Origin of the sequence: Nocardia sp. NPDC050793 (assembly GCF_040654065.1) — a bacterium.
Classification (GTDB): domain Bacteria; phylum Actinomycetota; class Actinomycetes; order Mycobacteriales; family Mycobacteriaceae; genus Nocardia.
The window spans coordinates 55,954-98,236 of sequence record NZ_JBFAHG010000007.1 but is presented as its reverse complement, the minus strand read 5'-3'; the positions used below and the strand labels follow the sequence as shown (position 1 = coordinate 98,236).

Genomic DNA, 42,283 nt, shown 5'->3' with positions numbered 1-42,283 from the left:
CTTCTTTTCTTTGTTTTGCCGCGCGGTGGGTCACGGGCCCTGTGGGGGGTGCACCACCCGTGTTCGGGGGCGGTGCGCTTCTCGACCGCCGCCGCCCACGGCACGGTGTTTTGCCTGCGGCGCATGTGAGCGTGTCCTGGTCCAGCCCGGCTGATCACCGCGACGATGCGTTGCAACGCGGTGAGGTCCTTCTCCAGTATGCGGAACAACCAGTACACGCCGACGAAGGCGGCAGCGCTGCCCAGGCACAGCACCCGCACCGCCACGATGACCGACGGAATGTCCTCGGCGGGAATGAAGGTCGCGCCCGCGACGCCGAGCAGCGGCACCGCGGCGGCGATGGCGAGAAAGTAGGTGCTGCGCCGATCCAATCGCTCCAGCTGTTCGGCGTCCTCGCGACCGAGACCGCCGTGCGGCAGGAACATCGGGTACATGCTGCGCACCGCGTAGAAGCTGACCAGGAAGTACGGGTAGGCCATCGCGATGGCACCGCAGACGATCTGGGTGACGAAGAAATGCAGATAGGCGTCGGGATGGAGCTGGCTCCCCGCCGCCTGCACCGTCACCGGCACGACGATTCCGGACAACGCCCACAGCGCGAAGCAGGTCAGCACATTGCGCTGGGCCAGTTGCAGGGTGTCCGAACGCGCCTTGGCGAGTCGCGCCGCGTCGTACTCGCGACCTCGGCGCAGCCCGAGGGCGATCGGCAACAGATCGGACATCAGCACATTGGTGATGATGAAGCCGATCAGGAAGCCCAAACCGTAGGCGTTCAGCGCGATCTCTTCGAATTGCCGCTGGGCCCGATCGTCCAGTTTGTCGATGATCAGCGATCGGTTGTGCTGGTAGCTGTAGAAGATCGCCAACGCGTTCGGAATGCCGATGGCGACGAGCATGACCGGAAGCATGAGCAGCCCGGCGTGCCGCCGCCAGCTGTGCGCGGGCGGGTCGACCAGATCGCGGGCTCTGGCGTCCAGGCAGACGTCGAACTGCTGGGCCATGTCCGCGCCGGTCGCCCAGCGGCGGTCGGGATCGGGTTCGAGCGCCCGCACCAGCGCGCGGCGCAGCGCGGCCGGGCAATCCGGCGGCAGATCCTGGTAGGGCAGCGCGGCCGGGCCCGCGGCGCGGCGACCCAGCATGCCGTCCAGGGTGGTGCGGTCACCCGCGGTCACCGATTCGTCGTGGAAGGGCTTGCTTCCGGTCAACAGCTCCCACAGCACCACGGCCAGCGAGTACAGATCGCTGCGGGTGTCGAGATCCGCCGCGGTGGTGGGTTTGTCGGGATGTACCGCCGCCAGCTGCTCCGGCGACATGTACGCCAGCGACCCGCCGAAGTACGCCACCGGGCTGGCGCCGGAGATGTTGCCGCTGAAGCTGATGTTGAAATCGGCGAGCTTCGGAATACCCTCCGCGGTCAGCAGGACGTTGGCCGGTTTGATGTCGCGGTGCAGTACCCCGCACCGGCCCGCGTAGTCGAGCGCCTCGGCCAGCCTGCGACCGAGCCAGGCGATGGTCTCCGGCCACGACAAGGTGGCCAGTTCGGCGCGCACCGACGACTCGACAGGCGTGATCTCTCCCTTCGCCGCCAGCACCGCGTCGATGACCTCCAGCATCATCGCGCCGCTGCGTTCGGCGAGCGGCGTCACGCGCACCCGCTGCAAGACCGAATACAGCGTGCCGCCCGGCACGTACTGCATGTACAGCAGGCGCAACCGGCGGGAAGGCAGCACACGCTGATCGAAGACCCGCACGATGTACTCGTGGTCGAGCTGGGCGAGGGTCTGCGGCTCCGAGCCCTTGTTCTGCGAGATCTTCAAGGCGACCAACCGCTGCATGGACCGCTGCCTGGCCAGGAAAACCTTGGCGAAGGCACCGCGGCCGAGACCGGTCATCAGGTCGAAGTCGTCGATGCGCTGGCCTGCCTCGATGTCGTCGAGGCGGACCGGTTCGGTGGCGGCCGTCATCATCGTGCTGTGGTAGTCGTCGGACGCCAGCATCTCCGAAAGCTCTTGGGCCTGAGCCGGATAGGCCGTGGTGTACTCGCCGACTCGCACCGAGCTGCCCGCGTTCCTGCGCACGTGGAACTCCTCGTAGATGAGGTCCGGCGGCAACGGCCAAGTGCTCAGCTCGGGCAGTTCCGCGACGTATTCCGCGAGACGCTTGGGTTCGGTGTTGCGCGACCACCGGTTCACCAGATCGACTTTGATCAGCTCGATCAGCGACACCCGTCGGATGGCGGGGGAGTCGGGCAGGAAGGCGGGCAGGTCCGGCGGTGTCGGCCCGTCCCGCCATGCCTCCGCGAACCGGGCCACGACCTCCGCGACACCGGTGCCGCGCCCCGCCGCGGCGGGCGACGAGCCCCCCGCGACCGTCGCCCCCGGTACGGGTGTAGCGGGGTGCGCCATGTGCGCATACTAACGCCGCGCCAGGGCAGCGACCCGCGCATTCTGCAACGAGGTCGACGAACCCGGGCATCGGCGTCACGACAAGGCCCGGTGCAGTGCGATCCACCGCGCCGGATCGACCGTTCCCACCGGCTCGTCGACCGGCACGTCCGCGGTCCGGCACGCCGCGCGCACCCGGCGGGACGGGAACTCGGTCGCCAGTGACGCGGCCAGCGAGCCGCCGACTCCGGAGAAGCCCAGCTCGACCAACCGCCGATATCCCCGCAGCGCGCCCGGCGCGAGCAGCGGTCGCGACCGGTTGCGCAGGTGCAGCACCGCCGAGTCCACCCGCGGCACCGGCCGGAAGAACCGGCGGTCCACGCGCGGGCCCAGCGCGAACTCGGTGACCGGCCAGTGCGTGATCGCGAGCTTGCTCCAGCGGCCGTAGTCGCCGGAGTGCTTGCGCGCGAATTCCCGCTGGGTCAGCAGGGTGGCCGAGGTCAGGTACCGCGCGGCCAGACACCAGCGAACGATGTCGGTGGTGCTGGCGAACGGAATGTTGGCGACGACCGCGAACGGCTCGCGGGGCGCGGTCACCGCCCGGAAATCCGCCTGGAAACAGCAGACCCTGGCGTCGCCCGCGTAGCGCTTGCGCAGCAGCGCCGCGTAGTGCGGGTCGATCTCGTAGGCCAGCACGCGACCGGCCACGTCGGCCAGCTGACGCGTCAGCATGCCCGAGCCGGGGCCGATCTCGAGCACGAAGTCCTCGGCGCCGACGCCGGACGCGCGCACCAGCAGGCGTGCGGTGCCCGCGTCGGCGAGAAAGTTCTGGCTCAGCCGCTTGCGCGGGCCGACACCGGAGTGGTCGCGGGCGCGCGGCAGGGAACGATTGCGGGACATGGGTGTCCTCCGGAAGGAGTGGCCGAATCAGGAAGAAGTGATTCGCCCGGACCCATGCCAGGGCACATGCGACAGACCGCGGATGCGCGGTCGTCGGGCGGCGCGTTCAGCGCCGAGCGAGCCGGATCAGAGTGAAACCGGAGCGGTGCGGTGCGCTGGCAAGGCCCAGGCCGCCGCGCGCAGCCGGATGAAGTACGCGCCGACCGCGCACGCTCCGTTGATGCCTGGGCCTCCCATGGCGGTCAACCTACCGAGGGCCCCGCATCCGACGCCACTTCTTTTCCGGCGGCCGGGTCCGATTAATCGCAGGCGTTCACCGTGCGTCGTCGGGCAGACTCGCGCCATGCGTTCGGTCGACGATTTGATCCGTTTCACCGCGGCGGGTGGCACCGTGAAGTATCTGCCGTTCTGGGGCCATCGCCCGCGGGCCGACGGCAGTGTCGGCAAGGGCTGTTTCAGCCAGTGGTGGCCCGCACCGTTCGATGTGGACGGCAGGTCGTTCCCGACGGCCGAGCACTACATGATGTGGCGCAAGGCGCTGCTGTTCGACGACACCGACACCGCGGGGAGAGTGCTCACCGTCGAACACCCCAAGCAGGCCAAGGATCTCGGCCGCCAGGTGCGCGGCTTCGACGAGAAGCGCTGGGAAGCCGAGTGTTTCGAGATCGTCGTCGCAGGCAACCTGGCGAAGTTCGGCAGCCACGACGAGCTGCGCCGATTCCTGCTCGGCACCGGCGACCGCGTGCTCGTCGAGGCCAGTCCCGTGGACCGAATCTGGGGGATCGGTTTGGCCGCCGATCATCCCGACGCCGCGGAGCCGACACGCTGGCGTGGAGCCAACCTGCTCGGTTTCGCGCTGATGCGGGTACGAGAGGAACTGCGGGAACGGGACGAGCTCAGCACAGTTCGACCCAGCACAGTTCGACCCAGCGCGGTTCGGCCCGGCGCGGTTCAGCAGGGGCCGACGGGCTGACCGGCTTCGGCGGCTCGCTCGTCGGCGGCGCGGGCGCGCCACATTCGGGCTTCCGCGTGGTCACCGCGCCGGTCGAGCAGTTCGGCGAGCCCGGCCATCGCGCGCAGGTCCCGCAGTTCGGCGGCCGTGCGCCACCACCCTTCGGCCGCGACCAGATCACCGCGCCGGAACAGCACGACGCCGAGATCGTAGCCCGCGCCGGGATGCCCGGCCTGGGCCGCCTGCGCCCAGAGTCCACACGCCTGGTCTTCCTCGCCGCGGCCGAACATGGCGACGCCGAGATCGTAGAGCGCGCCGCGATATCCGGTCTCGGCTCCGCGTTCGGCCGACGATAGTTGCCCTCCGAGGTCGCCGACCGAATCCGCAGTGGCCGCAGTGGACTCGGGTGATCGTGGTACGGCCGTCGGCGAATGCCGGTTCGTCGCAGCGTATTCCAGGGCATCCTGCGCCGGTGCGGCGGTCGACTTCCTCGCCGCGGTCGCGGAGGACGGCGTCGCGGCATACCCGGCCGGTGTGCCGTTGGGGTACGGCACGGACCTCCGAGTCGCGGCGGCCGGCGTTTCGGTTTTCGTAATCGTTTCTGCCACAGGTTCTTTCGGTGTTTCGATAACGGGAGCGGCCGTGGTGCCGAGACCGACGACCAGGTTGGCGAAGTTGGGCGGCCCCTCACCGACGCTGCACCACAGCGCGATCCGGCCGTCGGGAGTGTCTTCGACGAGGATGCCGTAATTGCCCATCCACGAGCGCTGCACGCCGGAGCGGTCCACCCACACCGGTGTGAGTGTGAACAGCGCGTCGGGTCCGGTCGGTGTAAGCGTCACCGTGGTGCCGCGGGCGAGCGCGTCGCTCCAGACGTCGATTCCTTCGAGCTTGCGCCCTTCGAGGTCGATGTACCCGCCGATCACCGAGAGCCCCATGCCGTGGCCGCGCAGCCCGGTGGGCGGCGCCGCGGACAGCAAGGTCATGCTGAGCAGGGTGGTGATGTGCCCGAATCGCTCGGTGTACATCGGGTAGACCATGCTGCCGTTCCAGCGAATCGGATCGGCGCTGCGGTAGCGCGAGGCGAGGGGCGGGTCGGTGGCCGAATTCTGGGCATGCCACTGCGAATACGGCTCGTTCATATGTTGACGTCCCGCCTTTCCCGCCGGATGCTCGTCCCGCATGTCTGCGCCTCACGGCGGGCTATACCGTACTAGTCGGCGCCACCATAGGCGGCCCAATCCGGCGCTGATCGGCCCTCACGCGCAGGACTGTTACGAAGATGAGTTCTTTGCCCGCTCCGGAGGCGATTTCGACGTTGGCGCGCGGCGCCGAATTCCCCCTGGAATCGTGCGCGAAAAGAGCAAGAATGTGTGTGACTTCAGGTTACATATAACCCTGGGTTACAGGCAACGTCTTCCGATTCGAAGATGCCGAGCGGCTGGAGCGCCATGACCGGGCGCTGAACAGCCATCACGTTACCCCATGCGCACCGGTCGCGCCCACCGAAAGTGCGTCCGATCTCGCAAACCGGCGGACGCCGAACCAAGCGCTTGCTACGCTCGCGCGATGATCCCCACGATCGTCTGGGGCACCGGTAATGTCGGCCGCGCCGCCATTCGTGCCGTCGACGCCCACCCGGCGCTGGAACTCACCGGCGTGCTCGTCCACAATCCAGCCAAGGTCGGGCGCGACGCGGGCGCGCTCGCCGATCTCGACCACGAACTGGGCGTCGCCGCCACCGACGACATCGGTGCGGTGCTTGCCGCTCGCCCCCGCGCGGTCGTCTACGCCGCCTCGGGCGACATCCGTCCCGCCGACGCCCTCGACGACATCGTGCGGGCCATCCGCGCGGGCGCGGTCGTCGTCACCCCGGCGCTCTACGCCCTCTACGACCCGCGCAGCGCGCCGAAGGAATTGCGCGATCCGGTACTGGCCGCCATCGCCGAGGGCGGCGGGTCGCTGTTCGTCTCCGGCGTCGATCCGGGCTGGGGCAACGACGTACTGCCGCTGCTCGTCAGCGGGCTGGCCAGCACCGTGGACGTGGTGCGCTGCCAGGAGATCTTCGACTACACCACCTACGACCAGCCCGACTCGGTCCGCTACCTGGTCGGCATGGGTCAGCCGATGGACTACCAGCCGCCGATGCTCGCACCGACGGTGCCGACCATGGTATGGGGCGGGCAGATTCGGCTGATGGCCCGCGCACTCGGGGTGGAACTCGACGAGATCCGCGAGACACTGGACCGGCGCCCGCTGGAGACCACCGTGCAGACGGCGAAGATGGGCGAGTTCGCCGAAGGCACCCAGGGCGCGGTGCGTTTCGAGGTGCAGGGCATCGTCGGCGGCGAGCCGCGCATCGTCGTCGAGCATGTCACTCGCATCCACTCCTCGTGCGCGCCCGACTGGCCCGCGCCTCCCGACGGCGACGGCGCCCACCGGGTGATCATCGAAGGCCGCCCGCGCATCGAGGTGACGGTCGAGGCCACCGACGAGGGCGGCAACCGCTCCGCGGGCGGCAACGCGACCGCGGTCGGCAGGCTGGTCGGCGCCATCGACTGGCTCGTCGCCGCGGAACCAGGACTCTACGACGCACTCGACGTCCCGCTGCGTCCAGCGGTCGGCAAACTCGGAAGGAAGAATTCATGATCGTCGACATCCCCGAGGGCAAGGATCCCATCGGCTACGTGTGGGGCGAGATGGTCCCCGGCATCGGCGTCGCCGCGTCCGGATTCTCGCTCGCGGTGTACCAGCACAGCACGCTCGGCCTGCGCGAGTTCGAGGCGGCCCGGCTGCGCATCGCCCAGATCAACGGCTGCGTCTTCTGCCTGGACTGGCGCACCGAGCGCGACGGCATCAAGGTGGAGGAGGAATTCGCCGACGCGGTAACGGCGTGGCGCACCACCGACGCCTTCGACGACCGCACCCGGCTGGCCGCCGAGTACGCCGAACGCTACGCCACCGATCACCACAATCTGGACGAGGAATTCTGGGCGCGGATGAAGGCGCACTACAGCCAAACCGAGATCGTGGAGCTCAGCATGAGCATCGGCTCCTGGCTGGCGTTCGGGCGGCTGAACCACGTGCTCGGCCTCGACACCGCCTGCGTGCTGCCCGGCCACTCCTGATTCCGGACTATTTCCCTTCCCGAATCCACTCCACGCGGTCCAGTGTGGACCAGTCGTCGTTGGCCCACTCCCAGATCAATTGGGCGACAAGGCGCGCATCCGCGAACGCCGCGGCGAAGAAATGGTCGGTGTGCGCGCTGTCGTGGATTTCCAGGGTGTAGCTCGTCGGCGCGTCGCGGTAGGTCTGGATGAATGTCTCCCGATCGTCGGCGCGGCTGGCGATCAGAAACGGCGTCGAGGCGAGTTCGGCCAGCTTCGGAATCCACGAGAACACTTGACTTTTGGTCATCGAGCGATAGCTGCGCTCGCCGCCGATATCGACATCGACGACCCGGAATTCCGGGGCCGGGGTGAGGGTGCGCTGTTGGCCGTCGTAGATCTCGTAGTCGAAACCAGTGATCAGATCCTCGAGCAGTTGCCGCACCGGACCCGCCGCGTAATCGACCGCCGACCCCCGGCTTTGCCGACGGTCGAGATCGTCGGCGGCGGTGACCCGTACCGCCGCGCCCGCCGCCTCGATCCGCACGGCGGCGTGCCGCCGCGAGGCCGGGATCGTCGCATTCCACGCCGCCAACCCGGCGAGCACGACGATCCGTAGATCGTCGTCGACGGGCCGTCCCTGTTGTGATCGGAAATAGGACGGCACTTCGACCGCCGATGCGACGACCCCCGCGGGTACGACGACGTACTCGTAACTCACCCAACCAAACTAGCCGCGCCGCGCCGCCGACGCACCCCAGCGAATATGTGAAATAAACAGAGCCGCAAACTTTTACACGATCCTTAGCGCTGCGGAAAGTTCGCTCGTCGAATCGCTAACAACTGGCAACGGCGGCGCGAATGCTCGACCCGCGACAACCTCCTCGGTCGTGCCGGGGGTTGGATCGGTGGGTGCACCGACCGTGCGCTTCAGCCTGAACCCGGGTCCGGTGACAGCGGCGAACGGCGGTTCCCGTCCGGCCTTTCGGTCCGATGGCCGGGAACCGCCCGTTCGGAATTCGGGTGTCAGCCGCCGATCGCGGCCAATGTCTGTGCGGCCATCTTCTGCATGCCGAGCGCGTTGGGATGGATCGGCACGAAGTTCGTGCCCCACAGGGCCGGCTCGACCCAGCGGGTGCCGATGGGCTTGCAGACGTCGTGGCCGATGGAGCTCTGCATGCTGACGAAGGTGGTACCCGTCTCGTCAGCGGCGCGCTTGATGACGCCGTTGAGCGTGTCCTCGATCTTGTTGATGTAGGCGACGTCGCCCTTGGCGATCGGCATCGTCAGGAAGCAGTTGCTGTTGTCCTCGGGCATGACCTGGGGGTATTCCACGATGACCACCTTCGCGGACGGCGCCTTGGCATGGATGTCGGTGAGCGCCTTCTTCACCGCGGGGTAGGTCTTGTTCAGGATGTCGTCGGTGAACTGGTCGCCGTAGATGGTCTCGCAGGGGTTGCCGAAGCCTGCGGTCCCGGTCCCCGCGCTGATGCAGGCGGAGATCACCTTGATCAGGGTGTCGTTGTTGTTGCCGCCGATGGTCAGGGTGACGAGCTTGGTGTCCTTGCTGACGGCGTCCAGCTGCGGGGTCAGGCTGGGGTACTGCTGCTCGTAGAAGTCCTGAGTGTCGGCATCCGAGCAGGTGACGTCGGTGAACGACTCGACGCCGAGGGCGTCGGCGATGAGGTTCGGGTAGTTGCGGGTGCTCCGCGCGCACAACGGGGTGACAGTCGGATCGACCGGAACGATGCCCGCCCCCGCGCTGTAGCTGTCGCCCATGGCGACATAGGGGCTCGAGCTCGGAGCGGCCTGCGCCGGGGCGGCAGCGAGGACAAGCCCCGCCGTGATTGTCATGGTGAACGCAGCAGCGATCCCCGTGCGAACGGCCTTGATCATGCAAAACTCCTGTTTCGAACACTTCCGGTTACCGATTGGTAACGATTCGGCGGAGGAACTGTGACACGGCGCACACATTTGCGCAACAAGCATTGCCGAGGCGGTTGTTTACTTAATTTGCGACTCGAGCGATGTAGGTTCTACGGCCCGGTGCGGGACTCGACGCGGCCACGCGTTGTTGGACGCGGAAGGCGGGCGAATCGCGCGTTCGGCCCCGCCCATGGATCGGCCCGCGCTACGAGGGGGCTCGCGCAGGATCGCCCGGCGATGCGGCGGTCGAACCTCAGCCTGGGTTCGCGGAAGGCCCCGGGTGGTTCGCTGTGGTGCGGGGCGCCACCCGGAGGGGGCGACCGAATGACAGCCAGTCCGGGTCGTGACCGGAATCGGTTGCCACCGAATGCATCAGGCTGCGGATCGCGTAGTGCACGCACAGGTGGCCGTAGACCTCCTGGATCACTCCGTCGGGCGTCTTCGACCGCAACACCACCCCGCGGCCGCGTTGGTGGGGCTCCAGCACGTCGAAGGCGGTCTCGATCTCCCATCGCTGCGAATACACCCGGGCCAGCTCGTTCGCGGGTGCCGCCTCGGAATCGGTGATGGTGGTCAGCAGTCGGTGGATTCGCCCCTCGCCGTGGTCCGTGTCGGCGCCGGAAGCGGTGCGGACGAACTCGACGACGCGCACAGCGATCCCGGCGGTGTCGTTGTGGCGCGCTCTCGTCCCTGGATACACATGGGAAGCGAAAGATCCATCTGCATAACGTTTTTCGACAGGAAGCGCGGAATTGTACTGCGTTCGCCACAGCAGGTCGGCGCCAGAGGATCGGCACAGGTCCCACAGGCGGTAGCTGAAGAAGGCGCGGTCGGCGAGCAGCAGCATTCCAGGGCGCAGCGACCGCACGATCGATTCGGCCATGGCCTGCTCGCGATGCTCGTAGGTCCCGAGCGCGGCATCGACGATCGCGCGCGAACCGCACTCCACCAGCCCGAGGAGCCGCACCTGAGTGAACACTCCGCCCCGGCCACCCCGAGGAGACGGCAGGCCGAAGCGCTCGATATTCGCGTCGCTGGCGGGCACATCCACGGTTGATCCGTGGATGCTCATCAGCCGCCAGGACCGATAGCAGCTGCCCGGCACCCCCGCATCGGACAGTGGCACCGCCACCTTCTCGTACAACTCCCGCAGCGGTTCCGAGCCCAGGCGCTTACGGGCCTGGAAGATGGCGGCCTTCGTCGGGATCGTCCACTGGTGAGACCGTCCCGACGCCCATTCGAGCCCGGACACGAGCTTCCGCATCACTTCCTCGTACGAGCAGGACGCGAACAGGGCCAGCGCCAGCACGTAGTACACCACCACTCGCGCAGGCAGCAATCGGTTCCGGCGTTCGACCCGTCCGCGCTCGACCAGCACCTCGTCGACAATATCGGGTGTAAAAGTCCTGGTCAGCACGCCCAAGGCAATGTGATCGGACAACCGCTCATCGCTCTCCGGCTTGACCCATCCGGCACGCGGCACAGCCCAGAGAATACCGACGGGTCGGTTCTAAGTAAACGATGGCGAAGTCAAGATTTTGTCTCATAGGCTGAGTTTCCAGCCGAGCGCGGCGCTCGATGCCGTGATGCTGCGGACGGTCGGCGACGACGGCGCGGGTTCGATCCGCGCCGCCGCCGACGCGTCAGGCGACGACGGATGTCGCGTCGCCGGTCGGATCGGTGGGTTCGCCGACCGTGCGTTTCGGGCCGGTGAACCAACGGCGGGCCGAGGCGAACCACCAGATTGCGATCGCGCCGACCACGCCGACCAGGGTCAGGGGCGCGTAATTGACCGTCGTCCAGGTGAATTCGCTGTTCCACGGATAGCCCCGGTCGTCGGTGGGCAGGATGAACAGCACGCTGATCGCCGCGATCCAGAGCAATGCGACGATCCCGACGGGCCGATACCATGTCCCGAGTTGCCACGGGCCGGTCTGGAATCGCGCACCGTGCCGCTGCCGCAGCAGAATCGGAATTCCGTAGGCGATGTAGAGGCCGATGGTGGCCACCGAGGTCGCCGCGGCGTAGGCCGTCGGGGCATTGGCCGCGGGCACCAGCATCGAGGGAATCAGCAAGACGAACGCGAAGAACGAGATGAACAGCACCGCGTGCACCGGCACCTTCTTCGCCGAGAGCTTCGACCAATAGGCCGAACCCGGTACCGCGCCGTCGCGGGAGAACGCGAACAGCATCCGCGACGCGGAAGTCACCGAGGCGTATCCGCAGAACAGTTGCGCGACGGCCGCGATGATCAGCAGCAGCCCCGACCAGAACGAGTCCAGCGAATTCTCCAGAATGTAGATCACCGGATAGCCGCTGTTCTGCTCCGGGTCCAGCGCGTGGTCCAGATTCGGAATAGCGAAGGTGACGGCCATGATGAGCAGGTAGCCCGCGACCGCGGAGACGAGAATGGTGTTGATGATGCCCTTGGCCGCCGCCCGCGCGGCGTCGTGGGTTTCCTCGGACATGTGCGCGGAGGCGTCGTAGCCGGTGAACGTGTACTGCGCGTGCAACAGGCCGAGCAGGAAGCTGAACGCGACGCCGCCGAAGCCGACGGCGCTGTTGTCCACGGTCTCGGTGAACACGAATCCGACGCTCTGCTGGTGCTTCGCGCCGAAACCGAGCACCAGCACGAAGATCGCGACGCCGCCGACGTGCCACCACGCCGAAATATTGTTGATCACCGCCGACAGGTGCGGGCCGATCGCGTTCAATATCGCGTGCAGCACCAGGATCACCGCGAACACCAGGAAGATCGCCGTGCGGTCCGTGCCGATCTCGATGCCGATCACGTTCAACACGGCGGTGGTGAAGATCGCGGCGCCGTAGTCGATGGCGGCGGTCACCGCGATCTGGCCGATGAGATTGAACCAGCCGGTGAACCAGCCCCACACCGGCCCGCCCAATTCCGATGCCCACCAGTAGAGGCCGCCGGAAGTGGGGTAGGCGGAGGCCAGTTCGGCCATGGCCAGGCCGACGAACAGCACCATGATCGATACCAGCGGCCAGCCCCACGCCATGGTGATCGGGCCGCCGTTCGCCAATCCGATTCCGTAACTGGCCAATCCGCCGGTCAGAATCGAGACGATGGTGAAACTGATGGCGAAGTTGGAGAATCCGGACCAGGATCGCTCGAGATCCTGTTTGTAACCGAGTTCGGCGAGCCTGCGTTCGTCGTCGGACGGAGTTTCGGTCATGATCGCTCCCGAAGTGAAAAACGCTGCCTTCATACAGCGTTTGCCAGAAGCTCAGTGTGAAGTAAACCCGGGGCGATCACAGGGCAAATGGATGACCGCGGCGTAAACCGACGGCCGGCTCAGCGGTCTCGAGCGCCGCCCGCCCGCGCGCAGTCACCGGTCGTCCGGTGCTCCCAGCCGAGCTTCGCCGCCCCGACCGAGCACTGGTCGCCTGGCGCGCCGCCGCCGGGGGAGCGCACCGGCACCAATCCCGCGACGGAGGCGACGATGCCCACCGCCGCGAGCACCAGACCGAGATCGACCAGTTTGCGGTCCCAACGCGCGGCCGGATCGGTGTGCGCGGCAAGCGGATTCGCCAGTCGCCAGCTTGCCGCCAACACGAAGGCGACCGCCGCGAACACCAGCAGCGGGATTCCCACGCCCGCTAGCACTTCCCGTGCGCCATCCATCGCTTCACCCCTGTTTCGTCCGGGCGAATCCGGACAACCCGCGGCGACCCCCGGCGGCGGCCGTCCCGCAGGCGACCCCGCCCCCAGCGACGGGCAACCTATCGCACCCATATCCGGCCCGCAAGCCGCGGCTGTCCGCCACGTAGCGTGACCGTAGTGAGCGAACGGAGTGAACGACTGGTCGTCATCGGCGCGGACGCGACGGGCATGTCCGCGGCTTCCCAGGCCCGCCGCATGGCCGGGCCGCGCGAGTTGGAGATCGTCGTGTTCGAGCGCGGCGGTTTCACCTCGTATTCCGCGTGCGGAATCCCGTACTGGGTGGGCGGACTGGTCGCCGAACGCGACGCGCTCATCGCGCGCACCGCCGACGAGCACCGCGCCCGCGACATCGATCTGCGCCTGCACACCGAGGTGCTCGAGATCGACGTAGCCGAGCGCCGCGTCCGCGCTCGCGACCTCGGATCCGGCGCCGAATCATGGACCGGCTACGACAAACTCGTGATCGCCACCGGCGCGCGCCCGGTCCGGCCCGCGCTGCCCGGCGTCGACGCCGCGGGTGTGCACGGCGTGCAGACCCTCGACGACGGACAGGCGCTCATCGACACGCTCACCACCACCGAGGGCAAGCGCGCCGTCGTGGTCGGGGCGGGCTATATCGGCGTGGAGATGGCGGAGGCGCTGATCCATCGCGGCTACCAGGTGACGGTTCTCGATCGCGGCGCCGAACCGATGTCGACGCTGGATCCGGACATGGGCGCGCTGGTCCGAAGGGCCATGTGCGGCTTGGGCATCCAGATCGTCGGCGCGGCGGAGGTCACCGCGATTCGCACCGACGAGGCGGGCCGCGTTCGCTCCGTCGCCACCACCGAGGGCGACTATCCCGCCGACGTCGTGGTGCTCGGCATCGGGGTGCGGCCCGAGACCACGCTGGCCCGCGCGGCCGGCCTGCCGCTCGGCGAGCACGGCGGGTTGCTCACCGATCTGTCGATGCGGGTGCGCGGCCACGAGGACATCTGGGCGGGCGGCGACTGCGTCGAGGTGCTCGACCTGGTCTCCGGCCGCCACCGCCACATCCCGCTCGGCACCCACGCGAACAAGCACGGCCAGATCATCGGCGCAGGCATCGGCGGGGGATACGCGACCTTCCCCGGCGTGGTCGGCACCGCGGTCAGCAAGGTTTGCGATCTCGAGGTGGCCAGAACCGGGCTGCGCGAAAAGGACGCGCGGGCAGCGGGATTGCAGTACGTGACCGTCACCGTCGAGTCGACCAGCCGCGCGGGCTACTACCCCGACGCCGCGTCGATGACCGTGAAGATGCTGGCCGAACGCCGCACCGGGCGGTTGCTCGGCGTGCAGATCGTCGGCCGCGAGGGCGCGGGCAAGCGGGTCGACATCGCCGCGGTCGCGCTCACCGCCCGGATGACCGTCGAGGAGATGACCGCCCTCGATCTCGGCTACGCGCCGCCCTACTCGCCGGTGTGGGATCCGGTGCTGGTGGCGGCGCGCAAGGCCGTGTCGGAGGTGCGGCGGCGCGGCTGAGCCGAGTCAGGCCGCACCGCGCCGGACGCCGACCACCGGGATGACGCGGGTGGTCTTGGCGCGGTACTCGCCGAAGTTGGGCATGAGCTCCACCATCCGGTCGTAGAGTTCGTCGCGCTCGGGTCCGGTCACGAACTCGGCTGTGGCGCGGAACTTTTCGGTGCCCACCTCGACGGTGAGCTCGGGCGTCGCCCGCAGGTTGTGGTACCAGGCGGGATGGCGATCGGCACCGCCGTTGGACGCGATGAGCACCATCCGGTCGCCGTCGGGCAGATAGACCAGGGGATTGGTGATCCGCCGTCCGGACTTGGCTCCGGTGGTGGTGATCACGACCATGTTGGTGAAGCCCTCGAACATGCCGCCGACGCGTCCGCCGTTGGCGCGGAATTCCTCGATCACCTGTGCGTTGAAGTCGCTCATCTCGTTCCTGTCCGGTCGCGGTTGCTCCACGGCCAACCGTGGGTCGGCCGTGGAAATTCCGCCCGGCTCAGTTGAGCGCGTCGAGCAGGTCCGTCTTGCCGAACATGGTCGCCGCGTCCCTGGCCGACGGGGTGCCCGCGTCCGGATCGGCGCCCGCCGCGACCAGCAGGCGGACGATCTCGTCCTCGCCCTTGAACACCGCGCCCGCCAGCGGCGTCTGTCCCTTGTCGTTGGCGCGGTTGGGGTCGGCGCCGCGCACCAGCAGCACCGCGACCGCGTCGCGGTGGCCGTGGTAGCTGGCGAGCATGACGAGGCTGTCGCCGTGGTCGTTGGTGAGGTCGGCGGGTACTCCGGCGTCGACGTAGGCGGCCAGCGCGTCGGCGTCACCGTGGCGCGCCAGGTCGAAGACCTTGCTCGCGAGCTCGATCACTTTGTCCGCATCGGAATCATCTGGGCTCACCTGCTCTTCCTACCAGGTTCCCGGTTTCGCCGGGCGGACGTCGGGTACCGCGCCAGCAGATCACGCCACACCACGACAACCAGGAGGTGAGCTCGATGCCGGTATGCGACACCTGCGGCAACGACTACGACAAGACGTTCACGGTCACCAGGAACGGCTCGTCGGCGACGTTCGACAGCTTCGAATGCGCGGTCGCCGCGCTGGCGCCGACCTGCGAGCACTGCTCGTGCCGGATTCTCGGCCACGGCGTGCAGGCCGGCGATCGGATCTTCTGCTGCGCCCACTGCGCGCGTGTCGCGGGCATCAAGGAACTCGTCGACCACGCGTGACGCGAGCGTTTCCGGAGCGGGCTGAGCGTGGACGACCCGCGCTCAGCCCGCGCCGATCGCAGCACGCGCCGTCCGCAGATCCTCGACGAACCCCTCGTAGGCCTTCGTGCGGTCGGGCGCACGCAGCACCGACGAGGGATGCACCGTGGCGACGACTCGATAGTCGTCGGCGAACACCAGCCTGCCGCGTTCCTCGCTCACCTTGAACGACGGACCGAGCACCGCCTTGGCCGCGACCGCGCCGAGGCAGACCACGAGCTCAGGTCGCACCGCGTCCAGCTCGGCGGTGAGCCACGGCGTGCAGGCGACCACCTCGGTGCGCCCAGGCGTCTTGTGGATTCGCCGCTTGCCGCGCTCCTCGAACTTGAAGTGCTTGACCGCGTTGGTCAGGTAGACGGTGTCGCGGGCGATGCCGACCTCGTCCAGCGCCTTGTCCAGCAGACGTCCGGCCGGGCCGACGAAGGGGTGTCCTTCGATGTCCTCCCGGTCGCCGGGTTGTTCGCCCACCACGAAGACGGACGCGTCCGCGGGACCTTCGCCGAAAACGGTCTGGGTCGCGTCGCGATACAGCAGACAGCCGTGGCAGCCGCACGAGGCAGCGCGCAGTGCGTCCAAGTCCGCGCCCACGGGAACGAATTCCTCGGCGCCCGGCGCTTTCCCGGCAGCCATCAGCGGCTCCCTCCGCCGACGATCGGCAATTACCTGAGCGGACTACCCGCGCCCGCCTCGCCGAAACCGAGGGGCGGCTCCTCGGGCAGCGCACAGCCCTCCAGGGTGGCCTCGGACAGTTCGGCGACCACCGCGGCGACGTCACCGCCCGTACGGAAGGCGCGCAGCTGACGTATCGCGCCGTTGCCGCGCTCCAGCACCGCGGCCACGGTGTCGGCGACGAAGTCGCGATCACCGAGTTCCTTCAGCGCGGGTTCGACGTGCTCGACGAGTTCGGCCAGCAGCTCGCGGGCGGGCAGTACGCGCCCGTCGATCGGCGCGACCGCGTCGCCGTCGATACCGCTTCGCGCCGCCTTCCAATAGGCCGCGCGCAGCATCTCCGCCGGGACGGGCGGGGCGGTCCTGCCCTCGTCCAGGAACTGGCGCGCCATCATCACCGTCGCGCGCACCAGGGTGGCGAGCAGGGTCGTCTCGGCCACCGTCGCGGGTATGTCGCTGACCCGGATCTCCACGGTCGGATAGGTGATCGACCGGCGCACGTCCCAATAGACCATCTTCTCGTCGAGCATGATGCCGCTGGACAGCATCATCGCGACCAGGTCGTCGTAGTCGTCCGCGCAATGGAAGTACGGCGGCGGTCCGGCGCTCGGCCAGCGCCGCCACAGAATGCTGCGCCAGCTCTTGTACCCGGTCTCCGCGCCGCGGTAGATCGCCGAATTCGCGGTGAGCGCGAGAAACAGCGGCAGCCATGGCCGCAGGTAATTGCTCACCTGCACGGCGGTCTCGCGATCGGGTACGGCCACGTGCACGTGGCAGCCGCACAGGCCCTGCTCGTGGGCGAGCATCCCGAATCCGTCGGCGATGCGCCGGTAGCGCGGGGTGTCGGTGACGGGGTAGTGAAGGGGGACGGTCGGCGGGATCGCCACGGCGAGCAGGCGGGCGTCGTTCATCTCGGCGCAGGAAGCGACGCCGCGGCGCAGATCGCGCAGCTGCTGGGCGAGGTCGCCGGTGCGGGTGTGGATATCGGTGCTCGTCTCGATCTGACAACGCGTCAGCTCCAGCTGGAGATCGAGCCCGAGGTCCTCGGCGGTTCGGGCGACCGCGTCGTTCTTGGCGGTTGGCGCCCCGGTACGCGGATCCGCGAGGAGGAATTCCTCCTCGACTCCGACCGTAGACGAGTCCACGTCCATGTGGGTAGGTTACCGCGCTGACCTGAGCCTATGTATCGCGCTCCTGCTATTTCGCATGTCGGCCCCGGTAGAATCGGATCAGTCGGTCACGCGTCGGCCGGGCACCCTTTCGGCCTGCGCAGCCACGGGAGAGTGGGAGATGAGCGCACGCGACGGCCTCGGTCTGCGGCGGTTGCCGCACGGCATTCGGGTACTGCTGATCATCGCCGCGCTGTTCGTCGCGACGTTGCTGATCCTCCCGCGATTCGTCGGCGTCTACGTCGACTGGCTGTGGTTCGGCGAAGTCGGATTCCGCGGCGTCTGGCTCACCGTGCTGCTCACCCGGCTGTCGCTGTTCGTCATCGTCGCGCTGCTGATCGGCGGCGCCCTCTTCGCGGCCATGTGGCTCGCGTTCCGGTCTCGACCCCTCGTGGTGCCCGCGTCCGAGGAGGAAGACGCTCTCCGTCCCTACCGCGACAAGGTGTTCCGGCGGCCGCGGCTGTTCGGCGTTGGCATCGCCGCCGCGCTGGGCATACTGTGCGGTCTCATCGGACAATCCGGCTGGGTGACGGTCCAGCTGTTCCTGCACGGCGGGTCCTTCGGCATCTCGGATCCCCAATTCGGCCACGACGTCGGCTTTTACGTCTTCGACCTGCCCTTCTACCGGCTGCTGCTGAACTGGCTGTTCGTCGCCACCGTCCTCGCGTTCCTGGCCTGCCTCGCGGCGCACTACCTGTTCGGCGGGCTGCGGCTGTCGGGCAGCTCGCCGGGGCTCACCCATTCGGCCCGCGTCCAACTCGCGGTGCTCGCAGGTACATTCGTCACGCTGAAGGCGGGCGCCTACTGGCTCGACCGCTACTCGCTGCTCTCGACCCGCAGCAAGGAACCCACCTTCGCGGGTCCCGGCTACACCGATATCAACGCGGTGCTCCCGGCCCGGCTCATTCTCTTCGCGATCGCCGTCATCTGTGCCGCGGCGGTCTTCGCCGCCGTGGTGGTCCGCGACCTGCGGATCCCGGCGATGGCCGCGGCGCTGCTGCTGTTGTCCTCCATTCTGGTCGGCGCGGTCTGGCCGCTTGCCGTCGAGCAACTCTCGGTACGCCCGAACGCCGCCGATATGGAGCGCGTCTACATCGAGCGCAATATCACGGCCACCAGGCAGGCGTACGGAATCGGCAGCGACCATGTCGAATACCGGGACTATCCCGGGATCGGCACCAAACCGCCGCCGGAGGTGCCCGCGGACGTGACCACGATCGCCAACGCTCGCCTGCTCGACCCGAACGTGCTCTCGCGCACCTTCACCCAGCAGCAACAGCTGAAGAACTTCTACAGCTTTCCCCCGCATCTGGACCTGGATCGGTATCCCATCGAGGGACAGCTGCGCGACTACGTGGTGGCCGCCCGCGAGCTGACGCCGAGTGCGCTGAGCGGCAATCAGCGGCACTGGGTCAATCGGCACACCGTCTACACCCACGGCAACGGGTTCGTCGCGGCGCCCGCCAACCGCGTCAACGCCGCGGTCCGCGAGGCGGCGGGCGACGCCGCGAGCAGCAACAGCGGATACCCGATCTACTCCGTGAGCGACATCGCCTCGCAATCCTCCGGGCACCAGGTGATTCCGGTGGATCAGCCGCGCATCTATTTCGGCGAGGTGATCGCCCAGGCCGATCCGGACTACGCCATTGTCGGCGGCGGCACCGAACCCCGCGAGTACGACACCGATACGACCAAGTACACCTACACCGGCGCGGGCGGGGTGCCGATCGGGAACTGGTTCAACCGCTTGGCGTTCGCGCTCACCTACAGCGAGCGAAACATCGTCTTCTCCAAAGCGATCGGTTCCGGATCGAAGATCATCTTCAATCGGGATCCGCGCCATCGCGTCGAACTGGTCGCGCCGTGGCTGACGACCGACCACAACCCCTATCCCGCCGCCGTGAACGGCCGGATCGTCTGGATCGTGGACGCGTACACCACGATCGACGGCTACCCCTACGCCAAGCACACGTCCCTCGAGGCCATCGAACCGGGCGAGGAGCCCGGCCCGGGGTCGCAGCGGGATATCTCCTATTTGCGCAACTCGATCAAGGCCACCGTCGACGCGTACGACGGCACCGTCACCCTCTACCAGGTCGATCAGCACGACCCGGTGCTCGCCGCGTGGATGAAGGTGTTCCCCGGCACGGTCGAACCCGAGTCATCGATCAGCCCGGAACTGCGGGCCCACTTCCGTTATCCGGAGGACCAATTCGAGGTCCAGCGCGAGATGCTGGCCAAGTACCACGTGGACGAACCGCGAGAGTTCTTCACCACCAACGCTTTCTGGTCGGTGCCGAGCGACCCGACCGTCGAGGCCAATCCGCACCAGCCCCCGTTCTACGTCCTCTCCGGTGATACCGACACCGCCAAGCCGTCGTTCCGGCTCGCCACCGCGATGGTCGGGTTCAACCGGGAGTTCCTGTCGGCCTATGTCTTCGCCGATTCCGATCCGCAGAACTACGGCAAGATCACCGTCTTGCAGCTGCCCACCGACAGCATCACCCAGGGCCCGCAGCAGATCCAGAACTCGATGATCTCCGACACCAGGGTGGCGTCCGAGCGAACGTTGCTGGAGCGATCGAACCGGATCCAGTACGGCAACCTGCTGACGCTGCCGATCGCCGACGGCGGCGTGCTGTACGTCGAACCGCTGTTCACCGAACGGATCTCGACAACGCCGGACGGATCGACGTTCCCGCAGCTGGCGCGGGTACTGGTCAGCTACCGCGAACCCGGCACCGGCGGCGTGCTCGTCGGCTACGCACCGACCATCGCCGAGGCGCTCGACCAGGTGTTCGGCCCGGCGACGGGCAGGCTCGCCACCGCTCCCGGCGGCGGGCCGGGGGCGCCGCTGCCACCGGGTCAGCATCCCTCTCCCGCACCGGCCGCGCCACCACCGCAGGCCCCGCCATCGGTGGATCAGGCCGAGATCGCCGAACTCAACGCGCAGATCGACGCCATGCGCGAGGCGCTCGACCGTCTCCAGCAGCAGCTCAACGAGCTCGGCATTCCCGGTCGATAATCGTTGTCCGCGAACGCATTCGCCGGGACGCGGTGACCTGTTATCGGCGATGCGCGAATCGGTACGCCACCGGCAGCTCGTCACGGCGCACCGCGACCTTGGTTTCGAACCCGCGGCTGATATCGGCCATCGTCTCGCACAGCCAACGGGTTTCGTCGCGCCCGGCCACTTCCAGGCGCATACGCCGCACCCGCAGCGGAATCATGCGCAACTCGACTTCCGAATCCACCGTGACCAAGAACAGCAGCCGAAGTTCGGTGCGGTACCGTTCGTAGCCGCCGATGCCCTCGTAGTCGTCGACGACATCGCCGCACCCGTACAGAATCGGTTTGCCGCGGTAGAACTCCACCGGCCGCGGATGGTGTGCCGAATGCCCTTGCACCACATCGACTCCCGCGTCGATCAACCGGTGCGCGAAACGTCGTTCGCTCGACGTCACCCGGTAGCCCCAATTGGGTCCCCAATGGATCGAGACGATCGCGACATCCTGCGCGCGGGCGCCCGCCGTCACCACCTCCGCCACCTCGTCGGCCGCGGCGAGGCTCGGCTCGTCACCGATCCGCCACAGTCCCGGCCGATCGCCGCGCGCCGCCCAATATTGCGGAACCCCACTCGATCCCGCGGCGACCGAGACGATCACCGCCCGTCGCCCGTCGCCGAGTTCCGCGGTCACGGGGGATTGGGCATCCTCGAGATCCACGCCGGCTCCTGCGTGCTGGACGCCCGCCGCATCGAGCGTGTCGAGCGTGTCGGTCAGCCCGGCCACGCCGAAATCCAGCACGTGATTGTTGGCCAGCGCGCAGACGACCGGCGCGATGGCGGTCAGCACCGGCACGTTGCGCGGGTTCATCCGGTAGTGGATGCCCTTGGCGGGTGCGAATGTCCCGCCCGCCGTGATCGCGGTTTCCAGATTGATCGAACGCGCGTCGGCCCGCGCGAGAAACGGCAGGGCCTCGCCCCACGGCTCGCGGAAATCCACGGGACGAGCGAACGCGCCGTTGGCATTTTCGGCCAGCTGTACGTAGGTGCGCGCGTCCTCGACGAATCGTTCGCGCAGCGCCGGATCGCCGGGATGCGGCAGGATCTGATCCACCCCGCGGCCCAGCATGACGTCGCCGCCGAGCAGCACCGTCGGCATACGACCATTGTCGATCACCGATCGGCCGCGTGCCTCGGCCCGGGACCACAATGGTCGTATGACCGCCGGTGTCGAACTGCGCGTGTACGCCGAGCTGAACGATTTCCTGCCCCCGGACGTCCGGTTCACGGCGCAGCGGCGGCCGATGCGTCCGCATCAGACCGTGAAAGACATCGTGGAGGCCGCGGGCATCCCGCACACCGAGGTCGATCTGTTGCTGGTGAACGGCGCGTCGGTCGGCTTCGGCCACCACCCGAGCCCCGGCGACCGGCTCGCCGCTTACCCGATGTTCGAAACGCTGGACGTCGGGCCGCTGACCCGGGTGCGCGCCCGCCCGCTGCGCGACCCGCGCTTCGTCGTCGACGTCAACCTGGGCGGGCTCGCGCGGATGCTGCGGCTGCTGGGCATGGACGTCCGCTGCGAATGGGCTGCCGAGGACGCCGTGCTGGCCGAGATCGCGGCCGCGGAGCATCGAATCCTGCTGACCCGCGACCGCGGACTGCTCGAACGCCGCAACGTCAGCCACGGCGTGTTCGTGCACGCGGATCGTCCGTTCGAGCAGATCGTCGAGGTGATCCGCCGTCTCGACCTGACCGGCCGGCTCGCGCCGTTCAGTCGCTGCCTGCGCTGCGGCGGCGTCGTCACCGACGTGGCCAAGAACGACGTCGTCGATCGGATTCCGCCGCTGACCCGTCGCTACTACGACACGTTCCGCTGGTGCGTGGACTGCGGCCGCGTCTACTGGGCGGGCTCGCATCAGCGACGACTCGACGACTTGGTCGCCCGCATCCGCGCCGCGACCGCACCCGGGTCGCCGCGCTGAGGTCAGTGCCCGTTCGCCTGGCCCGCCAGGAACATGTAGCTCTTCTCCTCGACGCGCTGCCGAATACGCCACCGCCCCTCGACGCGTGCGAAGGTGTCGAGGTACCACAGCCCGCACAGCATCAGGCTCTGCGCGCCGCTCTCACCCGCGACGAGCATCGGGTTGTGGCACATGGTGCGTGCGGTCGCGATGTCGCCGTCCACCGTGATGGAGGAATTGCTCACCAAGTGCTGGAAAGCGGGGAAATTCGGGAGGACGCTCGCCAGAAACGCCTTGGTAGAGGCCAGATCACCCGCCGGTCCGCCCATCGCGGTGTAGTCGATATGCGCGTCGGCGGTGAAGATCTCGTCGAGCAGATCCCACTGCCGAGAGTCGACCGCGTGCGAATACCGGACCATCAGATCCTCGATCTCCAGCCGATCCGAAATCTCCTGCAACGACAGCATGGGTGCCTCCGAAGGTGCGATACGGCGGAGCCTCGCCCCACCCTGGAACACGTTCCTATCGCGCTGACCGGTCCGCGCGCTGCCGTTCGTCGGAAATTCCGCACCAACGGATTGAGCCGGCGTCGCCGACGCTACGGCTGGTCCGTCGTGACCGCCGGGCGGTCCGGTGCGGGCTCGCCGGTTTCGGGGCCGGGGGAGTAGGGCGAGACGATCGCGGGACTCCAGGCGAAAGGCGGTGTGTCGGGGGTGGGTGGGCGTCCGGCGGCCGCGGCGAGGTGTTCGTTGTTCCCGGTCAGCCGGGTGATCGTGCGTTCGAGCGCCGGGAGGATCTCGGTGATCTCGAGATCGTCGTGCGCGAAGCGGCCGACGAGGGCGTAGACCATGTTGCTCAGCACGAGACCGACGTCGGCGATGTAGTCGGCGTCGACGCCCGTGAACAGGGTGCTCGCGGCGGGCAGAACGGCGTCGAAACCTTGCGTGTCGAGGCGCTGCCCGCCGGGGCCGGAACGCGCGCGGTAGTAGGCCACCAGCATCCGGGGATTGCGCTCCCACGGCTCGAACACGTACCGGACCAACCGTACGAGACCGTCCGCCAGCGACTCGTTCTCGCGCGGCGGCGCCATATCGGTGTAGATGTTGGCGGCCATCCACTGTTGGACCGCGGCGAGGATCAGCTCGTCCCGCGTCGGGTACAGCTTGTAGACGGTGGCCAGCGAGACGCGCGCCTGCTTCGCGACAGGGCGCAACTGGACCGCGTCGTAGCCCTCGGAATCGAGCAGCGACAACACGGTGTCGATGATCTTCTTCGCGGAATCGCTTTCGCCTGTCCTGGCCACCTCGCTACGGTAATCCAGTCTCCCGGCGACTCGGCTCGTCGCGGCGTTCGCGATTCGCCGAGTCGCCGCACCGGAGGAAGCTGGCGGCCCGGCGAATCGGGTCAGATGACGGTCCCCACGTCGCAGGCGACGAGGTTGTCCAACGCCCTCTCGGCGACCGCCGCGATGGTCATCGAAGGGTTGCAGGCAGCGGTGTTGCCCGGCATCAGCGCGCCGTCGAGCACGTAGAGTCCCGGCTGGTCGTGGACCCGGCCGTCCAGGTCGCAGACCGCACCCATGCTCGCCCCGCCCAGCGGGTGCCAGGTCGAGGGGAACATGGCGTTGGTGTCCAGCAGGACGCCGTCGGGTCCGGCGATCCTGTGAACCGCCGGGCCGATGTGGTTGTCCTGGATGCCGCGGTCACCGTGCTCCGGCCAGTGCAGAATCGCGTCGTCGCGCGCCGCGTCGTAGCTGAACGCGCCGCGCCCGTCGCTGACGCCGTAGCCGACCATCATGGTGCTGCCGACATCGAGCGACAGCGGCGGGATGGACGCTTGGATCACGGTGTAGGCGGCCCGCGGATCGTCCCAGTTCTTGCTGCCGTAGACCACCGGACCACCTTGCGGCGCACCGAATCCCGCAGTGGGGTCGGCCCACACGTAGATCCGGTCGGCGTTGGTGCCCCAGCCCTGTCCGAGGCCGTCGGGCAGGTCGGGAATCAGCCCCTTGGCTCCTGCGCGCACCAGCAATCGGGTGGTGTTCAGACTTCCGGCGGCCATGATCAACGCACCCGTGGTGAGCACCTTGTGCTCGACGACGGCGCCGGTGGTGTCCAAGCGCTGCACGTGCACGGTCCAGCGACCGTCGGATGCGCGTTCCACATCGGTCACCTCGTGCAGGGTCTCGACCCGCACCAACCCGGTGGCTTCGGCGGCGGCGATGTAGGTGACGTCGACGGAATGCTTGCCGCCGTTGTTGACGCCCATCGCACCGTCGCCGTTGGTGTAGGACGCCTTCATTTCCCCGCGCAGCTCGGCCAGCGCGAAATTCCAGTCGATCGGCATCGGGATCTTCGACAGCGGCATTCCGGCCGCACGCACACGGTCGGCGAAAACCCTTGCTGCCCGGTAATTCTCGCTCGCTATCAAGTCGTCCGGCGCTTCCGCCAACCCGAGCATCCGCGCCACCCTCGGGTAGTGCACCCGGTTCATGGTCGCCCAGTCCAGCTCCTCCGGAAAATGCGTAGTGAACACGTGCTCCGCGGGTTGCAGCGACATGCCCTGGTAGACCAGCGACCCGCCGCCCACGCCCGCGGCGCACAGCGCGGTCATGTTCACGCCGGGCACCGCCTCCACCAGACCGGTGTAGGGCTCGAACACCAGCTGCCTGCCGAAGAGATTCGGGCTCGACCTGCACCACAGCAACCGTTTGTCCGGTGCGGAGGCGCGGGGGAAGGTTTCCGCATTCGGTCCGGTTGGCCAGCGCAGGCCGCGCTCCAGCACCGTCACCGGCACGCCCGCCTGCGCCAGGCGCAGTGCGCTGACTCCGCCGCCGAACCCGGAACCGACCACAACGACGCGGTGCTCTTCGTAGGTCAGCGGGACGCTGTCGACCCGCGCGGCGACCGGAGCGGGCGCACCGATCGAACGAACGCCGAAGAGTACGGCGCCTGCCGCGGCGGCGCCGGTCAGCATCGACCGGCGCGAAATTGCTGTCATGACAGAACTTTCGGGAGATCGTCGGCCGCCGCGCTTCGACGGCGGGCTACTTGGCGTGCGCCGCAACGATGCGGCGCGCGGGAATTCAGTCGAGGGTGCAGCCGGAAACGGGCTTGTCCGCGAGGCGATCCAGCAGGTAGGTGATCGCGTTGTCCGGCCCGAAGCCGTCGATGATCTCCGGTCCGAAGTGGTTGGGCAGCGTGGCGCCGGGAAGAATCGGCGGCAGGTCGTTGGTGCGGAAGGTGACCGTGGCACCCTTGGCGCACCAGTCCTCGGCGAGCTGCCTGGCCTGGTTGTAGGGGACGGTGTCGTCGTTGCGGCCGCTGGTGATCAAGACCGGCGTGTTCGGGGTCAGTTTTCCGACGCGCAGGTCGGCCAGCGCGGGGGCCGCCTCGGGGATCGCGTGCAAATGCTCGGTGAGCGAACGGCCGTCGATGGTCATCGAGCTGGTCTTCAGGAACGGATGCTTGGTGATGACATCGCCGATGCACGAGTCGCTCAGGGTGCCCAGCATGGAGCGTCCGGCGGGGCTGGTCACCCGGTCGACCGCCTTCTGCAGCTCGGGGTAGCGGGCGAGCATGCCGTTGATGGCGAAACCGATCGCGCCGCCGATCAGCGCGCCATCGATGCGTTCCAGGATCTTGGCCAGATCCGCGACGGGACCGCCTGCCCAGGTGCCCTTGAGGTTCAGTTCCGGTGCGTAGTCCGGCTGCATCTCCGCCGCGGCCGCGGCGGCACCGCCGCCTTGCGAGTAGCCCCAGAACACCACCGGAGTTTCGGGTCCGACGCCCGCCAGGTTGTTGGCCGCGCGGGCGCCGTCGAGCATGGCGTGCGCTTCCTCGATGCCGTTGGCGAAGGTGTGGATGCCCGGTGTGCCCAGACCGATGTAGTCGGTGACCAGCACCCGGGCGCCCAAGCCGCTCCACACCGCCGACGACGGCAGTTCCTGATTCGCCGACAGGCCCGGCGACGGTTCGGTGAACAATGCCATCCCGGTCGAGAACGCCACCGACATCGCGCAGCGGTCGGCCTGGCCCGAGGTGCCGGGGCCGATGATCACCGTCGGGCGCGGGCCCGCTCCGAGCCAGGGACCGGCCGCGTCGATGAACGTTCCGGTCACCGTGACCGGGGACCCGTCCTGCAACCGCGTCGTGTACATGACGTGCTGCGCTTGGCCCGGCCACCCCTTGTCCGAGGGGGCCGTGGCGTACAGGGGCATGGGCTGGGTCTTGACGATCGCGCCCGGCTCGATCGGGATCTGCGCGGGGGGAGTGTAGAAGGTGCTCACCGGATCCGCCGCGGCCTGCGGCGTATCCACCCCCACCCCGGCTACCGCGGTGGCACAGGCCAAGGCCACCACCGCCGCCATCCGACCTGCTCGCGGTAGCGAACCAGACCGCGAACGTCCTTCATGCTGTCGAAGCATCGATAACTCTCCGTGAACTCCACCCCCGGCGCCGTCGCCGGAGTGCCATGCATCGCATCGCGGCGTGTGGCATGACTCCCGTCGCAGCCGCGATGCGGTGTACGGTAACACGGTTACTGTACATATGAATCCGATAGGTGTCAGAACCCGGAGAATCCACAACCGGGCAACCACAACCCTTTTCGGCCGGTACGGTCGCAAGCATGAGCAAGGCGATCGTGGAGCTGTCCCACCCGATCTCCGACGGCATGCTCACCTACCCCGGCCTGCCTGGGCCGCGAGTCACCACGGATGTCTCGCGGGAGCAGTCGCCGCTGGTCGACATGACTTACGACATCGCGCGCGTGGATATGGTCGGCAACACCGGGACCCATATCGATGCGCCTTTCCATTTCCATGCCCGCGGAGCGGATATCGCGGAGCTACCGCTGGAACGGCTGCTCAACGTGCGGATCGTGGTGGTACGCGCGGCGGGAATCCGCACGGTGGGCCCGGATCTACTGGGCGACCCGGCGCGACTGTGGGGCAAGGCGGTGCTCGTGCACACCGGATGGTCGGCCCGGTGGGGTTCGCCCGCCTACCAGGAGTCGGGCCATCCATTCCTGGTAGGCGAGGTCGCAGACGCGCTGGTGGCCGCGAACGTGGCGCTGGTCGGCATCGACTCGCTCGATATCGATGACACGTCCCTGCCGACGCGACCGTGCCACCACATACTGCTCGGCGCGGGAATCCCCATCATCGAGCACATGACGAACCTGGACGCGGTCCCCGACACCGGCGCCCGGCTGGTCGCACTGCCCGCACCCATACACGGAATGGGCACCTTCCCGCTGCGCGCCGTCGCCTGGACCGACCACAGCTGATCAGTCATTCCGCGCGAGTACGCGTCAACCGCAGCAGAAGGGATTGTCGCAGGGATCGCCGATCTCGCTGGCGTAGGCGACGAAGTTCCGGATGGGCTCCAGGATCTTCTCGACCGTCCCGGTCTCCAGCGCTGGAGCGGAAGGGTCGGACGGCTTGCCCCACGTGGGTGGCGTGTCATCGATGTCGAACCGGCGCAGTCCGTCGACGAAGAGCGTCCAGAGCGGGTGATCGGGAAAGCAGTTGAGCCGCAACACCCACCACGATCCGTCGACGCGGGCCGCGACCGGGAAATGCGCGTTCCCGGTCCGGCTCCACCGAGGTCGCGCGTTCAACTCCGGGTACGACATGCCCAAACCGTTGCCTTCAGAGCGGACTCGGTTCGGGGGCGTGGGGTGCGCCGATCCAGTGCAGGAGTTGATGGATCGTTTCGTCGGCGAGCCGATACCGGACGATTCGACCGCTCTTGGATGCGGTGACCCAGCCTTGGTAGCGCAGCAGGCGCAGGGCATGCGAGGCGGCGGTGGCCGTCATGCCGACGGCGGCGGCGAGCTCGGTCACGCTCTGACCCGGCGTGTGGTGCAGGCACACCAGCAGCCGAAGCCGATTGGCGTCGGAGAGCACATCGAAACGATGGGCCCAGTGTTCGATGGCGGCGACATCCAGGCCGGGCGCTGCGGGCCTGGCGTGTTCGGGGTCGGGCGGGGGACTGGGGGCCACTGTTCTACTCTGCCGTTCTCTCCTCAAACGGGCCGGTCGTCACCAATGCTTACATATCGGTCCACTTGTTCATATATTGCGAGTATCGTATCGGGAGGTGAACGGCACCATCTCAGCCATGCATATGAGCGATGGCATCGTCGACGCACCCACTTCCATCTTGTTCGCGGTAATCGGCGTCGCGGCACTAGGTTTCGCGGCGCGGCGCGCGCGTGCCGAACTCGACGAGCGCGCCGCGCCGATGGCAGGTCTGGTGGCCGCATTCATCTTCGCGGTGCAGATGGTGAACTTCCCGATCCTGCCCGGCGTGAGCGGGCATCTCCTGGGCGGAGCGCTCGCCGCGATCCTCGTCGGACCCTACGTGGGTGCGCTGTGCGTGGCCATCGTGCTGGTCGTGCAGGCACTGCTGTTCGCCGACGGCGGGTTGACGGCGCTGGGTACGAACATCACGAACATGGCGTTGATCGGTGTGGCGGCCGGCTACCTCGTCGCGCGCCGATCGCTGGCCCTCGCGCCGAGGCGCGGCGGGATGGGCGCCGTCGCCTTCGTCGCCGCACTGGTCGGAACAATCAGCGCGGCAATGGGTTTCGTCGTCGAATACGCGATCGGCGGGGCCGCTGGCTCCACCGTCGGCGCGGTCGCCTGGTACATGCTGGTCACGCACACACTGATCGGCATCGGCGAAGGCATTATCACCGCGATCACCGTCGTCGCCGTCGTCAACGCCCGCCCCGACCTCGTGTATCTGCTCCGCGCCACCGATCGCACGACGACGCCGCGCGCCGCACTGTCGGCGAACGGATTCCTGTTCGGCTTCGCCGCCGTCGCGGTGCTTGTCGCGGGCATGCTCTCCTACGTCGCGAGTTCACAACCCGACGGGCTCGATGCCACGACGCAGCGCGGCTGCACCGTGGTCGAGGTCGACGGAGCCGAGGAACTGCACGGCGAGTGCATCGCGCAGAACGCGGACAGCCACGCCTTGGCGGATTCCCCGCTGGCCGATTACACCATCGACGGCAACGACCGGCTGACGGGCCTGGCGGGCGTCCTCGGCGTCGCCGCCGCCTTCGCCGCACTGTTCGCTGTCGTGCGCCTCATCAGGGCCGGGCGGTCGGAGCAGCAACGCGCCGAACATGTTTCGGAGACCGGAAGAGCGTCGCCCGACCCGGAGTCCAGCTAGGTGTCTGCCGTCAGCCACCGGCTGCACTTGCCTGGCACTTCGCCGGTGCATCGGACTCCGGCCGAAGCGAAGATCGTCTGCGCCGTGGTCACGGTCTTCGCCGTGGTCGCCACGCCACGAGAGATGTTCTGGCCGTTCGCCGCCTACGCGGCCGGTCTGGTCGTGATCTGGCGCGTGGCGGGCATCCCACCGCGGTGGATCGCGCCGCGGCTGCTCATCGAGCTGCCTTTCGTCGTGCTGGCGGTACTGCTGCCCTTCGCCGCAGGCGAACCGAGAACAACCGTGCTCGGACTGTCGCTGTCCACGACGGGCCTGCTCGCCGCCTGGGGAATCATCGCGAAAGGGTCTATCGGAGTGGGTATTTCGCTGACCCTTGCGGCGACGACGAGCGTTCGTGAACTGCCGGGCGGGCTCAGCAGGCTGCATGTGCCGGGCATGATCGTCACGATCGTGGTGCTGATGCTGCGCTACGTCGACGTGATCGCCGACGAGGCGGCGCGCATGCGCTCGGCACGCATCTCGCGCGGCGACGACCCGCGCACGATTCGTCAGGTCGGCGCCGCCGCACGCGGTGTCGGTAGCCTGTTCCTGCGATCCTACGAACGAGGAGAACGGGTCCACTTGGCCATGCTCTCGCGCGGGTTCACCGGCACCATCGCGGATTTCGGCACGCCCCCTGCCACACGCGGGCAGTGGTTCCTCTCCTGTGTTCCCGCGGTGGCCGCGATCGGAGTCTGTGTCGGCGCGTGGGTCGCCCGGTGAAAGGGTCCGCCGTGCGCTTGGTCGACCTGGCTTTCGCGTATCCGGACGGGACCGGGGCGCTGCACGGGGTGAATCTCGAGATCGCCGACGGAGAGCGGGTCGCGGTCCTCGGACCCAACGGCGCGGGCAAGTCGACGCTCATGCTGCATCTCAACGGAGTGCTCACCGCGAGTTCCGGCGAGGTGTACATCGGCACGACCCGCCTGGACCGCACCACCGTGCGCGCCATACGCCAGCGCGTCGGCGTGGTGTTCCAGGACCCCGACGACCAACTGTTCATGCCGACGGTCGAACAAGACGTCGCGTTCGGACCGAGCAATTTCGGTGCGCGCGGCGAACACCTCACCGAGAGCGTGCGTTTCGCGCTCGCCGCGGTCGGAATGTCGGACCGGGCCGATCGCTCACCCACCCGCCTCTCGCTGGGGGAACGGCGCCGCGCCGCGCTCGCCACCGTGCTGGCATGCCGCCCCGAGGTACTCGTCCTCGACGAACCGGCCGCCAACCTGGACCCGGTGGCCCGCCGCGAACTCGCCGACATCCTGCTGTCCCTGCCGACCACCCTCGTCCTGGTGACCCATGACCTGCCCTACGCCCAGCGCATCTGCGACCGCGCGCTGATCCTCGACGGCGGACGCATCGTCGCGGACGGCGCCATCGACGAAATCCTCGGCGACACCGATCTTCTCGCCGCCCACCGCCTCAGCTGAAGCCCCCGAGAGCTACGTCGGCACCGCAGCCTGGGACGAATGACCTCTCGTCGTTCCTCGTCGAACCACCTCGGAGGACGAACACCGAGCGGCCGTTCAATCCGGTAGCAATCCGTGCTCCATCGCGAAGACGGCCGCTCCGGCGCGTGTGCGGCGGCCGGTCTTGTCGTAGATGTGCGTGAGGTGATGTCCCACCGTGCGCTCGGACAACACCAGCTCCGCTGCGATCAGTCGGTTCGACAGCCCACGTGCGGCGAGCCGCAGCACTTCGACCTCGCGTTCGGTGAGACCGCAGGGAAATTCTGTGCGCGGCTTGCGCAGACCCGCCGCCTCCACCACCGCGGCGCAGGCGGCCATGTCCAGCCTTCCCGCGGTTGCCTCGGCGATGAGCATCTGTGCGGCGTCGTCGGCAGAGAAGGCGGGGCGGTGTGGTCGCGGCTCGGTCAGCGCCGCGAAAACATCGGCGGCGGCGAGGATTCGGGCCGCCTTCGACTGGTCGTGACCGCCGACGCCGCGGTGGTAGCCGCTGCCGTCGAGACGTTCGTGGTGACCCGCCGCGATATCACGCAGATCGGCCAGTCCCGGGCACCGTTGCAGCACCCGGTCGGTCCAATACGTGTGCAGCCGAACGCGTTCCCAGTCACCGGGCCCGAGCGGTCCTGGCCGATCCCAGATCGCGGAAGACACCGCCGCCCTGCCGATGTCGTGCAGCAGTGCCGCGGCACGAAGGGTGCCGAGATCGGCCGCGCCCATCCCGGACAACCCCGCCGCGCCGCACGCCAGCTCGGCCACATGCGCCGAATGTCCCAGCAGCCAGCGCCCTTTCAGGTCGACGACGATGGCGAGCGCGAGGCACAGCTCCAACCGTTCGGTGGGCCGGATGTACAGCGGTACCCCTGGCTCGGCGCGCATGACCGCGGCAAGCACGTCCGGCACGTCGAGGCAGTCCCACACCTCGTCGGCGGCGAACGCGTCGACCACCTCCGGGTCGAGATGTCCGCCAGCGCGTCGGCGTAGCTCGTCCACCGCACCGCGGCGTCCCCGGCCCACCGCGGCGAGTACCGCCTGCTCGGCGACGTGCACGATGCGCCCCTCCAGTGAGATCTCCTCTCCCCGAAGTCGTTCCGGCGAGCCGAGACCGTCCCAGCGTTCCTTGACCTCGGTCAGCGCGAGCACCGCCGCGTCCGGCAGCCCGAGTCGCGGTCCGAGCGCCCGGCTGACCTCGCACACCGAGCGGACGGCCGCGGAGCCCTGCGCGGGCGTCGTGGTGACGAGCCGCTCCCGGACCAGTGGCTGCACCTCGGGCGCCCAGGAGCCGAACTGCTCGAGCTGCCCGGCGTAGATCGGCGCGTCGCCGGGGTCGAGCACGTGGTAGGCCTGTTGGAAGGCGATGTCGTCGGCGAACGACGCGGCGTTCTCCGACGCTCGACTGGTGCACCCGACCGCACCGAGCAAGGCGGCGTGGAAGACGACGCGCCGGTCCGTCTGGTCCAGACCGATCCGCTCCGCGAGCGCGGTCGCGAGCAGGCAGGTTGCCAATCCCTTCTCGAACGGCGCTCCGGTCGCCAGATCGGTGGTCAGTGACAGCGCCGCCAGGACTTCGGTGACCCGGATGGACGCGGGCGGAACGCCGCCTGGGCGAGCCGACCCCCGATGCTCGTTTCCGGTGTCGAGACGGGGGGAGGAATCAGACACCCTCCCACCGTATCGCGGGTCGGATCAGCCCGAATCGCATTGACTGCCGGTCGCGCGGATCCGGTCGACGGATCGAGGCGGGCGTGTCCCGATAGGTTCATCGGGTGCTGAGCGCCGCGAGGGCCGAGCGGGCCTTGGGGGCGTGCAGGGGCGAGAAGTGCGGGTTGATTCGCAGCGCCTCGGACAGTGCGACGGTGGCCTCGTCGGCCGCACCCAGCGCCGCGAGAATCATGCCGCGATGGTAGGTGAGGGTCGCGCTGCGCCAGCCAAGCGACGCCGCCCGGTCGGCGTAGCCGATCGCTTCGGAATCGCGCCCCGCCTTGTGCAGCGACCAGGCGAGCACGTCGGAGGTGATGACGCTCTGCCTGCGGCCGTACTCCAGCTGCGCAAGCCGCACCGCCTCCACCGGGTCGCCGTGCTCGGCGGCGAGCTGAGCGGCGTCCACGTACTCGGTGGCTCCCTCCGCTTCGAGCCGGCGGAACTGCTCGGATACCTCCCGATACCTGGCGGTTGCCTCGTCTGACTTGCCCGCTGCCTCGAACAGCTCGCCCAGCTCGATCAGGTACTCGGGCAGCGGCGCGCGGTCGGTCAGTGCCTTGTACTCCGCGATGGCCTGCTCGAGATCGCCGCGGGCGGCGTGCACCTTCGCCATCCCCTGTCGCAGCGCAGCGTCGACCGGGTTCGCCAACAGACCGAATCGGTAATCCCTTTCGGCCTCGTCGAGGTTTCCGGTGTTGAACGCCAGCTCGCCGAGGTGATAGCGGCAGAATGCGATCTGGTCGGCGGTGTCGGCCGCGGCGAGAGCCATCCGCAGCGCCTGCCGGGCGTCGTCGGTGCGACCGCGCAATTCGAGGTCGTAGGCGGCGCGGGTGAACGATGGAACGCCGGGACGCAGGTCGAGCATCCGCTGTACGGCCGCGCTCGCGGCATCGGCCTCGCCGAGCTGGGTCAGCGCATCGATCAGGACGCCGTACAGGTCAGCGCTGTCCGGTCGCAGCGCGAGAGCTTGTTCTGCGTAGCGGCGCGCGGCGGCGAAGTCGTGCCTGGCATTGGCGAGCGCACCGAGTCCGATCAGCGCTTCGGCATTTCCTTCTGGCTTCAGCTCGAGCGAGCGGTCCAGCGCTCGCTGCGCCTCGCCGTAGTTCGCGGGATCGCCGGTCACCCTGGCCAGCTCGACGTAGGAGGCGCCGAGGCCGGCCCAGCCGATCGGGTTGCCCGGCACTCGATCCAGTTGTTGTCGTGTCTGGGTGATCCGCGCGAGCAACGGGCCGCTCGGGTCGGTGTAGGCGGGCTGGGCCGCGGGGGAGTTGTCGGGCAGCGCCGCGGTCACTCCCAGCGCGGCGGCAATCGATCCGGTCACAACGAGCAGGACGAGTGCAGGTTTCCGGAGGGTGCGGGAAAGAACGGACATCACGAGTCCTTCGGTATTCGCGTGAGAGAGGGCAAGGACCGTGCCGGTGGCCAACCGGATCGGTCCAGCCACCGGCACGACATGTCAGGAGTTCGGCGGCGGGCCGGACACCGCTGCGCGGCGCGTCCGGCGGCGGCGGGTGAACAACCAGCCACCGCCCGCGATCGCCGCTCCGACGCCGACGCCGGCCGCGACGAGCAGCACCGCGGGCGTGGGGTCATCGGCGTCGCCCTGCGCCACCGTGACGGCCGCGTTCTCGGTCGCGTCCGTCGCCGTTGCCCGCGCGGTGGTCTTGCCCGGCGACGGCAGCGCGACGTACGGGAAGCTGCCGGAAAACGACGCGTCGTTGACATCGACCGCGTCCCCGGCGGCGAGCGCGTCGACCAGCTTTCCGGTCTGCGCCGCACCCACCATGGCCTGCAGGGCGATGTCGACCACGTCGTCGCTCAGCCGACGGCCGTTCGGGAACCCCTGGAGATCACCGCCGATCACGCCGAGCCGGTTGGGCTGTGCCGTCACCGGCACCGACATGTTCAAGCGCAACATCTCCGATGGCTGGAACGCGACCGCCTGCGCGTCGGCGTTGAGGATCTGCGAGTTCAGGTCCGCCTGGATGGGCGGGGCGCTGCCGTCCAGGGTCGGCGCCTTCTTCGCGATGCCGGTGAGGAAGATCTCCACGAGGTCGTTGCGCGGGGCCGTGGGTGCCGGCACCTGGTACAGCGACTCGATCAGCTTCGGCAGCTCGGGATCGGTGACCCGCCGGACGACTTCTGGGATCGTCGCGTCCCTGCTCGGTGACAGCCCGTTGAACGCGTCCTTCAGCCCGACCGGGACGACGACCTCGTTCACCAGCGGGTTGCCCAGCCGCGACACCTGCACGAAGTCACCGACCGCCGTCGCGGCGCCCGGGCTCAGTTGCAACGAGCGGCGCTCGGTGTCGCTCCACACCCCGATCACCGGATTGCGCGCCGGGTCGTTGCGCAGCGCGAGGTCGCGCTTCGGCACCTGCAGGACAACGGTGTTGACGTTGTAACCGGCGAGCGTGTCGGTACCGACCTCGGACAGGTCACCGCCGTAGAGCAGATCGAACACACGCAGGTCGAGGAAGAACGGGTCCTCGGCGGCGCCGACGTAGACCGAGCCGCCGCCGGGCAGATTCGCGGTCGCCTCCTTACGCAGTCGACCGTAGTCCGGCATCGAAGCCGGACCGGTGAACGACGGAGCCGCCTGACCTTGCGCGATCGGTCGCCAGTCGTTCACGCCGTGACTGACCGACACCGTGTAGCTCTGCCGGAACAGCAGGTTCTCGTCGTTCAGCCCCGTGACCGGACCGTTGTTGAACAGGAAGGTGCCACCACCGCGCCGATCCTCGGTCGCGAAGGTGATCCGATAGGTGATGTCGGGCTTCCCGTTGCCGTCGTTGTCGATGTCGATGTCGTAGTTGGCGTCGGTGGCCCAGGGGTAGAAGTTCGGGCCGCCGTTGGGTTCCTGCAATCCGAACCAGTTGGCGACGATCGTCACCGTGTCCGGTTTGTCGGGGCTGACGAACGAATAGACATCGGTGTTGTCCACCGCCGGATCGGCGGCGACCAAGGGAGCCTCGCGATGGCTGGAGGCGCCTGCGGTCTGCAGCGCGGGGCCTCCGGCTGTGCTGAGTGCGATGACACCCACACCCACGAGAATGCCCGCGGCACGAGCGCCGCGGCGGAGTGGACGGGACATGAGTTTCCTTCGATGAGTGCGATGACGCCGCGCAGGAGCGCAGCAGGCCACGGCTCGACGGTGAATCAGTAGGCAAGGCAACGCATTTCGCGTTCACCTTGCGAACCGGCGTTCATCGAGACCGTGCCGCCAATGGTGCGCGCCGACCCGGCGGGACACATCGGTCGATCGACCTATCTTGGACAGCCTCGCCTGCGTCCGGCCGCCGCACGGTGGTCGGCGAGCGAGACCGCCCGGAACAGCCCCCGCACCGCGACGCTCTGCGCCATCCATCTGAGCACTCCGCGCGACGCTCCAGCGTGGCCGGTGTGCCGTCGCGACCGAGGCGACACTGCGCATCGCGCCGGCAGGGACCCCGGTTCGGCGGCACGCGGCATGATCGTGACCGACGTGATCGTCCCACCTCCCGTCGTCAGGTCGGCCCCGCAGGTCGAGCGGTTCGAGGACGAGAGTCTCTATTTACCAATGCTTTTGAAAGTCATTGAAAATTTGATCTGCACATCAAGATCAGAACATATTGGACCACAAGCCAATTGGCGGGACAATAGTCGCCACACGCGCGGCACACAAGCCGTCGACGCCGATACGGCCGTCCTTCCCGCACCGTGAGAAACCAATTCACAAAACCCGCCCGATGCGTATTGGGACTGGTAACATCGTTGCGGTGCTTGAGAATTCAGGCAACAACGCCGTCCCAGTCGGCAAAAGTCCCGCACCGCGGACTGCGCGACCGAATCCGGCGCAATCCTCACGCCTACATCCATGATCGACTGAGGCGTGTGTCTGAGTTGCGTTGTTGTACAACGTGATCCATACTTGCCCACCTGCACGACTCGCCATGAAAATTTCCTGTCCTTTTCAACGAGCGATCAGTTCTGTTGTGGGGTAGCCTCTTTCGCTATGTCGATGGATGACTATCTGGTTGCGGCGGTGTCTGGGGTGAATGATGGACGGGACGCATCGGCTGTTGAGCAAGACCGTGTGGGACGACTACGGATTGCGTGACGATCTGCACGTTTACGTGAACGAGCACCCGGCTGATCCGGACGGCGTGTTGGTTTTGGACGAGACCGGATCCTGGAAGTACGTTTCGACGACCACGGGCGGTACGTGCGATGATGGCCTTGTCGCACAGACTTTTTCACAGACATCGACATGGCTCGCCCGCGGTTTCGGAAGCGAACGACCGCGGATGTTCGACGGGGCGGTGACCTCGCCGCCGACCGGCCCATGGAGCACTCCCGGCGGCTGGGGCCGCGAACAACTCGCTCGGCGCCCGCTCGCGCCGCATTTCGACGGCGAGCACGCAATCACCTCTCACCTGCGCTGCACACTCACCCGGACCAGCGACGACGACCTGCACCGGCGTCGCGGTGGCGATGTCGCCACACGCCGCCGGACAGCCACCTCGTAACGACTTCGACGACCGAGTAATTCAACGCCCGCCAGGCTCGTCGTCGCCTGTCGCATGCCCGACTCCGCCGCCGTTACGACACGTAAGGAGCCCTCCGCCAATGGACAATCCCACGTCACCGTCAGGACATCAGCAGGACGAGCAGTTGGTGGCGGCCATGTCCGGACGGTCCAGCACCGCGCACGCGGTCGTGGACAACCGGACGCTCGTCACCGCCCCGGCGTCGAACGGACATGCCAACAGCGCCGCCGCCGCGACCCCGGATGTGGCCGCGGCGGCGGACCAGGTCGACGCCCAGCCGATCGCGCCGATCTACCAGCCGGCGATGATCACCGAGCGCATGCGCGAAATACTCGTCACCGGAAGCGATTTCGACGACATCTACCGGCACGTCCTGGCTGCCCCAGGTAAGCGGGTCCGGGCCCGCCTGGTGCTGGACTGCCACCGCCTGTTGCCCTCGGCCGTGTCCACGTCCGAGGCCGACGCGGTCGACTTGGCCTGTGCGATGGAGATGTTCCACGAATCGTCGCTGATCCACGACGACATCTGCGACAGTTCCCTGCTGCGGCGCGATTCCCCCTCGGTGCCCGCGTTGTTCGGCATCCGCACCGCCGCTCGCGCCGGATTCCATATGGCGGGCACCGCATTACAAGTGTTGGCGCGGGTACTGGAGGACAATCCCGTGGTCTGCGCGCATCTCGGTGAGGCTCCCGGCGTCACCTATCTGGACCGCATCTCGGATCTCTCGGCCGGGCAGCTCGTGGAGACCATGGCGCCCGACGTCGACGATGCCGCGCTGCGCAGGCACTACGAGGTCGTCGCCGGCGCGAAGACCGGCACGCTGTTCCGGCTGGCCTGCTCGTACGGCGGGACGGCGGGCGGCGTCGACCACGACCGGCTGCGCGCCCTGATGCGGTACGCCGAGCAGTTCTCGCTGGCCTTCCAGATCATGGACGACGTGCGCGACGTCGAGGGCGACCCCGCGCTCGGCAAGGAGGCCTGCGGCGACCTCGACCGCAGGGTGCCGACCTGGCCGGTGATCGAATGGCTGGCGATCCGGCCCGATGCTCGCGAAATGTGGCTCTCCGAGCAGACTTCCAGCGCCGACCTGCAAGCCGACCTGGTGCGCAGCGGCGCCACCAAGGCCGCTCACGACGCCGCGATCCGCGCCGCCGAGACGGCGTGCGAGGCCCTCGAAGTGTTCCCGCCCACTCCCGCGCGGGGCGACCTGCGCGATCTAGCACTACAGGTGGTGTCCCGATGACCGCAGGACGATTCGGCATCCTCGCCCATGGGCTGCGGAACCTGCGCCGCGCGCCCGATCTCGCCGCGTTGCGGGCGGCGGACTCGCCGGAGGAACTGGCCCGGCTTGCGCTGATCCCGGCGGCCAGGAACATGGGCATCGCCATCGGCTTCCTCACCCCTGACCTGCGGGCCGAGGCCACCGCGGCCCTACTGGCCTGCCGGGTGCTCGACGCCTACGAGGACCTCATCGACCGTCCGCTGGCCGGCAGCGCCGTGCGAACCGCCGCCGGGTATCTCAGCGGCAGCACCGACGCACCGCCGCCACCGCCGGACCGGGTCACGGTCCGCGACAGCGAAGCCGTCGATCTCGTTCTGGCAGAACGCATCAGGGACATTCGGGCGCTGGTGGCGGCGCTGCCCGCCGCGGGACGTGAGCGGGTGGGCGGGTTGCTGCTCGACATCGGCGATGTGATGGCCCGCAACCTCGATGGCACCCTGTCGCGGGTGCTCTACGGCGAGGGCGTGCTCGGCCGGGTCACGCATTACGCGTGCGCCCTGGTCGCGCCGGAGGCCTGTGCCGAGGACGATTTGCGCGAGCTGGCCGGATGCGTCGGCGTCATCGCCCAGTCCGCCAACGACCTGCGCGACGGCGAACTGGACCTCTACGGTGTCGCCGACCGCAAGGAACTGACCCAAGTGGTGATGTTGCGGCTGCTGGCGCCTGCGCTGGGCGGATTCGCGCTGCTGGCCAGGCTCGGCCCGCATACACCGAGCGCGGGCGCCCGCGCGGCGATGGCGTACATGACCATCACGACGACCGGTTTCCTGTGCACCGCCGTCGGGGCCCCGGCGCCTTACCGGCGGCCGGTCGGCGCGGCCGCGCTGGCCGCCTGGTCACCCGCCTACTGGACCAAGATGGTCGAGCGGGTACAGCGATCCGCCGACGGGGCGATCCACCGCGTGCTGGACACCTCGACCGAACTCGGTACCGGTTCCGAGGCCGCGGCGGGGCTGCTCGGTTCGGTGGACCCGCGCGCGCTGTCGCCTTCGATGGTGCCGCTGATCGTCGACACCACCTTCGCGCTAGTGCGGTCGCTGCCGGAAGAACGGCTGACGGGCCGGCTTTCCGCCGCGGACATCCGCACCATGATGATCGCCGACCACTTGGCCTTCGGCGCCCTGGAGCGGCTGCCACCCCACAGCGCCGAGGCGATGCGTGCGCTCGCCACGAATTTCCAACTCGCCGCCCTCGAAACGACAACCCCTGGAGATCGCCCGTGACCAGTGCCTCAACTCATCGCATAGGAACGCCCGACACCGATATCCGAGGAGATCGACCATGACCACCGTGCCAACCCGTCCCGGCGACGGAACGCCAGCGGCGTCCGACCGGCCGCCGTTCAGCCGCCGGGTGCTGAAGCTCGAGCACCCGGCGAATGTCGGCCCGCTGCTGCACATCGTGGCCTGGGTCGTGCTGCTGTCCTTCGGCCTGTTCGTACCCTTCGCCACGAACTGGTACCTCGCTGTCCCGCTGATCATCCTGCTGACCCTGCTGAACTTCTCGCTCACCATCGGCGTGATGCATATGCATACGCATCGGGCGCTGTTCGTGTCGCGCAGGATGAACCGGTTCGTGGACATCATGTGCTGTCTGCCTGCCACGCTGACCTCGGCGGAGATGCGCGAGGTGCACGTGCTCAACCATCACCGCTTCAACGACGGACCGGGCGACGTCACCTCCACCGAGGGCATGGAGCGCGGGATGGGCGCCGTGTGGTACTGGATCAGGTACGGCACCATCGTCAAGAACCACACCATGCGAATGATCTTCGCCGCCAACCCCTCCGAGGGCCGACGCAAGCGTCGCCACACATTCGTCCTCGACCTCACGCTGGCCTTGGCGCTGCCGGTGGGTATCTGGTACGTCGCGGGCTTCGAGCGGTTCGCGCTGTTCTGGGGCCTGCCGTTCCTGATCACCCAGGTGAACTCCGGATACTTCGCCTGGCTGACCCACGCGCCTGCGCGGGTGTTCGAGGACGACCCGAGCAAATCGCTGAACACGGCGGGTAACTGGCTGAACTTCTTCATCTTCAACCAGGGCTACCACAGCGTGCACCACCGTTACCCGGGCGTGCACTGGAGCCAGATCCCCGACAAGCTCGACTTCATGCGGCAGGTCGACGCCGCCGTCATCGTGCCCTACTGGATGACGATCAACTCGGCGTGGCGCCTTGCCCGGACCGATGGCTTCCTGACCGCGCCCTACGGCGAGCGGTGGAAGACCAAGCTGGACAAGCGGATGGAGGAGGGCACGGTCCGCATGCGGTTCCTGCCCTGGTTCGCATGGATCTGACCACCACGCGGCATTCGGTTCGGGGCGCGCTGACGGACCGCCGCCGGCTCGTCCCGTTCCTGCTGGCCTTCGGCGTATACGGCGTCGCCGGGGTGACCGTGCCCCTGATGCTGTTGTTCGCCGGAGGCTGGTGGCTGCCGAAGACCGTCGACGAGGGACCGCACCTGGCGACCGGTCCGGCTCTCGCGATCGACGTGCTGCTGATCGCGCTGTTCGGCTTGCAGCACTCGGGCATGTCGCGGCCCGCGTTCAAGGCGTTCATCACCCGCTGGGTGCCCGAGGCCCTGGAGCGCACCGTCTACATCGTGATGGTCTGCCTGGTCGTGTGGGTCCTCTGCCTGGCTTGGCAGCCGCTGCCGCAGCGGATCTGGTCGGCCGACGGCGTCGTCGGGATCGCGCTCGACGCCGGATTCTGGCTCGGCTTCGTGCTGGTGTACGCGGCCACCCTGCTGCTCAACCACTTTCACCTGCTCGGCATCAGCCAGGCCTACCGCCACTACGTGATCCAGGTGCCCGACGCGACCATGGACCGTCTCCAGGTGCACGGGCCCTACCGCCTGGTCCGCCATCCGCTGATGACCGGCCTGCTGCTCTCGTTCTGGTGCGCGAGCGACATGACGGCCGGGCATCTGCTGTGGGCGGTCGGGATGACCGGCTACATCCTGCTCGGCACCTTCTTGGAGGAGCGCGACCTCGTCGCTCGCTTCGGGGCTGCCTACCGCACCTATGCCGCGCAGGTACCCGCCTTCTTCCCGTCGCCGTTCGGCCCCTCGGCCCGGGCCAGTCTCCGCCAAGCCCTTTTCCGCCGTTCGGATCAGCAGCCGTGACGGCCGATTCGCCCTCGGCCTGAACAGATTTCGCAGACAGTCCCACTGTCGCCGCACACCGACGTGTCTGCGCACCGTCCGCCACCGCGCGTCCCTGTCCGGGAACACGCCGGTGGTCCCTGCTCGAGTTTGGAGATGAATCGACGTGAACAGCGATCGCGTTCGCGAGGGCAGCAGACCCACCGCCGAGAGAGCGGGGGAAGGGCACGGCACCGGTCGCGCCCATGGCAAGGCGATCCTGCTCGGCGAGCACACGGTGGTCCACGGCACGCCCGCCATCGCGTTTCCCTTGCCCGCGCTGTCGGCGCGCGGGGTCGCTCACCGTGATCGTCCGGGGGTTGCGCGGGAGAACCTTGCGGGACAGCACTTTCGGTTTGTCGCGGGCGGCATCGGCACCCAGGAGCGCGCCTCGTCCGGGGCGCATGTTGCCGTCGAGGAGGCGTTGCGGCGCTGGG

Annotated in this window: 39 protein-coding genes and 1 pseudogene (1 of these 40 cut by a window edge); 18 read left to right on the top strand and 22 right to left on the bottom strand. The window is 68.2% G+C overall.

Annotated features, from left to right (window positions below):
- Together AB0H50_RS23565 and erm are read right to left on the bottom strand one after the other, a co-directional pair.
- The coding region (locus AB0H50_RS23565; protein ID WP_357456414.1) for a serine/threonine-protein kinase at positions 1 to 2,405 on the bottom strand (2,405 nt) is incomplete at its 3' end.
- Positions 2,406 to 2,480: 75 nt separating this feature from the next.
- Positions 2,481 to 3,284, bottom strand: coding sequence for a 23S ribosomal RNA methyltransferase Erm (gene erm, locus AB0H50_RS23560; RefSeq protein ID WP_357456411.1), 804 nt, complete (start codon positions 3,282 to 3,284; stop codon positions 2,481 to 2,483).
- Between the two features lie 343 nt (positions 3,285 to 3,627).
- Between erm and AB0H50_RS23555 the strand changes: the two genes are divergently transcribed.
- A complete protein-coding gene (locus AB0H50_RS23555; RefSeq protein ID WP_357456408.1) occupies positions 3,628 to 4,257 on the top strand; it encodes an NADAR family protein in 630 nt (209 codons plus the stop codon).
- Here the strand turns inward: AB0H50_RS23555 and AB0H50_RS23550 are convergent.
- Positions 4,236 to 5,420: a tetratricopeptide repeat protein gene (locus tag AB0H50_RS23550; protein WP_357456405.1), complete on the bottom strand. Its 1,185-nt coding sequence runs from the start codon at positions 5,418 to 5,420 to the stop codon at positions 4,236 to 4,238. The genes AB0H50_RS23555 and AB0H50_RS23550 overlap by 22 nt on opposite strands.
- A gap of 385 nt (positions 5,421 to 5,805) precedes the next feature.
- On the opposite strand from AB0H50_RS23550, the gene AB0H50_RS23545 reads away from it, so the two are divergent.
- Complete coding sequence (locus AB0H50_RS23545; RefSeq protein ID WP_357456402.1) at positions 5,806 to 6,885, top strand: dihydrodipicolinate reductase; 1,080 nt, start codon at positions 5,806 to 5,808, stop codon at positions 6,883 to 6,885.
- Entirely contained in the window at positions 6,882 to 7,364 is a 483-nt protein-coding gene (locus AB0H50_RS23540) for a carboxymuconolactone decarboxylase family protein (protein ID WP_357456399.1), read from the top strand. The genes AB0H50_RS23545 and AB0H50_RS23540 overlap by 4 nt, the downstream gene beginning before the upstream one ends.
- Before the next feature lie 7 nt (positions 7,365 to 7,371).
- On the opposite strand, the gene AB0H50_RS23535 is transcribed toward AB0H50_RS23540, so the two are convergent.
- The 5 genes from AB0H50_RS23535 to AB0H50_RS23515 all read right to left on the bottom strand — a co-directional run bounded on the left by AB0H50_RS23535 (position 7,372) and on the right by AB0H50_RS23515 (position 12,915).
- Positions 7,372 to 8,064 carry a hypothetical protein gene (locus AB0H50_RS23535; RefSeq protein ID WP_357456397.1) on the bottom strand — a complete coding sequence of 231 codons (693 nt, stop codon included), beginning with the start codon at positions 8,062 to 8,064 and terminating at the stop codon, positions 7,372 to 7,374.
- Between the two features lie 305 nt (positions 8,065 to 8,369).
- Entirely contained in the window at positions 8,370 to 9,239 is an 870-nt protein-coding gene (locus AB0H50_RS23530) for an SGNH/GDSL hydrolase family protein (RefSeq protein WP_357456394.1), read from the bottom strand.
- 283 nt (positions 9,240 to 9,522) lie between these two features.
- On the bottom strand, positions 9,523 to 10,752 hold the full coding sequence (locus AB0H50_RS23525) for an IS4 family transposase (protein WP_357456391.1): 1,230 nt from the start codon (positions 10,750 to 10,752) through the stop codon (positions 9,523 to 9,525).
- A 160-nt stretch (positions 10,753 to 10,912) separates the two neighbouring features.
- Positions 10,913 to 12,466 (bottom strand): amino acid permease, encoded by a 1,554-nt coding sequence (locus AB0H50_RS23520; RefSeq protein WP_357456388.1) that lies wholly within the window; start codon positions 12,464 to 12,466, stop codon positions 10,913 to 10,915.
- Positions 12,467 to 12,585: 119 nt separating this feature from the next.
- Positions 12,586 to 12,915 carry a hypothetical protein gene (locus tag AB0H50_RS23515; protein ID WP_357456385.1) on the bottom strand — a complete coding sequence of 110 codons (330 nt, stop codon included), beginning with the start codon at positions 12,913 to 12,915 and terminating at the stop codon, positions 12,586 to 12,588.
- Between the two features lie 156 nt (positions 12,916 to 13,071).
- Between AB0H50_RS23515 and AB0H50_RS23510 the strand changes: the two genes are divergently transcribed.
- Positions 13,072 to 14,454 (top strand): FAD-dependent oxidoreductase, encoded by a 1,383-nt coding sequence (locus AB0H50_RS23510; protein ID WP_357456382.1) that lies wholly within the window; start codon positions 13,072 to 13,074, stop codon positions 14,452 to 14,454.
- Between the two features lie 6 nt (positions 14,455 to 14,460).
- On the opposite strand, the gene AB0H50_RS23505 is transcribed toward AB0H50_RS23510, so the two are convergent.
- Entirely contained in the window at positions 14,461 to 14,874 is a 414-nt protein-coding gene (locus tag AB0H50_RS23505) for a nitroreductase family deazaflavin-dependent oxidoreductase (RefSeq protein WP_357456379.1), read from the bottom strand.
- 67 nt (positions 14,875 to 14,941) lie between these two features.
- Positions 14,942 to 15,334 (bottom strand): ankyrin repeat domain-containing protein, encoded by a 393-nt coding sequence (locus AB0H50_RS23500; protein WP_357456376.1) that lies wholly within the window; start codon positions 15,332 to 15,334, stop codon positions 14,942 to 14,944.
- Positions 15,335 to 15,429: 95 nt separating this feature from the next.
- Between AB0H50_RS23500 and AB0H50_RS23495 the strand changes: the two genes are divergently transcribed.
- Complete coding sequence (locus AB0H50_RS23495; RefSeq protein WP_357456373.1) at positions 15,430 to 15,663, top strand: hypothetical protein; 234 nt, start codon at positions 15,430 to 15,432, stop codon at positions 15,661 to 15,663.
- A gap of 42 nt (positions 15,664 to 15,705) precedes the next feature.
- Here AB0H50_RS23495 and AB0H50_RS23490 read toward each other — a convergent pair whose 3' ends face one another.
- Both AB0H50_RS23490 and AB0H50_RS23485 read right to left on the bottom strand, forming a co-directional pair.
- Complete coding sequence (locus tag AB0H50_RS23490) at positions 15,706 to 16,332, bottom strand: UdgX family uracil-DNA binding protein (protein ID WP_357456371.1); 627 nt, start codon at positions 16,330 to 16,332, stop codon at positions 15,706 to 15,708.
- A gap of 29 nt (positions 16,333 to 16,361) precedes the next feature.
- The gene (locus AB0H50_RS23485; protein ID WP_357456369.1) at positions 16,362 to 17,522 is read right to left on the bottom strand and encodes a glutamate--cysteine ligase; all 1,161 of its coding nucleotides are present in this window, start codon (positions 17,520 to 17,522) and stop codon (positions 16,362 to 16,364) included.
- 139 nt (positions 17,523 to 17,661) lie between these two features.
- Between AB0H50_RS23485 and AB0H50_RS23480 the strand changes: the two genes are divergently transcribed.
- A complete protein-coding gene (locus tag AB0H50_RS23480) occupies positions 17,662 to 20,565 on the top strand; it encodes a UPF0182 family protein (RefSeq protein ID WP_357456968.1) in 2,904 nt (967 codons plus the stop codon).
- Between the two features lie 40 nt (positions 20,566 to 20,605).
- On the opposite strand, the gene AB0H50_RS23475 is transcribed toward AB0H50_RS23480, so the two are convergent.
- A complete protein-coding gene (locus AB0H50_RS23475) occupies positions 20,606 to 21,703 on the bottom strand; it encodes a CapA family protein (protein ID WP_357456366.1) in 1,098 nt (365 codons plus the stop codon).
- A 58-nt stretch (positions 21,704 to 21,761) separates the two neighbouring features.
- Here AB0H50_RS23475 and AB0H50_RS23470 point away from each other — a divergent pair, with 58 nt between their 5' ends.
- Complete coding sequence (locus tag AB0H50_RS23470; RefSeq protein WP_357456363.1) at positions 21,762 to 22,526, top strand: Mut7-C RNAse domain-containing protein; 765 nt, start codon at positions 21,762 to 21,764, stop codon at positions 22,524 to 22,526.
- A gap of 2 nt (positions 22,527 to 22,528) precedes the next feature.
- On the opposite strand, the gene AB0H50_RS23465 is transcribed toward AB0H50_RS23470, so the two are convergent.
- The 4 genes from AB0H50_RS23465 to AB0H50_RS23450 form a co-directional block, all read right to left on the bottom strand.
- Positions 22,529 to 22,972, bottom strand: coding sequence for a nuclear transport factor 2 family protein (locus AB0H50_RS23465; protein WP_357456360.1), 444 nt, complete (start codon positions 22,970 to 22,972; stop codon positions 22,529 to 22,531).
- Positions 22,973 to 23,103: 131 nt separating this feature from the next.
- Positions 23,104 to 23,808 (bottom strand): TetR family transcriptional regulator, encoded by a 705-nt coding sequence (locus AB0H50_RS23460; protein WP_357456357.1) that lies wholly within the window; start codon positions 23,806 to 23,808, stop codon positions 23,104 to 23,106.
- Between the two features lie 101 nt (positions 23,809 to 23,909).
- The gene (locus tag AB0H50_RS23455) at positions 23,910 to 25,505 is read right to left on the bottom strand and encodes a GMC oxidoreductase (protein ID WP_357456354.1); all 1,596 of its coding nucleotides are present in this window, start codon (positions 25,503 to 25,505) and stop codon (positions 23,910 to 23,912) included.
- Between the two features lie 85 nt (positions 25,506 to 25,590).
- Positions 25,591 to 26,874, bottom strand: coding sequence for a lipase family protein (locus AB0H50_RS23450; RefSeq protein WP_357456351.1), 1,284 nt, complete (start codon positions 26,872 to 26,874; stop codon positions 25,591 to 25,593).
- Positions 26,875 to 27,134: 260 nt separating this feature from the next.
- Here AB0H50_RS23450 and AB0H50_RS23445 point away from each other — a divergent pair, with 260 nt between their 5' ends.
- A complete protein-coding gene (locus tag AB0H50_RS23445; RefSeq protein ID WP_357456349.1) occupies positions 27,135 to 27,794 on the top strand; it encodes a cyclase family protein in 660 nt (219 codons plus the stop codon).
- A gap of 24 nt (positions 27,795 to 27,818) precedes the next feature.
- On the opposite strand, the gene AB0H50_RS23440 is transcribed toward AB0H50_RS23445, so the two are convergent.
- Together AB0H50_RS23440 and AB0H50_RS23435 are read right to left on the bottom strand one after the other, a co-directional pair.
- Positions 27,819 to 28,142 (bottom strand): hypothetical protein, encoded by a 324-nt coding sequence (locus tag AB0H50_RS23440; RefSeq protein WP_357456347.1) that lies wholly within the window; start codon positions 28,140 to 28,142, stop codon positions 27,819 to 27,821.
- A 16-nt stretch (positions 28,143 to 28,158) separates the two neighbouring features.
- Positions 28,159 to 28,512, bottom strand: a complete 354-nt coding sequence (locus AB0H50_RS23435) for a metalloregulator ArsR/SmtB family transcription factor (protein WP_357456344.1) — start codon at positions 28,510 to 28,512, stop codon at positions 28,159 to 28,161.
- Positions 28,513 to 28,630: 118 nt separating this feature from the next.
- On the opposite strand from AB0H50_RS23435, the pseudogene AB0H50_RS23430 reads away from it, so the two are divergent.
- The 4 genes and pseudogenes from AB0H50_RS23430 to AB0H50_RS23415 form a co-directional block, all read left to right on the top strand.
- Positions 28,631 to 29,272, top strand: a pseudogene (locus tag AB0H50_RS23430) (energy-coupling factor ABC transporter permease); the annotation flags it as partial.
- A gap of 27 nt (positions 29,273 to 29,299) precedes the next feature.
- Positions 29,300 to 29,692 (top strand): PDGLE domain-containing protein, encoded by a 393-nt coding sequence (locus AB0H50_RS23425; RefSeq protein WP_357456966.1) that lies wholly within the window; start codon positions 29,300 to 29,302, stop codon positions 29,690 to 29,692.
- On the top strand, positions 29,693 to 30,454 hold the full coding sequence (gene cbiQ, locus AB0H50_RS23420) for a cobalt ECF transporter T component CbiQ (RefSeq protein WP_357456341.1): 762 nt from the start codon (positions 29,693 to 29,695) through the stop codon (positions 30,452 to 30,454).
- Positions 30,451 to 31,161, top strand: a complete 711-nt coding sequence (locus AB0H50_RS23415; protein WP_357456338.1) for an ABC transporter ATP-binding protein — start codon at positions 30,451 to 30,453, stop codon at positions 31,159 to 31,161. Before cbiQ ends, AB0H50_RS23415 begins: the two co-directional genes overlap by 4 nt.
- Positions 31,162 to 31,257: 96 nt before the next feature.
- Here AB0H50_RS23415 and AB0H50_RS23410 read toward each other — a convergent pair whose 3' ends face one another.
- The 3 genes from AB0H50_RS23410 to AB0H50_RS23400 form a co-directional block, all read right to left on the bottom strand.
- A complete protein-coding gene (locus AB0H50_RS23410; RefSeq protein WP_357456335.1) occupies positions 31,258 to 32,856 on the bottom strand; it encodes an HD domain-containing phosphohydrolase in 1,599 nt (532 codons plus the stop codon).
- A gap of 97 nt (positions 32,857 to 32,953) precedes the next feature.
- On the bottom strand, positions 32,954 to 34,267 hold the full coding sequence (locus AB0H50_RS23405; RefSeq protein WP_357456332.1) for a tetratricopeptide repeat protein: 1,314 nt from the start codon (positions 34,265 to 34,267) through the stop codon (positions 32,954 to 32,956).
- A gap of 84 nt (positions 34,268 to 34,351) precedes the next feature.
- Complete coding sequence (locus tag AB0H50_RS23400; RefSeq protein ID WP_357456329.1) at positions 34,352 to 35,989, bottom strand: DUF4331 domain-containing protein; 1,638 nt, start codon at positions 35,987 to 35,989, stop codon at positions 34,352 to 34,354.
- 946 nt (positions 35,990 to 36,935) lie between these two features.
- Between AB0H50_RS23400 and AB0H50_RS23395 the strand changes: the two genes are divergently transcribed.
- The 6 genes from AB0H50_RS23395 to mvk form a co-directional block, all read left to right on the top strand.
- On the top strand, positions 36,936 to 37,403 hold the full coding sequence (locus AB0H50_RS23395; RefSeq protein ID WP_357456999.1) for a hypothetical protein: 468 nt from the start codon (positions 36,936 to 36,938) through the stop codon (positions 37,401 to 37,403).
- Between the two features lie 100 nt (positions 37,404 to 37,503).
- Positions 37,504 to 38,667, top strand: coding sequence for a polyprenyl synthetase family protein (locus tag AB0H50_RS23390; protein WP_357456326.1), 1,164 nt, complete (start codon positions 37,504 to 37,506; stop codon positions 38,665 to 38,667).
- Entirely contained in the window at positions 38,664 to 39,929 is a 1,266-nt protein-coding gene (locus tag AB0H50_RS23385; protein ID WP_357456323.1) for a hypothetical protein, read from the top strand. Before AB0H50_RS23390 ends, AB0H50_RS23385 begins: the two co-directional genes overlap by 4 nt.
- Before the next feature lie 58 nt (positions 39,930 to 39,987).
- Complete coding sequence (locus AB0H50_RS23380) at positions 39,988 to 41,001, top strand: fatty acid desaturase (protein ID WP_357456320.1); 1,014 nt, start codon at positions 39,988 to 39,990, stop codon at positions 40,999 to 41,001.
- On the top strand, positions 40,992 to 41,828 hold the full coding sequence (locus AB0H50_RS23375; protein WP_357456317.1) for an isoprenylcysteine carboxylmethyltransferase family protein: 837 nt from the start codon (positions 40,992 to 40,994) through the stop codon (positions 41,826 to 41,828). Before AB0H50_RS23380 ends, AB0H50_RS23375 begins: the two co-directional genes overlap by 10 nt.
- Before the next feature lie 145 nt (positions 41,829 to 41,973).
- Positions 41,974 to 42,283, top strand: the beginning of a protein-coding gene (mvk, locus tag AB0H50_RS23370; protein ID WP_357456314.1) for a mevalonate kinase. It continues 698 nt past the right edge of the window; only the first 310 of its 1,008 coding nucleotides appear in the window; the start codon lies at positions 41,974 to 41,976; the stop codon falls past the right edge of the window.

Bases quoted from the DNA above. Each gene is read 5' to 3' on its own strand.
- erm (WP_357456411.1), bottom strand. From the start codon at position 3,284: ATGTCCCGCAATCGTTCCCTGCCGCGCGCCCGCGACCACTCCGGTGTC.
- AB0H50_RS23555 (WP_357456408.1), top strand. From the start codon at position 3,628: ATGCGTTCGGTCGACGATTTGATCCGTTTCACCGCGGCGGGTGGCACC.
- AB0H50_RS23550 (WP_357456405.1), bottom strand. From the start codon at position 5,420: ATGCGGGACGAGCATCCGGCGGGAAAGGCGGGACGTCAACATATGAAC.
- AB0H50_RS23545 (WP_357456402.1), top strand. From the start codon at position 5,806: ATGATCCCCACGATCGTCTGGGGCACCGGTAATGTCGGCCGCGCCGCC.
- AB0H50_RS23540 (WP_357456399.1), top strand. From the start codon at position 6,882: ATGATCGTCGACATCCCCGAGGGCAAGGATCCCATCGGCTACGTGTGG.
- AB0H50_RS23530 (WP_357456394.1), bottom strand. From the start codon at position 9,239: ATGATCAAGGCCGTTCGCACGGGGATCGCTGCTGCGTTCACCATGACA.
- AB0H50_RS23520 (WP_357456388.1), bottom strand. From the start codon at position 12,466: ATGACCGAAACTCCGTCCGACGACGAACGCAGGCTCGCCGAACTCGGT.
- AB0H50_RS23515 (WP_357456385.1), bottom strand. From the start codon at position 12,915: ATGGATGGCGCACGGGAAGTGCTAGCGGGCGTGGGAATCCCGCTGCTG.
- AB0H50_RS23505 (WP_357456379.1), bottom strand. From the start codon at position 14,874: ATGAGCGACTTCAACGCACAGGTGATCGAGGAATTCCGCGCCAACGGC.
- AB0H50_RS23495 (WP_357456373.1), top strand. From the start codon at position 15,430: ATGCCGGTATGCGACACCTGCGGCAACGACTACGACAAGACGTTCACG.
- AB0H50_RS23490 (WP_357456371.1), bottom strand. From the start codon at position 16,332: ATGGCTGCCGGGAAAGCGCCGGGCGCCGAGGAATTCGTTCCCGTGGGC.
- AB0H50_RS23485 (WP_357456369.1), bottom strand. From the start codon at position 17,522: ATGGACGTGGACTCGTCTACGGTCGGAGTCGAGGAGGAATTCCTCCTC.
- AB0H50_RS23480 (WP_357456968.1), top strand. From the start codon at position 17,662: ATGAGCGCACGCGACGGCCTCGGTCTGCGGCGGTTGCCGCACGGCATT.
- AB0H50_RS23475 (WP_357456366.1), bottom strand. From the start codon at position 21,703: ATGCCGACGGTGCTGCTCGGCGGCGACGTCATGCTGGGCCGCGGGGTG.
- AB0H50_RS23470 (WP_357456363.1), top strand. From the start codon at position 21,762: ATGACCGCCGGTGTCGAACTGCGCGTGTACGCCGAGCTGAACGATTTC.
- AB0H50_RS23465 (WP_357456360.1), bottom strand. From the start codon at position 22,972: ATGCTGTCGTTGCAGGAGATTTCGGATCGGCTGGAGATCGAGGATCTG.
- AB0H50_RS23455 (WP_357456354.1), bottom strand. From the start codon at position 25,505: ATGACAGCAATTTCGCGCCGGTCGATGCTGACCGGCGCCGCCGCGGCA.
- AB0H50_RS23450 (WP_357456351.1), bottom strand. From the start codon at position 26,874: ATGGCGGCGGTGGTGGCCTTGGCCTGTGCCACCGCGGTAGCCGGGGTG.
- AB0H50_RS23445 (WP_357456349.1), top strand. From the start codon at position 27,135: ATGAGCAAGGCGATCGTGGAGCTGTCCCACCCGATCTCCGACGGCATG.
- AB0H50_RS23440 (WP_357456347.1), bottom strand. From the start codon at position 28,142: ATGTCGTACCCGGAGTTGAACGCGCGACCTCGGTGGAGCCGGACCGGG.
- AB0H50_RS23405 (WP_357456332.1), bottom strand. From the start codon at position 34,267: ATGTCCGTTCTTTCCCGCACCCTCCGGAAACCTGCACTCGTCCTGCTC.
- AB0H50_RS23400 (WP_357456329.1), bottom strand. From the start codon at position 35,989: ATGTCCCGTCCACTCCGCCGCGGCGCTCGTGCCGCGGGCATTCTCGTG.
- AB0H50_RS23395 (WP_357456999.1), top strand. From the start codon at position 36,936: ATGGACGGGACGCATCGGCTGTTGAGCAAGACCGTGTGGGACGACTAC.
- AB0H50_RS23390 (WP_357456326.1), top strand. From the start codon at position 37,504: ATGGACAATCCCACGTCACCGTCAGGACATCAGCAGGACGAGCAGTTG.
- AB0H50_RS23385 (WP_357456323.1), top strand. From the start codon at position 38,664: ATGACCGCAGGACGATTCGGCATCCTCGCCCATGGGCTGCGGAACCTG.
- AB0H50_RS23380 (WP_357456320.1), top strand. From the start codon at position 39,988: ATGACCACCGTGCCAACCCGTCCCGGCGACGGAACGCCAGCGGCGTCC.
- AB0H50_RS23375 (WP_357456317.1), top strand. From the start codon at position 40,992: ATGGATCTGACCACCACGCGGCATTCGGTTCGGGGCGCGCTGACGGAC.